The following is a 46,049-nucleotide window of genomic DNA, read 5'->3' on the forward strand; positions in this document are numbered from 1 at the left end:
GCGGCCTGCGACGAGAAGAGATCGCCCGGCTCGCCGATATCAGCGCCGACTACTACCTGAGGCTCGAGCAGGGGCGCAATCATCAACCCTCCGAGCAGGTTCTGGCTGCGCTGAGTCGGGCTCTGCGTTTGGACGAGGACGAGCGGGCGTACTTCCACCGGGTGGCGCGCGCGCAGTCCGGCCCGGCCGTGGTCGAGGCGCTTCCGCCGCGAGTGACCGAGGCGTCGGCCCGGGTGTTGGAGCAGTGGGTCCACACGCCGGCGTACATCACCGACCGCCATCACGATCTGCTTGCGCTCAACGGTCCGGCTGCGCTGATGACGCCGGGCCTGAAAGTGGGTACCAACCTGATGCTCGATGTGTTCGCGCACGAGCACAGTGCCGCCTCGCCGGAGGACTGGGCCGTCACGGCGCAGCGAATGGTGTCGGCGCTGCGATTCCACGCGGCGCCGGGTCACCCGCGACTGACGGAGTTGGTGGGCCGATTGTCGGTGGAGAGCCGCGCTTTTCGCAGGATGTGGGCCAAACACGACGTACGGCCGTTGTCGTCGAGCATCTCCGTCGTCCCGGTGGAGCCGTTCGGTCTGGTCGAATTCCGTTCGCAGACTTTGGAGATCGTCGGCGAGGGTGGGCAGTTCATCACCACCTACTTCGCCGATCCCGGTAGTCGGTCGGCATCGGCGATCCGGCATCTGGTTGCCGGAGTCCCCAGCCGCGACACTCAGTTCGTTGTTCCTCGGTCCGATTCGGACGATCGGACCGCGTCGGCCAGTTGACGTAGAGCTGCCCTCGACTGTGCTGTTCGGGGCCGCAGCACCATCAGTACGTGGTCCTCGGCGGCAGGCATCAACAGGTAGTCGAGCATCAACGGACCGACGACGGCATGTTCGATCGTCACGGTTCCGGTTTTTCTCGCGCTGGTCTCACCGGCCCACTTCTGCGCGAATTCCGAACTACGGGTGGACAGTTCGCCGACGATGCGGCGAAAGGAGTCGTCTGGCTCGTGCCGATCCAACGACTCACGAAGCATGGCGACCACCTGATCCGCCGACGATTCCCACCCGGCAGGCGGGTCGGCGGCGGGATCGTCTCGATCGCCGCAGAGCGAACCGGCGTCGACGAATGTGAACACGGCCAGATTGACCCCCTCGGCGAAGCTCGGCGACACCGCACGAGCGAGCATCGTGGACAATTCGACGGTCAGATGCCGATCCAGCAGTACCGCAGGCGAATACGCCCAGGACTCGAGCGCCTCCACGTTGTGCATGATTCGACCATAGATCCAGGCGGTTGCCGGTCCGGTAACCCTGCCAGGGCCACCTTAGACCGGCGGTGTTCGATCCTCCCGAGGTGAACGAAAGCGTTGGGGCCGAGTATCACTGGGCTGGATCGGTCGTGCGGAACTTTCTCTGGTAATCCGACGGTGTCACCCCGAACTTGGTGACGAACGCACGCCGAAAAGCAGCGGGCGTGCCGAATCCTGCGTCGGCAGCGGCCCGGGCCACGGAATAGCCGGACTCGAGTGCGGCTACCGCGATATCGAGACGCATCGCGGTCACGTAATCGAGAGGCGTCGTGCCCAGTTCCTCGCGCACGATGCGATTGAGATGCCGCACACTGACATTGGCGTGTGCCGCGAGAGCGCTCAGGTTCGCGGGTCGTGTCGGGTCGGCATGGATGTAGTCGGTGATAGCGCGAGAGACCTGGGTCCGCGGCGGCGGACCCTTCAGCGACACCGAATACTGAGACTGGCCGCCGGAGCGCTGCATGTACACCAGCAGTAGTTGCGCGACCGTTCTGGCTATCGGGGCACCGTGATCACTTTCGACCAACGCCAACGCCAGATCGATTCCGGCAGCGACCCCGGCCGAGGTGTAGATGTCGCCGTCGCGAACGAAGATCGAATCCGGTTGGACACGCGTGTCGGGAAAGCGTTCCGCCAGAGCCGACGTGAACTTCCAGTGAGTGGTCGCACTCCGGCCGTCGAGCAGACCGGATCCCGCCAGCGCGAACGCCCCACTGCAGATCGACGCCACCCGTCGCGCTCGGGGCGCGAGCAGCGCCACCGCGTCGAGCAACGCCGGGTCCTCGAAGACGGCCGGAGCCGATTCGCTACCGGGAACGATGAGGGTGTCGAAGTCGCCGCTGTCGGCGACGGCGGCGTTCACCGACACCGTCATTCCCATCGAGGTCACCACGTCACCGCCGTCGATCGAGAGGAAGACGATGTCGTAGCCGTCGACTCGCTGGTTCGCTTCGAGGAAGACCTCGGCCGGGCCGACGAAGTCGAGCATCTTGACCTGGTCGAAGAGCAGAATGCCGATGCGCCGACGCTGGGTCGGACCACGCCGAGACGGGTCGTCGTTCACCCGAGTGGTCGAACGCGTCACGATGCTCGGATTCCGGCCTTCATGCCCACGGCACCCGCTTCACCGCGGGTCTTGACCTCGAGTTTCTTCAGAATGCTTGCGACGTGGAATTTCACCGTGCTCTCGCCGATGTTGAGGCTCACGGCAATGTCCTTGTTGCGCTTGCCGTATGCGAGGTAGCCGAGAACTTCTCTCTCGCGACGGTTGAGGCCGGCGAGAAGTTGTTCGTCGGCTCGTGCGGGAGGCGGGTCGAGAGGAATCGCGATGCTCACACGTGATCCCCACCCAGCGGTGGATTCGAACGAGATCGATCCCCGGAGGGTGTGCACGCGTCCGGAGAGCTGTTGGGTCAGAGTCTCTGTGTCGCAGACGTGCAGGCCGTCGTTGCGGACTTCGAGCAGCAGGTTGGTTCCGTCGCAATCCCACGCGATACGTACCCGTCGAACATCCGGCTGAGCCACGTAGGCGAGTACGACGGTCCGAACCACGGCTCGCGCCGCGCGTGCGATCTCGCCGGGGACCGGTCTTCCGTCGACTGGGGGAGCGACATATTCGACGTCGATCGAGGACTGGTCCAACACCGTGGCGAGCTCCCCTTGCAGCCTGGCGAAGGCGGTGGTCACTGCTTCCTGCCCCAGCTCACGGTTGGCTTCTTCGATGGAGCGAAGCTCGATCAGTGCCGCCGACGCGGTATCGCTGGCGGTTGCGCGTGCTCGCGCGTCATCGAGGTCCTTCGAGCGCAGCGTGGACAGCACGGACGTGAGGGTATCGACGTGGGCGTCGACCATCTCCGAGATCACCCGAGCACGCTCGCTCGAGGCCGCCAGGGATTCGGCGAGATACGCAGGACTCGCCTGGACCACCTGATGGCGTATGGAGGTGGCTACGATTCCGAAGGCAACGCCGACGTCGGAGTCCGGATCGAACTGCGGCGCAGCCGATTTGGGCACCAGGACCAGCAGGGTGTCGGTCGTGTCGTCGAGTTGCGTCGCGAGACGTCGCTGTGCACCGGCCAGGCGCCCCGGGCCGTCCAGAGCTCGGCGCCCACTCTGCTGCACCGACTGCTTGAGGTCGTCGAGCTCCTTGATCGTCACGCGGCTCGTCATCGACTCGTCGCCACCGACTTTTCTCGGACGGCCGGTGCATTCCCTGGTGAAAATGATCATCGCCGAGTGCGGATACCGCTGCGACGACCACCACGAAAAACGAGCAGCTATCTCGACCAGCGGACCGGTCAGGACCTCCCGAAGCGCGGCGAGCGAGTCGGTCGGTTCGGACCTGGCGGGGGTCGACGGGGCAGAGCTGCTCACGTGCGCATCCTAGTACTCGGAGCGGCGTCGTGTGATGTCCGTTCGGCCAGTGATTACTAGCCGTTGTGCGTGGTTCTTTTCTCGCGGTAGGACGACAACCTGGACATCGGATTCATCGACGAAGGGAACACCGTTGAGGACGACCACCGAAACCCTCGCGTCGACTCTCGGCTGCCCGGAAACGAAGCGCATGATCGGACTTCGCGACCCGGTGGATGCCCTACGGCGGCGGGCCGGCCGAGGACATTCTGGTCGGGTTCGGAATCAGCCCGACCGAATACTTCACCAGGCTCGCCGCAGTGCTTCGCGAACCCGACACAGAATCGACCCTCGACCGCGACACGATGTCAGCGTTGCTCGAGGTGTGCCGCCGCAGGCTCTGGCTCGGCGAGTGAATTGTCCTCCGTACATCACCTGACCTCAGGAGTGCTTGTGTCACAAACCGTTCATGCCGTCGTCGCCAAGGCGAAGGGTGAGCCCGTCTCGATCGAGACGATCACCATTCCCGATCCCGGCCCGAACGATGTCGTGGTCACCATCGCCGCGTGCGGGGTGTGTCATACCGATCTGCATTACCGCGAGGGCGGCATCAACGACGAGTTCCCGTTCCTGCTCGGCCACGAAGCCGCAGGCACCGTCGAAACCATCGGCGACGCTGTCACTCATGTCGAGGTCGGTGATTTCGTGGTGTTGAACTGGCGTGCGGTGTGCGGGGAATGCCGAGCCTGCAAGAAAGGCACCCCCTGGTACTGCTTCGACACCCACAATGCCTCGCAGAAGATGACTCTCGCCGACGGCACCGAACTCTCCCCTGCGTTGGGGATCGGTGCGTTCGCCGACAAGACCCTCGTCCACGAAGGCCAGTGCACCAAGGTCGACCCGGAGTCCGATCCGGCGGTGGTGGGGTTGCTCGGGTGTGGGGTGATGGCCGGGTTGGGTGCGGCGATGAACACCGGCCACGTCTCCCGCGGGGATTCCGTCGCCGTGATCGGGTGCGGCGGTGTCGGGGATGCCGCGATCGCCGGGGCCCGCCTGGCGGGGGCGTCGACGATCATCGCCGTCGACCGCGACAAGAAAAAACTCGACTGGGCTCTCGATCTCGGTGCCACCCACACGGTCGACGCCTCGCAGGTCGATGCGGTCGAGGCCATCCAGGAGTTGACCGGCGGGTTCGGGGCGGATGTGGTCATCGATGCCGTCGGGCGTCCGGAGACGTGGAAGCAGGCGTTCTACGCCCGCGATCTCGCCGGGACGGTGGTGTTGGTGGGGGTGCCGACGCCGGAGATGACGGTGGAGATGCCGTTGATCGATTTCTTTTCCCGGGGTGGGTCGTTGAAGTCGTCGTGGTACGGCGATTGTCTGCCGGAGCGGGATTTTCCGATGTTGGTCGATCTGTACGAGCAGGGTCGGTTGCCGCTCGAGAAGTTCGTGACCGAACGGATCGGTCTCGGTGATATCGAGGCGGCGTTCGAGAAGATGCATCAGGGCACGGTGCTGCGTTCGGTGGTGGTCCTGTGAGTGGGCAGTTGCGGGTCGAGAAGGTCGTCACGTCGGGGACGTTCGCGCTCGATGGTGGCGAGTGGGAGGTCGACAACAACATCTGGTTGGTCGGTGACGACGACGAGGTGGTGATCGTCGATGCTGCGCATACGGCCGGTCCGATCGTCGATGCGGTCGCCGGTCGTGCTGTGCGGGCGATCGTGTGTACGCATGGTCACAACGATCATGTGACGGTCGCTCCGCAGTTGTCGGGGGAGTTGGATGCGCCGATTCTGTTGCATCCGGCCGATGATGTGTTGTGGGAGCAGACGCATCCGGGCATCGGGCATTCGGTGCTCGAGGACGGTCAGCGGATCACCGTCGCGGGGACGGAGATCGTGGCGTTGCACACTCCCGGTCATTCGCCGGGGTCGAGTTGTCTGTATCTGCCCGAGGCGGGTCAGTTGTTCTCGGGGGACACGTTGTTCTCCGGTGGGCCAGGGGCGACGGGTCGGTCGTATTCGGATTTCCCGACGATCATCGGCTCGATCCGGGATCGATTGTTCGCGTTGCCCGCCGAGACCCGGGTCAACACCGGGCACGGAGACGGAACGAGTATCGGGGACGAGTCCCCGCACCTCGAAGAATGGATCGCCCGCGGGAATTGAGGTTCGATGTTTCGCAGCACAGTGTCAGCGATGCCCAGCTTGGGAGAAGTCTCTCCCGGCTGCCGGGGCGAGTCAGCCGGGGTTTGTCGGTGGCCCGAAGTAGGGTCCTGTCCGTGATCATCGTGAGTACGGACGGCTCTTGTCTGCGTAACCCCGGCGGAGCAATCGGGTGGGCGTGGGTCAATCACACGGGTCCGAGCAACTCCGGCGGCGAGCCCTCGGGCACCAACCAGGTAGCCGAGCTCCGCGCCTTGCTCGAGGCAGTGTTGGCCCACCCCGGCCCGGAGCCGTTGCTGATCGAATCGGACTCTCAGTACGCCATCAAGTGCGCGTCGGAGTGGCTGGCAGGCTGGAAGCGCGAGGGGTGGAAGACTGCGGGCGGCACCCCCGTGCGCAACCTCGATCTGGTGCAGAGCATCGAGCGAGCCATCACCGAACGCGAAGGGCCGGTGCGATTCCGGTGGGTTCGCGGCCACGTCGGCAATCACTTCAACGAAGCAGCCGACGCGCTGGCGGGCGAAGCCGCCCGTGCCATCGCGGCCGCCGGAGCGAACGCGGTGCCTGCACCGACCGAGGCTCGCAGCGGACCCGTTGCACAGAAGGAATCCGTTCCCGCTGCGCCGCGCCCGTCCGAACCGGAGATCGCCACCCTGTTCTGACGGCCGAGCCGCGCGCATGTTCCGGATCAGCCGCGGGGTCTCATCCGCGCGTTGGGTAGTTCCGGTGCGTGCAACCTGGGCCCGGGGTAGCCCTCCACGGTGCCGAACTGACCGTTCTCGGCCTCGTACGCGGCCCGATACTCCACCACGTCCTCGTGGCTGCGGCCGACGAAGTTCCACCACATGACTATCTGTTCACCGAACGGCGGACCGCCCAACAGGAGGAATCGAACCGGTTCGCGGGCGGGATTGTGGAGCTGCATCGACCGGTGCCCGGGTTCGAGGTAGCCGAGTTCGGCTGCGCCCAGATCGGTCTCGTTCAGCGTCACCGATCCCTGGTCGACGACAACTCCGTGTTCGTAGGACTCGTCGATCTCGACGCTGACCCGCGCCCCGGCGTCGAGCACGATCTCCGCTCCGAGCAGTGGCGTGTACGTCGACACCGGCGAGGTCTCGCCCAGAAGCGATCCGAGAAACACCCGAGCGGTCAGGCCGGGCCGGGTGATCGACTCGGGAACGTAGTGCTCGAAAGTCGGTGCAACGAAACGAGATACGGCGGGCAGTGCCACCCACAGCTGCATCCCGTGCAGGATGTCGGTGTCGGGTGTCGACACCTCGGAGTGGCTGATGCCCTGCCCGGCCGTCATCAGGTTGAGCTCCCCGGGCCGCACCATCGCATGAGATCCGACGCTGTCGCGATGTTCGATCTCACCGGAGAACAGCCAGCTGACGGTCTGTAGGCCGGTGTGCGGGTGCGGTGCGACGTCCATGCGCGAGTGCACGGGCCCGTAGTGGTCTGCGAAACACCATGCGCCGATGAGGGATCGGTCCTTGTGCGGCAGGGTGCGGCGCACCTTCATGGCACGAGGGCCGCCGAGTGGAACCTCGCGTGGGGTGAGGACCTGGATCATCAGTGCTCCCGGATGTCGGTCTGGGCGAGTCTGAGCTTGGTGCACAGACTGTCGAGTGTCCTGAGCTCGTCGGTGTTCAATGCATCGCCGACGTAGCGCCTGATGCGGGCGGCGTGTTTGCGTCCGATCGAGGCCTGCAGGTCTGATCCCGCGTCCGTCAGGCAGATCACGGTCCCGCGTTTGTCCGACGGATCCTGCTCTCGGACAACGTAACCCATCGCTTCGAGCCGGTCGCACATCCGGCTCAGCGACGGTTGGCTGAGCAGGATCTCGTCGTTGAGCCGACGCAGTCGGAGTCTGCGGTCCGGGCTGGTGCTCAGGGTGAACAGCACGTCGTATTCGCGCATGCCGATCGGATCCCAGATGTCGTCGGCGGCGAACCGGCGCATCAGGGAAACCTGGGAGCGAAACAGCGACTCCCAGGCGTTCACCGCCACCTCCGTGTCAGACGGCAACTGCTGGTTCCTTCGCAGCGCCCGCGGCCTTTTCTGCCAGCATCGAGGCGTGAGTCGGAGGATTCTCCGGAACGCCGGCCGGGCGTCGGGCAGCGAATTCCTTGCGCAATACCGGTACGACGTCCTCGCCCAGGATGTCGAGTTGTTCGAGCACTGTCTTCAGCGGCAGGCCGGCGTGGTCCATCAGGAACAGCTGACGCTGGTAATCGCCGAAGTAGTCTGCGAATGCGAGCGTCTTCTCGATGACCTGCTGCGGAGATCCGACGGTCAGCGGGGTCTGCTCGGTGAACTCCTCCATCGTGGGGCCGTGGCCGTAGACGGGTGCGTTGTCGAAGTACGGTCGGAATTCGTTCACCGCGTCCTGGCTGTTCTTGCGCATGAACACCTGACCGCCGAGACCGACGATGGCCTGGTCGGCGCGGCCGTGGCCGTAGTGCTCGTAGCGCTCCCGGTAGAGATCGATGAGCTGGATGTAGTGCTCTTTCGGCCAGAAGATGTTGTTCGCGAAGAAGCCGTCACCGTGGTAGGCGGCGATTTCTGCGATCTCCGGGCTGCGGATCGACCCGTGCCAGACGAACGGCGCGATGTCGTCGAGCGGACGAGGAGTGGACGTGAACCGGTCGAGTGGCGTCCGGAAGTTTCCCTCCCACGTGACGACGTCCTCGGTCCACAGGCGTCGCAGCAGCTGGTAGTTCTCCAGAGCCAATGGGATGCCCTGACGGATGTCCTGTCCGAACCACGGGTAGACCGGGCCGGTGTTGCCGCGACCCATGATGAGGTCGACGCGTCCCTCGGACAGATGCTGGAGCATCGCGTAGTCCTCGGCGATCTTGACCGGGTCGTTCGTCGTGATCAGCGTCGTCGACGTCGACAGGATCAACTTCTCGGTGGTGGCCGCGATGTAGCCGAGCATGGTCGTCGGTGACGAGGGTACGAACGGCGGATTGTGATGCTCGCCGGTCGCGAAAACATCCAGACCAACGTCCTCGGCATGCTTGGCGATGGTGACCATCGATCGAATGCGCTCGTGCTCGGAGGGCGTAGTCCCGGTGGTGGGGTCGGTGGTGACATCTCCGACGGTGAAGATTCCGAACTGCATGGCGTGCTCCTACCCGAACGACAAGTTCATGCGTTTGCATTGACTATGCCGTACAACCGGGGTGCGGTCCGGGTTATTTCCGCGGCGGTCACTGCACGAGAGACGCGGTTCCGGTGAGCAACCGCACGTCGTACGACTCGGTCGGGCCGTGCTGCTCGGTGGTTCCGCCGTGCACGGTGTACAGCACTGCGTACGAGGTGAACGTGACGTCCTGGCCGTCGTCCGTATCGATGTTGACGCGGGGCAGAACGACGAGCAGGTGGGTCCGGTTACCGTCCGAGAGGGTCTCGACGACGGTCCGCACCTCGAATCCCATATCGGATCGGGTGACGTCGGTGGATTCCAGCGTCTCTCCACTGAGGACGAGCTGCGCCGCCCACACTCCGGCGGAGCGATGGGCGTCGACGGTTCCGGTGAGGTCGTCACCGCTGAAGTCGTAGTGGTTCGCTGCTGTGAAAGGCATGGTCACAGGCTATGCCTCGGTCGGTGAAAAAACTTCGAAAGAATTTCCCATCCGCTACCCATCCACCCGGCGACGGGCCCCGAATGGACAATGAGACACCCGCTACTGCTGTCGCCCCCGACCGCCGTCAGTAGTGGGTGTCTCCCTTTGTGTTGCGTGGGTTTGTCGCATGGGTTTCAACGACACCGGTGACAGAGTCCCCTACCCCCTTGCTCCCCAGGAGCACGAAGCTGTGATGACCAAACTGCGTGCTGCGCGACCGTAGGCCCGTATTCGAGTTCGTTGGATGCACCGACGTGCCGCAGTTCGAATCGAGCGCGCGTCTAGGATTCGGAGATGCCGGCATCCAAGACCGAACTGTCCGCCGAACTTCGAGCGCTGCTGGGGCGAGACCGTCGTGATCTTGCTGCGGCACTGCTCACCTCCGCCTTCACGCCGGTCCTGGACGACATGTATCCGTGGGTGACCGGATCTCGGCTGGGTGAGGCGCTCGCCCGAGACGCCGGAATCCGAGTCAGTAACTGGTCGTGGAGCATCGGCCGCAATCCCGACGCCACTCTCGCGCGGCTGATTCTCGAGCTCGTTCTGCTGTGGGAAGGAGCCGGCCTGGCGTGCCGTGGGCTCGCGCTCGACGGTAACGAGGTCGTTCTCCTCGCTCGCGGTGAAGAGCTACTGCGAGCCGGGGATCCTGACTCTGTCCGCCGCGCACTCGCGTGACCGGGAGCCCAGTTCGCTCAGTCGACTGATCAATCTGTCGGTATCGAGTCCGGTGCATCCGACGGCGAATTCGGTCAGCGGCACCACGCTGTGGAATTCGGTACGCACATCGAGGTCGTACAGAACATCGACCAGATTCGCGAAGCGCTGAGCCGCGAACTCGTCCACGCTCGCGAGAGCCGGAATGTCGGTGATCGTCAGCTGCGTAGCGGTCTGGGCCATCTGAAGGTAGTCACCCGTGGAACGGGCAGCACAACACAGCTCGGCAAACGTCCGACCACCCGAGACGGGCTCCACGGTCCATGTCCCCGAGGCGAAGCGCGATCCACTGGCACCGGCGGCGCGGTAATCGACGGGGCCGTCGACACGGACCACGTCGAGGCACTGCTTCAGCTTCTCGATGGTCGGGGCGAACGTCGGGTGGAACAGCGGATTCGGCAGCAAATCGTCGGGCGCGTAGTTCGAGGTGACGACCAGGACGACGCCACGAGCGAAGAGTGCGTCGAGCATGCGCGTGATGAGGCGGGCGTCTCCGATGTCGTGGACGTGAAATTCGTCGAAGCACAGCAGTGCCGCCGGAGCCGATCCTGTCGACAGGACATCGTCGATGGCTGCGTCGATGGAAAACCCGTGGCGAAAGTACGCCGCGTGGAGATCGCGGAAGAAGCTGTGGAAGTGCACGCGCTTCTTCGCAGAAGTGTCGGCCGCGGCGAAGTAGCTGTCCAGCAGCCAGGTCTTGCCACGCCCGACCGGTCCCCACAGGTAGACACCTCTGTCGCCGGGTGTCGACAGCGTGTCTGCCGCTGCGGCCTGGGCGTCGTCGAGCGTGAAGGCAGCGTCGAAGACGTGTCGCGATGCGGTCGGCCTCATGCCACGAACCGTACGCCCCGCGACTCTACATTTGTAGAGTGCGTGTGTAGGGTCACTGCTGTGGACCGCCGCACCGCCATCGCCGACGCTGCGCTCGGCGTCATCGCCCGAGACGGCTTGCGCGTGTTGACGCACCGGTCGATCGATTCGGCGCTGGACTTTCCGGCAGGCTCGACGTCCTACTACTTCCGCACCAAGCCTGATCTGCTCGCCGCTGTGGCTACCCGCCTGATCGAGCTCTCGCGGGCATCGTTTCTGGAGATCGTCGGAACCGAAACCGATGTTGCGACGGTGATCGCACGCTATCTCGACGCTGCGATCACCCATCGCATGGTCGAACTCCGGGCCCGCTACGCGCTGATGCTCGATCCTGCGGTCCCGGCCGACATCAGGGCCGACTTGGCCCGTTCGTTCTTCTCACTCGAACGGGCCAGAGAACTGTTCGACGAGCCAGCGCACGGAGACGGCTTGGTCTCGCTGTGCGAAGGACTGATGGCCGACGCGATATTCGGCCGTGGAACCGCGAAAGATGTTGCGGAACTACGACTTCCGATATCGATCTATCTCGCCGGGATTCCGTCTCAGAACGGGTAGCCGACTCCGGTGAGCTTCTCGCTGGCGTCCCACAGCTGGGCCGCGAGTGCGGGATCCTGAGCCATCTTGGTCATGCTCGCCGGGCCCGGCTTGCCGCGGGACTCGAACAGAGATGTGGGACCGCTGTAGGTGCCGCCGCCTGCGACGTCGACTGCATAGAGTGTGGGAAGCGCTCCGGCGCGGGCAGATTGAGAGATGAACTTCAGTCCGATGGGTGCCAGGGTCGCCAGGATCTTGTTGCTGCCCAGACCATCCGGGCTCGAGTAGAGCTCGGTCGACGAGATGCCGGGGTGTGCAGCATTGCTGGTGACCTTGGATCCGGCCTTGTCGATCCGACGCTGCAGTTCCAGCGCGAACAGGATGTTCGCGAGCTTGGAGTTCGCGTATCCGCGTTGCGCGTTGTAGCCACGCTCGAGCTGGAGGTCGTCGAAGTCGAGCTTGGGGCGCTGACGGTGCGCGACCGAGGCGACGCTCGTGATCTTCGCGTCGGCGGCGAGCTTGGGGAACAGCAACCCGGTCAGCGCGAAGTGGCCGAGATGGTTGGTGCCGATCTGGAGCTCGAACCCATCCTTCGTTTCGGTTCGCTTCGCCGGCATCATGACGCCCGCATTGTTGATCAGAATGTCGATCGATTCGGGAGCCGACTCGGCGTACTTGCGGACCGAACCGAGATCGGCCAGGTCGAGGGTGGCCGTGTCGACAGTTCCGTTCGGGGCCTCCGCGCGGATCTTCGCCGCTGCGGCGTCGGCCTTGTCCTGGTTGCGGCAGGCGAGCGTCACGTGATCGCCGCGCTTGGCCAGCTCCAAAGCTGTGTAGTAGCCGATACCGGTATTCGCTCCGGTGATGACAACGCGTTTCTGCTTGGTTTCGGGCACGGCAACAGGCTACCGGTCTGTTTTAGAATGCGCCGGTGAGTACAGCAGAACCCCTTTTTCCGACAGGGATCGGAAACCCCGCGATGCGGGCATTGCGAGCTGCGGGATATACCTGTCTCGACGACCTGGCCGGGGTGCCCGCTGCTGAGCTCGCGTCACTGCACGGAGTCGGACCGAAGGCAGTGAGGATCGTTCAGGAAGCGCTCGAGCGCACCGGCAGGTCACTGAGCTGAACGGTCACGTCCAATGTCCGGGACGGGTCAACGCCTCGGGTAGCTGTGTCGATCTGTCACCGAGCGCCGCATTGATCTGGAATTGCGTCGCGAAGATCGTCTCGCGCAGATTCGCACCGCGGAGATCGGCACCGCGAAAATCGGCCCCGATCAGGTCGGCCCAGCGCAAGTCGGCACCGCGCAGATTCGCCCCGATCAGGTACGTGCCCCGCAAGCTCGCACCGCGGAGGTCCGCACCGGCCAGCTTGGCCCCGATCATGTCGCGTCCGCGGTAGTTCTTCTTCTTGCCCGACACCTCTGCGCGCACCAGATCGCTTGCATCGAGCAGCGCCTCGTTGACCCGCGAGCGCACTGCGAAGACGTCGACCGACAACAGGACCTCGGGAGTCTCCGACGTGAGAGCGTCCAGCTCCTCGTACTCGTGGGTAAGCCGGCTGTGCAGGGATGCGGTCGATGTCCGGCCACGTGCATCTGCCAGGTACCAGAGCAACTCGTGCAGATCCCGCATGATCGGGAACACCGCGAACATCTCCGACGAGTTCGACGGCGTTTCTCGCCAGTCCCGTCCCGCGAACGTCGATTGCGACACTTTCTGCCCAGCACCGAAACAGTCGTACACCGTGCATCCGGGAAAGCCCTTCTCCCGAAGCGACGAGTGGATGCCGCAGCGCGAGTCCTTCTGAAGGTTGCGGCACGGTTCCCCGGCGGCTTTGTCGACGGCGAAATCCGACGACTTGGCGAAGGGCAGAGCAACGCAACAGAGTCCGAAGCAGCTGCCGCAATCGGCGAGCAGATTCTCGGGTGGGCTCATGTGTTCACTCTGTCCTTCGGGCAGCCGCAGCGTCAAACGAGAATCGTCACTCCGGACGTCGGAGGAGTGCGACGAGCTTCTTCGGGGCCCGGGTGCAGTAGCTCTCCGTGATCAGCTCGCCGAGTTCCGTTCGATCCACCGACTCGTCGAGCAGCATGCCGATGATCTCGGGTCCCCAGCCGGGGGCGAAGAAGCCGTCCTGCCTCGACAATGCGTCGAGTTCTATTCCTCGGGAACGGAATACGAGGACGTGAGCCGGTCCGTCGGTCCCCGCTGCTGTTGCGAATGCCGGAGGAGTGCCGTCGACAATGTCGAGGACGTGGGCGAAGGTGCGGCCACGTACCCGCCATCGGGTACCGACCCACGCCTGCTCCTCGTAGGTCTCGGGCAACGCCAGACACATCTGTCGGACCTCGGGTTCCCAGTTCATTCGACTCCCTGTGACACATGCCGGGCTACAGTATTTCAGCGCGGGGCAGTTGGGCGCAGGCACTTGGAGGAGGCTCCATCCATGGTGAGACCCGAGTACGACGAGGTCGTGTCCGGTCTGCGCGGGGCCGGCTGCGTGTTCGCGGAAGAAGAAGCCGACATTCTGGTCGAATCCGCATCGGACAGCGACGATCTCGCCGCCCTGCTCGCTCGCCGTATCGCCGGGGAACCGCTCGAACACATCGTCGGCTGGGTGTGGTTCTGTGGTCGACGCGTCGCCGTCGAACCGGGGGTATTCGTACCCCGTCGGAGAACTGAATTCCTGGTGAATTGCGCTGCAGCACTGCAGCCGTCGCGATTATTGGACATGTGCTGCGGATCAGGTGCGGTAGGACTGTCGGTCGGTGGCGTCACCGAATTACATGCCGCCGATCTCGACGCGGCGGCCGTGGAATGCGCCACGCGCAACCTGGCTGCCGTCGGGGGTACGGTGCACCGCGGCGATCTGTACGACGCCTTGCCGCCGGAGTTGCTCGGATCCTTCGATGCGATAGTGGTCAACGCGCCGTACGTCCCGACGGCCCACATCGAACTGATGCCGCGAGAAGCGCGATTGCACGAGCCGCGGATCGCGCTCGACGGCGGCGAAGACGGTGCCCGATTCCACCGTCTCGTGGCCGAGGGGGCACCTGCATGGTTGTCCCCCGGCGGTCACTTGCTGATCGAAAGCAGTGCTGCACTGGCTGATTCGACTCTGCGGGCAGTGCGCGACTGCGGATTCCACGCGCGGGTGAGCGCATCGGACGAATTCGACGCGGTGGTCGTGATCGCTTCGCGTACGTGACGAGACGAGTGCCACACCGCCGGTTTCGGCGGCGCGTTTCGGCGGTGCGTTTCGGCGGTGCGTTTCGACCGAGGCGTTTCGTGGCATACCCCAACGGATCCCGATAGAGAAAAGAGGCTGTTCGACCATGACTACTTTGCTGTTCGCGGTAACCGCTGCCGACCATTGGACCCTGAACGACGGAAGCAAGCACCCCACCGGGTACTGGGCCGAGGAGCTCGTCGAGTCCCATCGCACATTCGTCGAGGCCGGGTGGGACATCACGGTGGCGACGCCGGGTGGCAAGGCTCCGGTCGTCGACGAGGGCAGCCTGGCCGTCGACGCGAACGGTGGCGACGAGCAGAAGGTGGCGGACCAGAAGAGCTACCTGGCCTCGATCGAGTCGATCCTGTCCTCGCCCGCGAAGCTGGAAGACCAGAAGGCCTCCGACTTCGACGTCGTGTTCGTCCCCGGTGGCCACGGGCCCATGGAGGACCTCGCCGTCTCGACGAGCTTCGGTGCCCTCGTGGTCGACTTCCTCGATGCGAACAAGGTGGTCTCGGCGGTGTGCCACGCACCGGCGGCCCTGCTGCCTGCCGTCCGTACCGACGGCTCCTGGGCTTTCGACGGGTACGAGCTCACCGGCTTCACCGACGAGGAAGAGACCCAGGCCGGGCTCGCAGACAAGGCCCCATGGCTCCTCGAGACCCGGCTGCGCGAGAACGGCGCCAAGTTCGAGAACGCCGACGCCTGGTCGCCACATGTGGTCGTCGACCGCAACCTCTACACGGGCCAGAACCCCGCATCGACGCGTCCTCTCGCGGAGAAGCTGGTCAGCGCCCTGAAGTAGGACGCCGTGGACGGTCGGTGTTCTGCCCACGGAGAACATCGACCGCTCGGGGAACATCACTACTCCTTTCGAAGTTGAGCCCCTATAGCTCAACCCTTTGGAGGAGAAGTGACCGAAACCGTTCGTGTCCCCGTACTGTTCCTGACCGACCCGATCGTCCTGCCCGGAATGGTGGTGCCCGTCGAACTCGACGAGGCCGCACGCGCCGCCGTCGACGCAGCGAAGGCAAGCAACGACGGCACGCTGCTCGTCGCTCCCCGACTCGAAGATCGGTACGCCGCTTATGGCGTTCTCGCCACCATCGTGCAGATGGGACGGTTGGCCGACGGTCGCCCGGCCGCCGTCATCAAGGCAACTCGTCGTGCGCACATCGGCCACGGGGTCAGTGGCCCCGGGGCGGCCCTGTGGGTCGAGGCCGAGCCCGTCGCCGATACAACCCCGAACGACGACCTCAAAGCGCTTGCAGCCGAATACAAGCAACTCGTCGTGGCGATGCTGCAACGCCGCGACGCGTGGCAGGTGATCGACTCGGTCAACAAGCTCACCGACCCCGGCGCGATCGCCGATACCGCGGGCTACGCGTCGTACCTGACTGACGTCCAGAAGCGGGATCTGCTCGAAACACCTGACGTGGCAACGCGTCTGACATCGCTGATCGAGTGGACCAAGGCTCACTTGGCCGAGGTCGAGGTCAACGACAAGATTTCCGGTGACGTCCGAGAGGGCATGGAGAAGACACAGAAGGAGTTCCTCCTGCGTCAGCAGCTCGCCGCTATCCGAAAAGAACTGGGCGAGGACGAACCCGACGGTGCGGACGACTACCGCGGCCGCGTGGAGGCTGCGGACCTGCCAGAGAAGGTGCGCGAACAAGCGCTCCGTGAAGTGGGCAAGTTGGAGCGGGCCAGTGATCAGAGCCCCGAGTCGGGGTGGATTCGCACCTGGCTCGACACCGTGCTGGACCTGCCGTGGAACAACACCACGACCGACAACACCGACATCGATTCGGCGCGAGCCGTTCTCGATGCCGACCACCACGGCCTCGACGACGTGAAGGACCGCATCGTCGAATATCTGGCCGTTCGCGCACGGCGCTCCGAGCGGGGTATGCAGTCCGTCGGCGGACGCGGCTCCGGTGCAGTCATGGTGCTCGCCGGACCTCCCGGTGTCGGTAAGACCTCGTTGGGCGAATCGGTGGCCCGCGCTCTCGGTCGTACCTTCGTCCGTGTTGCCCTCGGTGGGGTTCGCGACGAGGCCGAGATCCGCGGCCACCGTCGCACCTACGTCGGCGCATTGCCGGGCCGCATCGTGCGGGCGATCGGCGAGGCGGGATCGATGAATCCCGTTGTGCTGCTGGACGAGATCGACAAGGTAGGTTCGGACTACCGCGGTGATCCCAGCGCCGCACTGCTCGAGGTACTGGACCCGGCGCAGAACCACACGTTCCGCGACCATTACCTCGATCTGGATCTCGACCTGTCCGACGTCGTGTTCCTTGCCACCGCCAACGTGATCGATCAGATTCCCGGCCCACTGCTCGATCGCATGGAGCTGGTGACCATCGATGGATACACCGAGGACGACAAGGTCGTCATCGCTCGGAACTACCTGCTTCCGCGTCAGATGGAGAGGGCGGCAGTCACATCCGACGAGGTGACCGTCACCGACGCCGCACTGCGCAAGATCGCTGCCGACTACACCCGAGAGCCCGGGGTGCGGCAACTCGAACGCTTGCTGGCCAAGGCTCTACGTAAGGTGGCGACGAAACTTGCGGGCACCACGGACGCGCTCGAGATCGACGAGCCGGATCTGGTGACCTACCTCGGTCGTCCGCGCTTCACCCCCGAGGCGCACGAGCGAACCGAAGTACCGGGTGTCGCAACGGGTCTGGCGGTAACCGGGCTCGGCGGCGACGTGCTGTTCATCGAGGCGGCCTCCACCGAGGGCGACGCGGGCCTCACGCTCACCGGCCAGCTCGGCGACGTGATGAAGGAGTCGGCGCAGATCGCGCTGTCCTACGTGCGAGCGCACGCAGCTCGATTCGGCGTCACTGCCGAATCACTGGATCGCAGTATCCATGTGCACGTTCCGGCCGGGGCAGTGCCCAAGGACGGTCCTTCGGCGGGCGTGACGATGGTGACGGCCCTGGTGTCGATGGCCACCGGGCGTCCGGTGCGGTCGGACGTGGGAATGACCGGAGAGGTGACGCTCAACGGACGTGTGCTGCCGATCGGTGGAGTCAAGCAGAAGCTGTTGGCGGCTCAGCGCGCCGGGCTGAAGACGGTGTTCATTCCGGCACGCAACGAACCCGATCTGGACGACGTCCCTGCGGAGGTCCTGGAGGCGTTGGACGTTCGGCCGATGACCGACGTGGCCGACATCCTGGCGCTCGCGCTGGAACCGGCGGAAGCTGCCGCGGCCGCGTGAGGTGACGGCGACCGTTCTCGGGCTCTGCTTGACCTCGAGTTCGGTCGAGGTTCTACGTTGGTGTCATGAGCATGGAGATGACCGCGTGGAACCAGATGTATCGCACGATGAACAGCTCCGGCGCGCAGTCTTCGTTCTCCAAGGAGACTGCGCGCCGGATCCTGTCGTTCGCAGCACCGCATCGACGCGCCCTCGGCGGCTTCCTGGTGCTCAGCGTCGCGCTGGCGGTGCTTGCGGTGGCAACTCCGGTATTGGCCGGGCGGGTGGTCAACGCGATCGTCGACGGGCGAGAGCTACGTGTGGTGGTGCTGCTGGCTCTGGCCATCGCGGTGATCGCCATCGTGGACGCAGGCTTCGGTCTGATCAACCGGTGGCTCTCGTCCAACATCGGTGAGAGTCTGATTCTGGATCTGCGCACCGCAGTGTTCGACCATGTACAGCGGATGCCGATCGCCTTCTTCACCCGCACCCGAACCGGCGCTCTGGTCAGTCGCCTCAACAACGATGTCATCGGTGCCCAACGCGCATTCAGCACCACGTTGTCCGGAGTCGTCAGCAACGTGGTGACGCTGGCTCTGACGCTCGTGGTGATGATCGGAATCTCCTGGCAGATCACTCTGCTCGCGCTGATCCTGTTGCCGGTGTTCGTGCTGCCGGCCCGTCGCATGGGTCGACGGCTCGCACGTCTGCAACGTGAAGCGGCAGCACACAATTCGGCGATGAGCACCCAGATGACCGAGCGTTTCTCGGCGCCGGGAGCGACACTGGTCAAACTGTTCGGGCACCCCGACCAGGAATCCGTCGAGTTCGCGGTTCGAGCCGCCCGAGTCCGCGACATCGGAGTTCGGAGCGCGATGGTGCAGACCGTGTTCGTCACGGCGCTCACCCTGGTGTCGGCTCTGGCCCTCGCCGTGGTCTACGGACTCGGCGGCTTCTACGCACTCAGTGGTCGACTGGACCCGGGTTCGGTTGTCGCACTGTCCCTTCTGCTGGCCAGGCTCTACGCGCCGCTGACCGCACTGGCGAGTGCCCGTGTCGAGGTCATGAGCGCGCTGGTCAGTTTCGAGCGAGTGTTCGAGGTGCTCGATCTCGTTCCTCTGATCGCCGACAAGCCGGACGCGACGGTGCTGCCCCCGGGGCCGGTGGCCGTCGAACTCGACGACGTCAGGTTCGCATACCCGTCGGCCGACAAAGTGTCGCTCGCGTCCCTGGAGGAGGTAGCAACTCTGGATTCCCGTGGCGGCGAAGAGGTTCTGCACGGTGTGTCGTTCCGGGCCGAACCCGGTCAGATGGTCGCCCTGGTGGGTACCTCCGGTGCGGGCAAGTCCACGATCGCGCAACTGATCGCTCGGTTGTACGACGTCGACAGCGGCGCAGTGCGGCTCGGCGATGTCGACGTGCGAGACCTGACCGCCGAATCCGTCCGCAACACAGTGGGAATGGTGACTCAGGACGGTCATCTGTTCCACGAAAGCATTCGCTCGAATCTGCTGCTGCCACGGCCCGACGCCACCGAGGACGAACTGTGGGACGCACTGTCGCGGGCCAGGCTCGCCGATCTCGTGCGTTCCTTGCCCGACGGGCTCGAGACAATCGTCGGCGAGCGCGGCTACCGCCTGTCCGGCGGGGAGCGTCAACGCCTGACGATCGCACGGCTGCTGATCGCGCAGCCACGGGTGGTGATACTCGACGAGGCCACGGCCTCACTGGATTCGACGTCCGAGGCCGCCGTGCAGGCAGCGCTGGCCGAGGCGCTCGAGGGCAAGACGTCGGTGGTGATCGCGCACCGGCTCTCGACCATCCGAGCAGCGGACGCCATCCTGGTGATCGAGAACGGACAGGTCATCGAGCGCGGAACACACGACGAGCTCCTCGCAGCGGGCGGCCGCTACGAGGAGCTGCATCGAACACAGTTCGCGCACACCGTGCCAGCGGAGTGACCTAGGAAAGCCGGGAGCGCAGCCTGCGGAGTGACCTAGGAAGGCCGGGAGCGCAGCCTGCGGAGTGAGCTATGAAGGCCGGGAGCGCAGCCTGCGGAGTGAGCTATGAAGGCCGGGAGCGCAGCCTGCGGAGTGACCTATGACATCGGATCTGGGACCACGGTGGCCGGGTCGTTGTCGGTTGCGGCGGCCAGCATCGGGGTGAATCCGTCGATTGCGTAGTCGAGGGACAGTGGGCTCGAGTAGCCGAGAGCCGACGGTAGGTCGGTGCTGAACGAGCCGATGTAGACGGTGCGGTCCTGCTTCACGACGTCGAGTGCGGCGATCAGCGGGTTTGCCTGCAGTTGTTCGCGGCTCTGTCCGGCGATGACGAGGACGTCGGTGTCGAGTCGGCTGAGGTTTTCGGGGCTGACCGTTTCGCTGGCGTCGGGGATCTCGAAGCCGAGGTCGGTGAAGAACAGCGCTCGGATGTCGTCCTTACCGAGAACGAAGTAGCTGCCGTCGTCCATGACGAACGCGAGTGTCAGTGCCTTGCCGGCGAACTGAGGGTTGTCGGTCTGGGTGGTCTCGAACTTCTGCTCGAGCTCGGCAGTTCGCTCGTCGGATTCCTGCTTCTTGCCCAGTGCCTCGCCGACCACGGCGAATTCCTGCTGCCACGTGGCCGCGGGGACGTCGTCGTATCCACCGATGTCTGCGATCGTCGGCGCCATCGCCGAAAGTTGGTCGTACTGGCCTTGATCGATGAACGAGTACGGTCCGAGGATCAGATCGGGTGACTGCGCTGCAATCTGCTCGAGGTTCAGGTCGGTGCTGCCGACCTCGGGGATCTCGGTGCCGCCCAATGCTTCCTGGGCCCACGGGCGTTGGCGGTAGTCGTAACTGAGATTTCCACGGGTGGCGACGGGCTTGACTCCGAGCGCCAGCGCGAAGTCCTGCTCGTTGAATCCGATGGTCACGACGCGGGAGGGTGCGGCGTCGATGACCGTCTCACCGAAGTGGTGCTCGATGGTGACGGGAAAGTTGGCACCGTTCTCGGAGTTACCTGAGGCAGTGGGTTCGTCGCTCGACGAACAGCCGACCGCCAGTGCCATGACTGCGGCACCGGCGGCGACTACGTGGACGGTCTTCTTCATGGGGACTCCTCGCGCGTGTGTTTGCGAGGTTAGCCTAACCGACCCATGCGCTCATCCAGCACGCACCGGGTCGGACAATACGGTCAGCAGTTGGAAACGGCGGGCACTCCGGCGAACCGCTGATCGATCCATTCCAGAGCCTGCGGCAGGCCGAGTACGGCAGCGGTCAGGTGATCGTTGCTGGGTACCTGGACCTCGGTGACGTTGACCCCGGCCCGGCAGTACCGGGCAATCGTGTTGTCGATCGAGCTGACCGGGATGAGCGCATCGGTGGGACTGTGCCACTCGAAGTACGGAGCTTTCGGCACACCGGGGTACATCTCGACGCTGTTCTCGTTGACGGCCGCGATCATCTCCGGGCTGTTCATCAGGTCCAACGTGCCCGCGACCTCCATCGCGCTCTTACCGGCTCCGGCGGCGATGATGTCGTTGGTGCATCCGTTCTGGATCTCGCTTTCGATCTGCTTGCCCAACGGGTTCAACTGGGAGCTGATCGGAATGCGAGTGGGGTACTCACGCTCGAGGCCGAGCGCAGCGGCGAAGGCGAGACCGAACACCGGGTGGGGTGCGAAACCGAGATCGCGAGCCATGCGCTCGAGGTTCATCGGAGCACCGCCCGCGGCGCTGCCGACGATGTTCAGCTCGGGCGCGTAGTCGTTCTGCAACGCTGCTGCCCACGCCGTCGCCATGCCGCCACCGGAGTATCCGGCCAACGCAACCGGGCTCTGCCGCAGCTGCAGCGGATCGAAACGCTGGGTGGCGCGGATGCTGTCGAGCACGATCTGTCCGCCGAGCTTGGCTGCACCGTAGGCACTGTTGGGGCCGAGGTGATCGGCGATGACAACCGTCCAGCCACGCTGCAGAACGGCGTTCAGCGCGGGTGCCTCGCGGATCGCCAGATTAGGATCGTTGGACCAGAGCGCTTGTGACGGTGCACATTCGAGACCGAGTGCGTTGATGATGTGTTGGTAAGACAGCACCGGCCCGTTGGGGGCTTTGTTGCGGGGGACCAGCACGGTGTTGATCGCCGCGATGGGATTACCCGCCGAATTCGTGGAGCGGAACTTCAGCTGCCACACGTCGACGTCGAAGAAGCCGGGAGGTGGCGGCATCGGCCGGCTGGAGATCACGTCCCCCGGTGCCATAGCGGCGAGGTCGGCGGGCGGAGCGTAGAAACCGTCCGATATCGGCGTCGGAAACAAGGGCGCCGCAGCGGCCTGACCTGGGCCGACAAGCGTCGAACAGAGAACGGCAACCGCCGTTATGCTGACAGCGCCTGCCAATTTGAGAACCCGCATCTGGTAAACCCCTCCATGCCTGAATCGAAACGGCGCGCGTCTCGACGATTCGGCAAGCCCCCGTAGAGCTGGCCCGCAACTCGATATAGCTATTGATCTGTGACTCGTTACGCCCCCCGGGCGACGATGAGCGCAACGGTACGCACCCAGCGATTCTATGGCAACCGAAGAACGGTCTTTCTGCCGGTTTCTGTGACTCGGCCAAATCCGCTGCTGGGCAGTTGGCGTCGGCTACTCGGGAACGACGTCCGTCGGCGACTTGTCCGGTCGCAATCCGCGCCAGCTCGGGTGGCGAAGATGGCCGGATTCTGTCGCCTCGTAGTACCGCACTTCTCCGACGAGAACCGGTTCCACCCAAACGGCACCGCGCCTGTCGGCCGTCGGAAGCGTCGTGGAGAAAGGACTCTCCGACGTTTCCAGCGGAGCCAGCGCTGCGGCCAGTGAATCGAGCGCGCGATCGTCGAAACCGGTGCCGACGCGACCGACGTAGCGAAGGCCGTCGCCGTCGGGGATTCCCATCAACAGCGAGCCGAATCCGCCGGAGCGACGTCCTTGGCCGCGTCGCCAACCGCCGATCACGACTTCTTGCGTGCGCCAGTTCTTGTACTTGATCCAGGTGTGGGCGCGCTTGCCCGGCTGGTAGATCGAATCGGTGCGCTTGGCGACGACTCCCTCCCACCCCCGTTCCCGGCTCTCGGCGATGGCGTCGGCAGCCGAACCCGTCAGCAACGGCGGCACCAGAACCGAGTCGAGGCCGGTGGTGAGCAATTCCAACAATCGTCTCCGGTCGGAGTACTTCTTGCGCACGAGGGAAGTGCCGTCGAGATGGAGCAGGTCGAAGGCGATGAACCGGATGTCGTCGCGGGCGGCGTTCTGCAGCTTCTCGAAGCTGCTGATGCCGTTGCTGTCGAAGACGACCACTTCACCGTCGATGACGGCGTCGTGATCGGCCAGGTCCTCGGCGAGAGACCCGATGGCTCCGAACTTCTCGGTGTAGTCGTTTCCGCTTCGGGTGCGCAGGGTCATCGAACCGTGAGTCAATTCCGCGACGATGCGGAAGCCGTCCCATTTACCCTCGAACGACCACTCGTCCTCGGGTAGATCGAGTATGTCGCCCACTGTTGCAAGCATCGGTGAGATGTTCTTCAGCACCGGCTTGTCCGTCGGCGGGCTGTCCATTTTTGTCGAGTGCTCTCCGGGTTGGTCCTTCATCAGGTGCATGAGCCACTGGTTGCCCTTGGTGCGGATGAGGGCGAACCTGCCGCGTGCTTTGGCTCCGTGCAGAACGACGATGACTTCGTCGTCTCTCCACTTCTCGAGTTCGTAGGTTCCGCTGTCCCAGATCGAGACGTCTCCGCCGCCGTACTCGCCCTTGGGGATTCGTCCGGAGAACGTCGCATATTCCAGCGGGTGGTCCTCGGTGTGGACGGCCAGACGGTTCTGCCCGCTCTCGACCGGGATGTTCTTGGGGACGGCCCACGACACCAAGACTCCATCGTGCTCGAGCCTGAAGTCGTAGTGCAGGCGTCGGGCATGGTGTTCCTGAATCACGAACGTATCGTCGTTACCCTGGGGCTCGGCGGCTTTCGGGATGGGCTCCGGAGTTCGGTCCGAGCTACGCATGCTGCGGTACTTGCCGAGCTTGTCCGTGCCGGAGGTGTCGTGTTCGTCCGCTGCCGGCTTCGGATCGAGGTCAGCCAATAGGTCTCCGGTGTCGTGGAACCGTTCCAGAACTTCCTGGAATCGAAGTTGTTGCAGTCCCGGCGATTCGAGCTCCTCCCAGGTTCGGGGGGCCGCGACGGTGGGTAGGGAACGGCCCCGAAGTGAGTACGGCGCAACGGTTGTCTTCTTTCCGTTGTTCTGACTCCAGTCGACGAACACTCGACCCGTGCGCTTCGCTTTCGCCATCGTGGCGGTCACCCGATCCGGTGACCGTTCTTCGAGCAGGGTGGCGACGCGTTTGGCGACGGTGGATGCGCCGGACGTCGACAGCGGTTTGTCCAGCGGTACGTACAGGTGAATTCCCTTGCTGCCGCTGGTGACCGGGTACGCGGTCATGCCGATGTCTGCAATGAGGTCACGTATTTCGCAGGCCACCTCAGCGCATCGGGCGAGGTCGACGTCGTCGCCGGGATCTAGGTCGAAGACCATGCGGGTGGCAGGGCCGGGTTCGGTGCCGTCGAAACGCCATTGCGGCACGTGCGCTTCGATGGCCGCCTGCTGCCCGAGCCACACCAGATCCGCTGCGGTGGAGAACAACGGGTAGGTGACGACTCGGTCGGAATGCTGCATGGATCGGCGGTCGAGCCAGTCGGGTGCGGATGCGGCGAGATTCTTCTCGAAGAACGAGGATTGTTCGACGCCGTTCGGCCACCGCTTGCGGGTCACGGCGCGTCCTGCGACGTGCGGCAGCATCGCCGGGGCGATGGCAGCGTAGTACTCGATGATGTCGCTTTTGGTGGTGCTGGTTTCTGGGAACAGCACCTTGTCGAGGTTGGTGACGGAGACCTTTCGGCCTTCGATCTCGAGCGTGGCCATCGTCTCAGGTTAGTGCTCGCCGTCTGAACCTGCGAGCAAGTTGTGACAGGCTCGAATGCATGGCAACGATCAGTGTCTCGGTACAGATGCCCGAGAACCCTCAGGGCGCGTGGGACAAGGCTTCCGCGCTCGACCGGTTCGACGAGTGGATGACCATCCACGGTGGTTGGTGCAGTCCGCCGCCGAACAAGGTCGGCAAGGGCACAAAGGTCGAGTCGCTGGTGAAGGTGAAGGGTTTCAAGAACACGATCAACTGGGAGTTCACCGAGTACGAAGAGCCGAAGCTGATCGAGATGTCGGGCCGCGGCAAGGGTGGAGTGAGGATCTCGCTGACCGTCCACGTGCGTGAGGCCGAGGGCGGTTCGGAGCTGACACTCGACGCGAAATTCGGTGGGGGCGTGCTGTTCGGCCCGGTGGGTTCGGTGGTCGCCCGTGCACTCGATACCGATGTGAAGCAGTCGGTGGCGAACCTGGCTGCATTGAAGTGACGGCATCTCGGGATTCCTGAAGCAGCTGTCGGACAATCTCTTCCAGCCCCGCAACGTGTTCTCGGTGCGGGGCTGGTGTGCGTTCGAGGGGCCTATGCGATGTGGGGGCCTGCTCGGGCGTGGGATTGTCTCGGTTGTCGGTAGGGGTCGACGGATGCCGGGGGTACGAACCAGGGGTGTTGATCGGTGCCGATGAATACTTCCCAGTCGCTGTGGTGGATGAGTCGGTGGTGGAATCCGCACAGGAGGACGAGGTTGTTCATGTCAGTGGGTCCGCCGTCGGTCCAGTGCCAGATGTGGTGACCTTCGGTCCAGGCGGCGGGTCTTCCGCAGCCGGGGAACGCGCACCCGTGATCGCGGGCGGTCAATGCTCGTTTCTGTTTCGCGGTGACGGTGCGGGCGGTGCGGGCGAGGTTGAGTGGGTTGCCGTTCTCGTCCATGACGATGGCGGTGAGAAGACAATCGCAGGCGAGTTGGCGAGAGGTGTTGCGGGAGAGCGGGCCCATCCACGGCAGCCAGCCGACGGTGGTGCCGTCGCCGAACAGGTCCCGATATGCGCCACGATCCGCAGTCACTGAACCGGCCTCGTTGTTGGTTTCTGCTGTGGTGTCGATGTCGACCGGGTCGACCAGGTCTGAGTCGAATTCTGTTGTAGCGCGTGTGGTTTCGTCATCGGTGATGTCGTCACTGCTCTGGCTGGCCAGGCTCTGGAGGTCCTGCAACCGGATGTGCAGGTTGACGTGCGGCTTCTCACCGCCCTCGGTGGGGCGGTCACTGGAGGCGAGGTAGCGGTCGAGGATGTGCCCGAAGGCGTCGGCTCTGCGCTTGGCGGGGCTGCGGTCGTCTGGGGTGCCGTCTGCGGCGGGTCGGGGTTCGGTCAACGGCGAAAGCGCGGTGAGCAGCTTTTCTCCGGTGATCGCATCGAAATCCATCTTCGCCACGAGACGTCCGTTGAGGGTTTTCGAGGCGAAGAGTTCGTTGCGGTCGGTGTCTTCCGGTGGTGGCTTGTCGCTGCCGTAGGTGTCTTCGAGTTTGGTGATCGCTTCACGGATCTTGTCGGTGCGTGCCCCAGGCCCGGTTGCGGCGGTGATCATGGCTTTGCGGGCGATGTCGCGACCCTCTTGGGGGAGGTTCTTCGGTGGTGTTTCGGCGAAGGTGAGAATCAGGGCGGCGTGGTCGACGGACATGACGCCGGTGTTGACGGCGTCGGCGATGTCGGGGAAGTTCTTCAACCCGCGAGCGAGGGCCACGATCTTGTTCGCTTTGCTCGGGGTGAGGAGGGTGGTGGAGGTGAGCCACCCTGCGGGTCCGGGGAAGCCGAGCTTCTCCCGGCTCACGCGGGTGTCGATCTCGGCAACGAGGGCGATCCGCCGGGCCTCCAACAGTTGGATCTTGTGGGAGACATCAGCAGCGTCGGCGAGGAGTTCGCTTTCGCTCAGTTGCCAGATCTCCGTGGTCATGGACCAAGTGTATCGAACGGGTGTTCGATGCGCAATGATGGTGCAATCGAAAACTATTGCCGTGCAGAAGGATTCGAGATTCGAACCTGTCGGTGGTCCGTGGTAGGACCTACGGCACGCGTTTCCAGATGGCAATCGCTGCAGCAATTCCGATCGCCAGTAGCGCGGCCACTATCCCGACTTTCCACAAGAGGTCGACGAGCAGGTGGTGCATCAACTCCTCCCCGGTGGACATCGGCCTCATGACGAATGGTCGCCGTCGTGGTCGATCAGCCGCGCGGCCGCATTTGCGGTACGGGCGGTTCGTGATTGGCGACCAACGCGTCGCGCGTACAGGTCCGCCGTGCGCACGGCCACCGGCCCGATGCGGCGTTTCGTCTCACTCCATCTGCCGCGTCGTTTCAGTCGCACTGCAATGGCGAAAAGTATGACGGCGACGATGGTCACGACAGCGGCGACGACCGCGAATCGAATGAGCAGGAATGTCAGAACGGTTTCCATGGACGACCCTTCTTTAGAAGCATGAGCGTGCTAAATAACAAAGTAGCACGACACTGCTATAAAAGAGCAATGCCAAGAGTTGTGGATCCCGCCGAGAGGCGTCAAAAGATCTTCGAAGCCGTATTCGACGTTGTCGTCCGATCGGGAATCGAGCAGGTCACGCTACGTGCGGTCGCCGACGCCGCGGGCCTGGCCATCGGATCTGTGCGCCACTACTTTCCGTCACGCGACGAGCTGATCGGTGCTGCCTCGCACGAGATAATCGATCGAGTTTCGGCGCGGATCGAGTCACATCGAGAGCGGTTGAGTGATAGTGCCGATCGTCTTGCGGTGGTTGAGGACATGCTGTGCGAGTTGCTACCGCTGACCGAGCACACGACCAGGGAGGTCACTGTCTGGCTAGAGATCGTCACGTCCGGACGCACCGATTCGGTTTTGGCTGCCGCGGCCGGACGGCTCTTCGAGGGGTCGTCGTCATTGGCGCGACTGGTTGTCGTGCGAGCCAGGTTGGGAGCGGAGTCGGAGTCGGATCTCGAAACCGAGAGGTTGGCCGCCATGATCGACGGACTGGCACTCAGAGCCACGCTGCATCCCGATCAGTTGTCGTCGGCTGTAGCCCGAAAGGTGGTGCGTCGACACCTGACACAGTTGCGCGAGATGTAGAGCAGACCTCTACTGCTGGCGTGTCTTTCGCAACCACCACAGTCCTGCGATGGGTAGCACGACCGGGATGAAGACGTAACCGGATCCGAAGTGCGACCACACCGTCGGCTCCGGGAAGTCCTGTGGCTGGATGTAGCTGAGGGTGCCGATGCCGAGGACTCCGACGAGTTCGATGATGCAGGAGACTGTCACCACTCGTCGCGATGCCTCGGTTGCTCGTGCCAGGCCGACCGTCGCGATGATGTAGACCACGGCTGCAAATGCCGACAGCAGGTACGCGACCGGGGCGTTGTCGAATCGGGTGGTGAGTTGCACGATCGATCGCGATGTCGCGGCAACGGCGAACACGGCGTAGACGGCGATGAGGAAGCGTCCGAATCCGGTGCGCGTGGCTTGCTGAAGTTTGTCAGGCATATCCGGCCCAAATCTGGCTCAGTCGCAACACCATGGCTGCGAGGGTGAGGACGGCTACGAGGAGCACTGCGGTGCCGCCGCGGGAACGGTCGCCCAGAGACCACCACGTTCCGAGTGGGAGCAGGAACAGCAGTCCGACGAGGTACGACCCGAACGTGAGCCGGTGAATGTCGCGATCGGAGGCGAACATCATCACGAACCCGATCACGGCCTGCAGTGCAACGACGCCTTCGGTAGCCGCGATCGTCCAGAACAGCGCGCGGTCGGCCTTGTTCTTCAACAGAACGGGCCTGTTCGTGGCGAGCTTCACGAGCACCCAGATCCCCACTACCAGGGACAACACGTACAACAAGCCGGTGACGGCGCCGATCATCGAGTTCCTCGTCATGCTGCGGTGGGTGGATGGACTTCCCTTCACAGTAACCGCGTAACACCACGTCAACACTGTGAGGCCCTTGAAACACGACGTTGTTCCGAGCGTGACCAATCGGAAATCGACGAGGCCTGTACTTGTTCCATGGCCGCAGAGGATCTGCCCTCTCGTCGGACATGACGGTTTTCTCGGGTGGACATCGGTGTCCACCGCATCCAGCCCGCTCTGCGAACCTCAGGAGACGCACGTGTCAGATCTCGACCAGTCCATCGCCGAGAACATCAAGAAGTCCCTCGAGGAGATTCCGCATCCCTCACTTCCCAAGGGCAGCAACATCTACGGCTCCACCAAGATCTTCCCCGACTACAAGGCGGAGAACGGCGAAAGCTACTTCACGCTGGTGCACGGCATCGCCCACGAGTCGTCGGTATCGTTCGTCGCGGTGCTGCAGGCCACCCGCGCTCTGCGCAAGGGTTTCGAGTCGGCGATGTACTTCTACGGACCCGGTGCCATCAATTGCCTTGCTACACGCGGTTTCCCGACCACCGGAGACTCGGGCTTCCCGGGTGAACAGAACATCAACGACTCCCTCGCGACGTTCATCGCCGAGGGCGGCACCGTGTTCTGCTGCCGCTTCGGACTGGCCCTGCACGGGGGTCGTGAAGAAGACCTCATCGAGGGCGTCATACCCGCCCACCCCCTGGACGTGCAGGACGCATTGATCCATTACGCGCGCAAGGGTGCCATCATCAATTCGACCTACATGGTCTAGGGGACGGTTATGTCCATCTCTACACGTGTGGATCTGGCGTTGCTCGGGATTCGAGGAGCAACGCCGGTGTCCAGAACTGCCGGTGCCGGCCCGAGTGACGATGGACATGTCCGCATCGATGGTCTCGGCGCAGCAATCCCGCGCAACCCGCTCAGTCCGTACGTACTCGAAGAAGGGCGAGTTCTGTTCGACGGCAACGACATCGGCCTCGCTGTTCAGGCCGTCGATCGCCCGAAGTTCTACGACCTCTCCACCGCCGACGGCGTCGCCTACGAGAAGATCGCCAAGCTGCACGGCACCAGTGTTCTGGCCACGACCGTGGTCCAGACGTGCATTCGCTACGACGCCGATCAACGGTGCCGCTTCTGTTCCATCGAAGCGTCTCTGGACGCGGGCGACACCATAGCCGTCAAGACGCCCGCGCAACTTGCGGAGGTGGCGGAGGCCGCTGTCCGGCTGGACGGGGTGACGCAGATGGTCATGACGACGGGCACTTCGGCCGCGAAGGATCGCGGTGCCCGTCATCTGGCCCGGTGCGTACGTGCCATCAAGGCCGTGGTCCCGGAACTGCCGATCCAGGTGCAGTGCGAACCTCCGGGTGACCTGCAGGCCATCCAGGACCTGTACGACGCCGGAGCCGAGTCCATCGGAATTCACGTCGAATCGCTCGACGACGACGTGCGCCGCCGATGGATGCCGGGCAAGGCATCGGTCTCGATGGACGAGTACCGCGCGGCATGGAAAGAAGCGGTCCGGGTTTTCGGGCGCAACCAGGTTTCGACGTACATACTGGTCGGTCTCGGCGAGGATCCCGACGAATTGGTCTCGGGTGCAGCGGAACTGATCGAGATGGGTGTGTATCCCTTCGTCGTTCCGTTTCGGCCGCTCGCAGGCACGTTGGCGGTGGATGTCGACCGGGCGACGGCTCCCGCTGCCGACGTCCTCGAAAGCGTCACCCGACGCGTCGCCAAGGAACTTCAGGCAGCGGCGATGCTCGGGTCCGATCAGAAAGCAGGCTGCGCGGCCTGCGGTGCGTGCAGCGTTCTGCAGAACGCGGGAGGGTGATATGTACGGCGTCGTGGAGGGTAACGATCTCGCCGGATTATCCGGCGCTGCAATCGCTGTCGTGCAACCGGAGTTCATCGTCCAGCCGTGCAGCGGCACAGCAGAACTGAACGCGTATCGGGCACTGCGCAGAGAGACGTTTGTCGCCGAACAGGGCTTGTTCGCCGGCACCGATCACGACGACGTCGACGACGATCCTCGCTGCGTCGTTCTCGTGGCCACCGATCGAGACGGCACCGTGCTCGGTGGGGTGCGCCTGGCACCCTGCACGGCAACGGATCTGGGGTGGTGGGCCGGCAGTCGCCTGGTGGTCACCACCTCTGCGCGCACTTCCGGTGTGGGCCCAGCGCTGGTTCGTGCGGCCTGTGCTCATGCCGAAAGTCGTGGCGTTTTGCGCTTCGACGCGACGGTGCAGAAGCGCAACGAGACACTGTTCACCCGTCTCGGCTGGATCAGGCGTGGAGACGTCGAGGTGGCGAATACTCCACACGTGGCGATGTATTGGCCGATCGACAGGATCGAACGGCTGGTGTCGTCGACCAAGGCGATGCTCGCCGGCGTCCTCGCGCCGCTGAAGGCGCAGCCACTCGGGCTCGGTGCCAAAGAATTTCGAGGTGACGACGGGGTCCCGGTTCCGGGGAGCGACATGATCGCCGCCTGCGATGCGATCATTCCCTCGATGGTCGACCGCGACCCGGAGTGGGCCGGCTGGTGCGCGGCCCTGGTCAACCTCAACGACCTCTCGGCGATGGGTGCCTACGCAGTCGGCATGCTCGACTCCGTCGGTGCACCCACGCAATCTCGACTGACCCGCATCATCCGCGGCCTCGCCAATGCGTCTGCGGCCTGGCAGGTTCCGGTACTCGGTGGCCACACCCAGGCCGGGGTGCCGTCGTCGCTGTCGGTCACTGCGCTGGGCCGCACGACGAACCCGGTACGGGCCGGCGGGGGAAGCGTCGGCGATCGGTTGACACTGACGGCGGACGTCGGGGGTGGCTGGCGTCGTGGATATCAGGGCCAGCAATGGGATTCGACGTCACGGCGCAACTCCGCCGAACTGACGACCATGGCATCGTTCGTCGCCCGCACCGCGCCCAAGGCCGCCAAGGACGTCTCGATGGCGGGACTGGCCGGGACCACCGGGATGCTGGCCGAGGCAAGCGGAACCGGTGCGGTATTGGACATCTCCTCGATTCCGAAGCCCGACTCGGCGTCGATGGGCGAATGGATCACGTGTTTTCCCGGGTTCGCGATGATCACCGCGGACCGTCCCGGTGCACCGACTGCACCGTCCGGACCTGCACTGTCCGCAGAATGCGGAGAGCTCACCGACATTCCGGGCGTCGCCTTGCGATGGCCCGATGGAATCACCACGCGCGCGGTCACTTCGACGGTGACCGGATTGGGAGAAGCATGAACGACATCACGATCTCCGTGGCCGCAGCCGAATTCGGCCGTGACATGGAACAGGGTTACGCCACCATCGCCGCCCTGCTCGAGGAATCGCGTAATCGCGGTAGCCAACTGCTGGTGCTACCGGAAGCGTGCCTGGGTGGGTACCTGCCCAGCCTCGGTGGCGGTGACGAGACCGAAGAATCGAGACAGCGTCGACTGAAGGCACTTCCACCCGCTCTGGAACTGGACGGCCCCGAGATCAAGCGGGTCATCGACATGGCAGGCGATACCGTCGTCACGTTCGGATTCTGCGAGAAGGACGGCGATACCCGCTACAACGCCGCGGTGACGGTCGACGGCAGCGGCATCCTCGGTTCGTATCGCAAGGTGCACCAGCCACTCGGCGAAAACCTCTGCTACGCAGCGGGAGAGAGCTACTCCGCCTTCGACACTCCGGTCGGCCGGATGGGCATGCAGATCTGCTACGACAAGGGGTTCCCCGAGGCGGCCCGCGAACTCGCGCTCGACGGAGCCGAGATCGTCGCGTCCATCTCCGCGTGGCCCACGGCACGTACCGCGACGACCCCGAACATGGAAGAAGATCGGTGGAAGCAACGCTTCGACATCTACGATCGCGCTCGTGCACTGGAGAATCAGATCATCTGGGTCGCGGCGAATCAGGCCGGCACGTTCGGGTCTCTGAGGTTCGTCTGCAGCGCCAAGATCGTCGGGCCCGGCGGTGAGATCCTCGCGGGCACAGGCGTCGAGCCGGGCTTGGCCACAGCCACCGTCGATGTCGAGGCGCTCATCGGCGCGGCACGTGGCGGTGGCATGTACAACCTGCGCGACCGACGGCCCTCGGTCTATCGCACCATCACCAAGGAGACCGTTCATGCCTGAGATGTCGTTCGTGGTGCGGTGGCCCGACGGACGCGAACAGTCCTGCTACTCGCCCTCTTTGGTGATGCACGACTATCTGAGCCCCGGGCAGGAATACCCGGTGGCCGAGTTCGTTCAGCGAACGTCCGAGGCATTGACCGTGGCGAGCGATCGAGTTCTCGCCAAGTTCGGGATGCGGTGCACGTCGGCCGCGCAGCAGATGGAAGAGATTCACGGTGTCAGCGCGTCGTATCAGGCCGGTGCCGTTCGCGTACTGAGTATGTCGGGAGCTGAATTGCTATGACAGAGAGCCACAGAGCAAGAGAGAACCATTCCGTAATCGTCATCGGCGGCGGGCAGGCCGGACTGTCCATCAGCTGGCATCTGACGCAGCGAGGCATCGACCACGTCGTCCTCGAACGCGACACCATCGCGCACGAATGGAAGGACTCGCGCTGGGACAACTTCACCCTCGTCACCCCCAACTGGCAGTGTGCGCTCCCCGGATACTCCTACGACGGTGACGATCCCGACGGGTTCATGCAGCGCGACGAGGTCTACGCCTTTGTCCGACGCTACGCCGAGAGCTTCGATGCACCGGTCCGAGAGTATGTTTCGGTGAATCAGGCCTTGCAATCCGCGGCAGGCGGCTTCGACCTACAGACCTCCGCCGGCCCCATGCACGCCGATCAGATCGTCGTTGCCGTCGGCGGTTACCACATCCCCACCATTCCGCGCTTCGCCGAGAAGCTTCCCCGCGACATCGTCCAGATCCACTCGTCCGAATACCGCGGCTCGCAGCAGTTCCCGAACGGCGACGTACTGGTCGTCGGCACCGGCCAGTCCGGAGCGCAGATCGCAGAGGATCTCCACCTCGACGGCCGCCGGGTTCATCTCGTCGCCGGCACCGCACCTCGCGTCGCACGCTTCTATCGGGGGCGTGACTGTGTCGCCTGGCTGCACGACATGGGCGTCTACGATGTCTCCATCGAAGATCAACCCGGTGGCGTCGGCAAACGCGAGAACACGAACCACTACGTCACCGGCCGTGACGGTGGTCGAGACATCGACCTGCGCGCGTTCGCCACCGAGGGCATGCAGCTGTACGGCCGTCTGCTGGGCGTGGAGGACGGCGTCCTGCAGTTCGCCCCGACCCTCGAAGCGTCCCTCGACGCTGCGGATCGGGTGGCCGAGAGCATCAAGGACAACATCGACGCGTACATCGAGCGCGAGGGCATCAATGCGCCCACCGAGGACCGCTACGTGCCGGTGTGGCGTCCGGAGTCCGAGACCACCGAACTCGATCTCGCCACCACCGACATTAAGGCCGTCGTCTGGTCGGTCGGGTTCCGTACCGACTACCGCTGGCTGAAGGTCGGGGCGTTCGACGGCGAGGGCCACCCGACGCACAACCGCGGCGTCACATCGGTTCCTGGCCTGTACTTCCTGGGCCTGCCCTGGCAGCACACCTGGGGTTCGGGACGCTTCGCCTCGGTGGCCCGCGACGCCGCATTCCTGGCCGATCAAATCGGCCTCGAGATCAGTGCTGCGCAGTCCCGAAACTCGACGCAGTCCCGAAACTCGACGCAGTCCCGAGACCCAGCGCAGTCGCAGAGTCAGATGGTCTGATCTCGACGTGGCTCCCATCAAGATCGGTGCATTGGCAGCACATTTCGGTAGAGATGTCGATCGGGCCGTACTGAAGATCACGACGATCATCTCCAGTGCGGCCCGCGAGGGAATCGATCTCTTGGTGCTGCCCGACGCATCCCTCGGGGGTTACATCAACAGCCTGAGCAATCCGGATCCGTCCGAGTTGCCGCCCACTCTCGATCCGGACGGTCCGGAGTTGGCTGCGATCATCGCAGCGGCGGGTGCGATGACGGTGTGCATCGGGTACACCGAGTTGTCGAAGGGGCTGCGGTACAACGCTGCTGCGTGCCTGACGGGCGACGGGATCCTCGGCAGTCACCGTAAGGTGCATCAGCCGCTCGGGGAATCCTTGGCCTACGCCGCCGGAGATCGGTTCGAGGCCTTCGATACTCCGGTCGGACGGATGGGCATGCTGATCGACTACGACAAGACGTTCCCGGAGTCGGCCCGCACGCTCGCATTGGACGGCGCGAGAATCATTGCGGCGCTGTCGGCGTGGCCGGCCAGCGTCACCGATCGAGCGTCGTCGCTACCCAACGATCGGCAGTCGCGACTGTTCGATCTGTACGACGCTGCGCGCGCCGCCGAGAACCAGGTGGTGCTCGTCTCGTCCAACCAGACCGGGGTGATGGGATCCCTGCGGTTCCTCGGCCAGGCGAAGATTGTCGGGCCCGGCGGAGACGTGTTGGCCAAGACGTGGTCCAAAGGCGGTTTGGCCGTGCACGAGATCGACGTCGATGCCGAGGTGGATCGGGCCCGGAGAGGTCTGCATCACCTTGCCGAGCGACGCGTCGACGCCTATCCGAACTTGTTGCAGGAGAAGCCGGATCGATGAAGATCGCGCTGTTGACCTATTCGTCCAAACCGCGCGGAGGCGTGGTGCATACGTTGGCTCTGGCCGAAGCGCTGGCACGCGCCAGCCAGGATGTGTCGGTGTGGTCGCTGGGCCGCGGGGGCGACAGTGAGTTCTTCCGCAAGGTCGACCCGGCTGTCACCGTGCGGATGGTCCCGTTTTCCCACCGCGAGAACGAGAGCGTCGGCGCGCGGATTCTGCGATCGATAGGCGTTCTGCGGCAGGCCTTCACGCCCGACGAGTACGACATCGTCCATGCTCAGGACTGTATCTCGGCCAACGCCGTCGGCCGGTGCATCAGGACCATCCATCATTTGGACGAGTTCACCACACCCGAGCTCGCGGCATGTCACGAACGAGCGATCACCGCGCCGTACGCGCGAATCTGTGTATCGACAGCGGTGGCGAGCGATGTGAATCGCGGTTGGGGACTCGAACCCACGGTCATCCCCAACGGGGTCGATGCCGAAAGGTTCTCGGCAGCTGCAGCATCGGGCAGAACGCACTGGCGGGACAAGCTCGGCAGGTACGTGCTCGCAGTCGGCGGCATCGAGCCACGCAAGGGCAGTCTCGATCTACTCGACGCCTTCGCCGGGCTGTCCGATCGCCACGTGCAACTGGTGTTCGCCGGCGGCGAGACCCTGTTCGACTACCGTGACTATCGAGCCGAATTCGACCGTCGAGCAGTAGAACTGGGCATGGAGCCGGTGATACTCGGAACCGTCGACGACGACGAGCTGCCGCATCTCGTGGCGCAGGCTGCGGCGCTGCCGTTCTTCTCCACCAAGGAAGGCTTCGGCCTGGCCGCGATGGAGGCGCTCGCCGCATCGACTCCGGTGGTGGCGCGTGATCTGCCGGTACTGCGAGAGGTGTTCGGAGACAGCGTCACCTACGCATCGTCGGTGGAGACCATGGCCAGCGAATTGGACCGTGCGTTGCACGAGCCGCAGGATCCGTCACCGGGGCTGGCGCTGGCGCACAGCCTCACCTGGGACGAGGCTGCGCGTCGACACTTGGAGTTCTACTCCTCGCTACGCTGACCGGTTCGCTTGTTGCGTTTGAGCCGGTGAGGCTTGAGCTTGTGGAACCCTTTGACCCGTAGTGAACGGACCGATTTGAGGTAGAACTCCGAGTCGTGACGCAGTTCATCCGTCATGACGGTATCGACCAGGATCGTTCCGGGATTGGCCGAACTGGTTAGGCGCGCAGCAATATTGACCACCGACCCGTACAGGTCACCGTACCGGGCCAGTACCGGGCCCCACGCCAGCCCGACCCGCAGATCCGGCATGTCCTCCTGCTCGTCGAAGGCGTCCTGGAGGTCGAGGGCGATGTGGGCGGCATCCTCGGGGGTCTGCGCGCTGAACATCACCTCGTCGCCGACGTTCTTGATCACCGAACCGCGCCCTCGCGCAATGATATTGGTGGCCAATGACTCGAATTCCTCGAGTAGCGTCGTCAACTCGCCGATATCGAGTCGACGCGTCAGGCTCGTGTAGCCGACCATGTCGGCGAACCCGACGGCCATCGTGGGACTGTCGGCGGCGTCGTCGGGAGCGGCGATGGATCGACCGGCCGCTGCTGCCAGGTGGCGTCGCCAGGTGTATCCCTGGAGCGCTTCGAGGGTGGGGACGGTTTCGGCGGCGATGGCACGGGCGTTCCGTCGAATCGCGTCGATGTCGTTCGTGTCTTCTTGGCTGTCGATGATGCGTTCGAGTATGTGAGAGTTCACAACGCCCACTTGCCATTCCGCGAGCCGGGACATCGACTGCCCGAGGGTGCGTGCGATCGCAACCTCCATCTCGGGCTTGATCACCTTCTGCGCGGTCAGTGCGGTGATCAGCTTCAGAGCTTCGAGATCGGCGTCGGTGTAGACGAGTGCGTCGGTATCGGTGTGGACGGGGAAGCCCATGCCGATCCACAGGGCGATGACCCGCTCGAGCGGAATTCCGGACTTCTCGACGATGTCGGCGCGGTTGTACTTGGGCTCGCCGCCCAATAGATTCCGCTCGATCTCCGTCTGTACTACCGAGTTGATCTGATTCTCAGGCATATCCCAACGTTCTGTCGAAATAGGAACGGACGGCGTCCACGTACTCGTCGATCTTGTCGGGATCCCAATCCGTGGTGGGTATGGGCTCGCCGACGGTGACCTTGACCGTACCGGAGTGAACGGTGAAGTCCTTCTTCCACATCACGTCACCGGCGTTGTGAATGACGATCGGAACGATCGGCACGCCGGCCTGCATCGCCAGGTGAAAACCGCCTTTCTTGAATCGGCCGAGACGGGACGTCGGCATGCGAGTGCCCTCGGGGGCGATGGCGACGGAGATGCCGCTGTGCAGCTTCTCGATCGCAGGCCGCATGGCCTCTCGCGCTTGCGCAGGATCGCCGCGGTCGACATAGGCGACGTCGAAAATTCTGCCCAGCAATGCGAAGCGCGGATCGCGTTCGAGTTCCCGCTTCGCGACGGCGGTGATGTCGCGTCGCAGGATGGAAGTGACGATGATCGAGTCGGCGGTGCTCTGATGGTTGAACATGAAGACGGCGGGCCGGGCCGACCAGGCATTTTCGGTTCCGGTGACGTCGAGCTTGACCCCGGCGAGGGTCAGCGCGATGTCCGGGGCGATGGTGCTGGTGATATTGGCACCGGTACGGCGACTGCGGGTGAGCAACCCCAGACCGAGCCCGATCGACGCACTCGCGAGCACCGATCCGAGCGCCGCCGTGCTGCGTACGGCCGACGTGATATCCGTGCCACGCTTCGGGCTGTCCAGCGTCAGGGCCGGCCAGTTCTTCTTGGCGGCATAGCGCGCGAGATCAGGATCGGGGTTGAGGGCGATGGGACGGCCCACGGCCTCGAGCAGCGGCACGTCCTCACCGCCGTTCGAGTATGCGAAACAGCCTGCCAGAGCAATGCCTTCACGTTCGGCGTAGTCGATTGCCGCCTGTGCTTTGCGGGGTCCCCAGAGCGAATCGCCGACGAGCTCACCGGTGAGAATCCCGTCGGTGACCACCGGAGTCGTGCACAGCAACTCCTCGAACATCATGTCCTGCTGCACCGGCAGTGCCTGGTACGGCGTGGCCGAGGTAGCCATCACCAGGCGATGCCCTGCGTGCCGGTGAGCCTCGACGAGGGCCCGGGCCTGCGGGTAGATCATCGGCGCGATCTCGTTGCGGAAGAGGGTGTATGCCTGTTCCATCAGGTCCTCTTCGCGACGGCCTTCGAGGCCGCGGACGGCCTTGCCCATCAGATTGTCGACGGGGGAGTTGCGCATCCGCATCTCGACGACGGCACTGGAGATCTCCCACAGTTCCTTGACCGTGACGTCGAGGGTCTTGAGGCGTTCGAGAAACACTGCGCGAGCAGAGAATCCGTTGATGAGGGTGCCGTCGAGATCGAAGAAGGCGATGGTGTCTCGGCCGGGTGGGGCGGCGGCGATCGCTATCAGTCGATCGTCGAAGTCGGTCATGGATTGTTCTCCTCGGGGGCAGAGATCGGTTCCACCTCACGGAGCATTCGGTGCGCCATATCCCGGATGGTACGTACCTTGCGGGCCCATTCGTCGATCTCCAGCGCGAAGTCCCTGCGGCGGCGGGCGATGCCGTCCGAGCTGGAATCGATCAGGTCGCGGTTCTCGGCCAGTTGCAGTGCAGTGTCGAACAGTTCGCCCGAGATGGACTCACTGTGATCGAGCTGCTGGCGGAGCCGCCTGGCCTGGGCAGCGCCGAGGCATTCCGAGATGAACTTCGGTTTGTCGAATTCTCCGCTCTGCGGCAGCAGCATCAGCTGGTCGGCCACTACCTGGTAGGCCTCGAAGATCGGCTGCAGTACGCGGTGCGCCAGGTGCAGATCCTGCGATTCAAGCTGTCGCGCAGCATAATCGGGGTCGCTGATGCTGGTGCGCCATTCCGGGTCGATGAGATCGACCTCGGATTCGAGACGCTCCCCGAAGTCCTTCTTGTCGCCGAAGAAGAACTCGAACTTGAGTAGATCTCGCAATTGCAGGGCCGATGTCCACAACGATTCCTGAGTCAGCGGCGTCGAGTCACCCTCGGTCGGTAGCACCACCAGTTCGCCGATGGCGCGCATCACGAAGAAGTGAATGGCGTTGTTGCGGAAGAACGCTGCCACCAGATGCTTGTCCTGCGCCAGGTAGAACAGCGGTTCGGGGCCGTCGTCGAAACGCTTGACGACGTTGGCGTTGACCTGTGCGATGACGGCCGAGCGGACGACGTCGACGTCGGCGATGTCCACCCCGCCCGCAGTGGGTAGGTTTCTGCGTTTGATGTAGCCGGCCAACGGCGAGATGATGGCCCACATTTCGTTGACGTTGAGTGCGCGATCCTCGATACCCAACAGCGCCATCGTGACCAGTGCTGCCGGGGTCACCGGCGTCGCATCGTTGATCGCATGGGAGACACCGAGCGCGATCTTCTGCACCGCGACGCGCTTGTCGGTGTTCTCGGCGACGATCGCCGCCACCGACATCGGCTCTCCGAAGTTCAGATAGACGTTGCCGCGCAACGTGCCCTGAGCGCGGATGTACCCGATGGCCATGCGAATGCCTTCGGCTTGCTTCTTCGCCCCGTGCGATTCTTCGGCCATCGCGCCGACCTCGTGCAGTCGGTCGTAGGTGATGGACGTCGGAATCAGATAGACGTCCTCCGCGTCGCTCGACTCGAGGGCGTCGACGAGGTAGGTCAGCAGACCGAACCGCGGCGGGCGGAGCTTTCCGGTGCGGCTGCGTCCGCCCTCGATGTACCACTCGAGGTTGAACCGCTTGCTGAGCAGAAAACTCATGTACTGACGCAGCGTCCATTTGTAGATCGCGTCCGAGAATTTGCGCTGAATGAGCACCACGCCACTGCGTTTGGCTATCGGGCCCAACGGCCAGAAGCCGACATTGATGCCGCCCATGACGTGATTGAGCGGCAGTCCCTCGGCGAGAAGCGCGGGACGCAGCACGAGTGGGTCGAGGTAGGAACGGTGATTGGGCAGGAACACCAACGGATAGTTCTTGTTGAGTTCGCGAACCTTCTGCAGCTGATCGCGATCGACGTCGACCTTGTACGCCCGCGAGAAGTACGCGCCGAGGGTGCCCCACATCTCGACGGCGCGCCTGGTTTCGGTCGCCACCATCTCGCCGAGGATGTCCTGAACCCTCTTGTCGACGGTGTCGCGATCCTGGCCGACGTGGTCTGCGAGCTCGGTGATGCCGTCCCTGAACTTCTTCTGCTCCGTCATGTCCTCGACGACGAAGCGCGGAATCTTGTACTCCGAGCCGATGACTCCGCGTTCGGCCTTGTCCAGTGCGAGACTCGCCTGCCGCAGGATGAACGACGACAACGACGTGCCGCCGCCGCGCTCGAACCGATCCTGCAGATCGCTCAGGGTTGCGGGTTCACCGACCAGCACTGCGGAGTGATCGGGATCGTCGTTGGCCACCCACCGCTGCCACACCCGTGTCGGCTTCGAGCGGCCTCTAGGGGCGAAGATGCGGTGCAGAATGCCGGTGCTGCGATCGGTCAACGTGACCCGCAGCGGAATGAGCAGCGGATCGTCGGCGTACCCGCGGACGGTGTCCGACAGCGATGTCCTGGCCTCACCGGACAGAACGACCGATGGGGGCCGACGTTCTCCGTCCGGGGTGGTGGCGTCGATCCACTGATTCAGGGCCTGAACCTCGAGAGTGCTTCTGGCATCGAGCAAGTACACGTGCGGACCGTCGCTGAGCGATTGCTGGTCCGCGTCGAGGTGGTACATCGAAGCTCCTGTTCCGTACCTGCGCAAGAAGGTACGCCGTCAGGCTACGCGGGAGAATCCCGGCGCGAGGGCGGTTCGGCGAGGTGGTCGACGGCACTCGACGGGCGCTCGAACGGCCTGTCGGTTAGAGTCGTGTCATCGGCCTTCTCTGGCCAAGCCTCCTTGGTGTTAATTGTAGTAACTGTTACTTCTGGTTACGGTTACTCGGGGTTACACATACTTGGGATCGATGTCATCCTCGCGACCGATACTCGATGCCGTGCTGCCTGCGCACGTGAATCTGTGCGACAGTATTCGCAAACACTTTCGAGAAAGGCCGGTAGTCGATGCCACCCCGTGGGCGCGCCGTGAACGATTCGCTGACTCCCGAGAACCTGACGACGCTGGCAGCAGCGCTCGCCGAGGGGCGTCGCGCCACCGTGTATCTCCGCGAGCCGAATCCGAGCCTCGGCCTGCCCGACGGTACGTCGGCCAAGGTGGTGTCCATCGACGGCAACACCGTCACCATCAGCCCGAAGGGCGTCAACGACGAACTGCCCTACGAGGCCGAGGAACTGCGCATCACCCGCAACCCGGCGACCCCACCCGCGCCTGCGAAGCGCATCCCCGCAAAGAAGACGGCATCGACTGCGCCGGTATCGAAGCCGGTCGCTGCCTCCGAGCCGGTCGCTGTCTCGAAATCGAGCCCTTCTTCTACATCGGTTACAACTTCGACATCGAGCGCTGCTCCGAAGTCGGTACCGGCGACCGACGTTGCCGCCAAGCCCGCCGGTGCGGGGTCTGCGTCGACCGGCTCGGCCCCACGTCGTCCGAAGAAGGCGCCGGGCGGAGTGAGCGTGACGATTCATGCCGGTGCCGACAACGATTGGTCGGTCACCGTCACGCAGGGCGCGAAGAGGCCGACCAAGGCGCAGCCGGTGAGTCCGGAAGCGGTCGGTCGGGCCGTTCGTGAACTGGGCAATGTCACTGCACGCGATGCCGTCGAGGCTGTCATCTCCCATGCACGTGAAGAGGCGGCACGCCGCGTGGCCGAACTGAGTCGTCAACTCGACGAAGCTCGGACAACTCTTGCGGCCCTCGAGCAGGACGTATGAGCGACTAGCTCGTGTTACGACACATTCTGTTGCTAGGGTTCTGCCGACACCGCTGAGAGGGAGTACATGTTCAAGAAATTCATGCTCGTCGTCGTGGGGGCGGCTGCAATCGTAGCCAGCGTCGGCGTGGGGACCGCATCCGCGGCCGCTCCTGCAGCTCTCGGCGGTGGGTCCGGAATCATCGTCGGAGGCCAGGCGGAGTGCACGCTGACGACGATCGGCAACGACCGCAACGGAAATCTCGTGGGCTTCACCGCCGGTCACTGTGGCCAAGCGGGTGCCTCCATCGTCCCGGAGTACGACACCTCTCTCGGTGAGGTGGGCCGCATCGCATTCTCCAACCCGGAGTACGACTACGCCCTCATCGAATTTCAGCGTGACAAGGTTGCCCCGATCAGCCGCGTGGGCAACGTGACCATCTCTCAGGTCGGCCCGCCGACGGCGTTCCCGAACATCGTCTGCAAGGAAGGCCGCACGACCGGCAACACCTGCGGCCTCGCGTACGGAGACGTTCTGCAGTCGCAGGAGACCTGGGCGCAGCTGTGCGTCGTCGAAGGCGACTCGGGTAGCCCGGTCGTCGTCGGCAACACCCTCGTCGGCATGGTCAACGCCTACCTCGGCGTCGCGTGCTTCGGCCCCGAGGTCGGCACCAACTTCGACGCGATCCTTCGCAACGTCGATCAGGGCAACGGCCTCGGCGCAGGATTCGTCCCCGCTCCCTGACCCGCACTCGTAGACCGATGCCCCGTCGGCGCAATCACATTGCGCAGGCGGGGCATTCGTCGTTTCAGGGGTGGGCTCCGGCTGGCGCGTCCGCGGCACGGACACCGCTCACGATGCGTTCGGCTTCGTCCGGTGCGATTCCGAGCAGGACCAGACTCGACGTGGTGGCCGCACCTGTGGGGTCGGTGAGCAGCCCGGCATTGGTGGCCTCGAGGATCGACAGCGCGATGGCTTCGATGTTGAGGATCAGCACCTCGGCCGGCAGATAGGTGGAGAACACACCCTCGCGCTGTCCACGTCGAATGACAGCCGCAGCCGACTCCCGCATCGGTCCCAGCAGGTCGTGAAGACCGTTGTGTCCCAGGTCGGTACGCGCAACCGCCAGTAGGAGCCGGTACTGATCTCCGACGCGTGCCAGTGCCAGCGTCTGGCGCACGAACACGGTGACAGCAGATTCGTCGACGGCCGGATCACGTTCGAGCGCGGCGGAGATGCGTTCTGCGGCTTCGAGTGCGATGCCGTCGATCAGGGCTTCGCGAGAGGCGAAGTGCGAGTAGACCGTTCGTCGGACCACCCCGGCCGCGGACGCAACGTCGTTGATAGTCGCGTCCGGATTGTTCGCCAGTACCCCCTGCGCGACATCGAGAATTCGCGCTCTGTTCGAGCGGGCGTCACTTCGCTGCACGGGCGATCGGTCTGTCCGTACGCTCGGTCTCGACTCCGTCGTCTTCGGCACACGTCCACTTCTAGCACGATCGCGTCGACGCAGTGTGGTTGCCGCCACAAAAGATTGCCGATCTTAGCCGGAAGTTCTTAAGCTGCACAGCACTGTGCAAGGTGTGTCGCACTTTGCCAACGGGGGGAACACATGACACTGCTTGCGATGACACCTGTCCAAGAAATGCACAAACCCTATGCTCGACGCTGGTCGGCGTTGGTGGTGTTGTGCCTGAGCCTGCTGATCGTGGTCATGGCGAACACGTCATTGCTCGTCGCCGCGCCGTCGATGACGATGGATCTGGGCCTGACCAGCAGTGATCTTCAATGGGTGATAGACGGATACACCGTCCCGTACGCGTCGTTGATGCTGTTGTGCGGAGTGATCGGCGACCGCTACAGCAGGCGAGGCGCGCTGATCATCGGGTTGATCATATTCGTGGCGGGGTCGGTGGCGGGGGCGTTGACCGATGCCACGCTCGGCGTGATCCTGGCCCGAATCGTCATGGGTGTCGCAGCCGCGATCGTCATGCCTGCGACGTTGTCTCTACTTGTTGCCACGTTCCCCAAGCGTGAGCGGGCCACCGCCGTCACCGTGTGGGCGGCGACGTCCGGCCTCGCCATCGCCGCCGGACCGCTGCTGGCCGGGTGGCTACTCGAAAGCTTCACCTGGAGCTCGACGTTCCTGATCAACGTCCCGATTGCGCTGGCCGCCATAGCCGGAGCCGTCGTACTCGTCCCGCCGTCGCGAGCCGTCGATGCCGGTGCGATCGACTGGATCGGCGGGTTGCTCTCGGTACTGGCTGTCTCGACCGTCGTCTACTCCATCATCGAGGGCATGCACTTCGGCTGGACCGTCGGGCCGCTGTACTTCGGCCTCGTCGGACTGCTGTCGGTGTTGGGTTTCGTGGGCTGGGAACTACGACACCCCAATCCGTTGCTGGACGTGCGGATGTTCTCCTCGCGTGTCCTCGGGGGTGCCACCCTTGCGGTATTGGTGTTCTTCCTGGTGACGTTCGGGGCGATTTACCTCGTGGCGCAGTACCTCCAGTTCGCTCTCGGGTACGGCCCGGTCTCCACCGGAGTGCATCTGCTGCCGCTGGCCGGTGCAGTGTTCGTCGGCTCGGGAATCACGATGTGGCTGACCCCCAAGATGGGGCCGCGTGTCACCGTCACCGCGGGCATGATCGTGGGCACGCTGTCTGTCGTCTCCCTCGTCGGAATCGATTCGGCAGCAACGTATGTCGATTTCCTGCCCGTACTGACACTGCTCGGACTCGCCATCGGACTGTCCGTCTCGCCCTGCACCGATGCCATCATGGGTGAGTTCCCGGACGACAAGCTTGGTGTCGGCGGCGGCCTGAACGACACTGCACTCGAACTGGGCGGGTCTCTCGGCATCGCTGTATTGGGTTCGGTTCTGGCGGCGTCGTATCGACAGGGAATCGAGGGGTTTCTGCAGACCTTCCCCGGTAAGCAACCCAATGGCCAGTACACCGGTCAGGCCGCAGAAGGGCTTGCGGCATCGCAGGATTCGCTGGCCGGTGCGGTGATCGTCTCGGACATCATTCGCGCTCAGAATGCATTTCTGAGCGGCTTCGCAGACAATCTCGAAGCGAATGCCATCTCTGCCTTCGGCAGTGCCGTCGTGCACACCAGTGTCGTTGCGGCCGTGGTGTTCGGCACCGGAACCGTGATCGTGGCGTTCCTCATCCCGGCCAAGAACAAGGCGCTCGCGTCGTCGTCGGACATGATCGCGTTCGAGCCGATCGTGCCCTTCGTTGCGCCGCCGGCCACGAGCGCAGCGGCTGTCCGTGAGGTCGCCGAGCTCGAGCAGCTGCTCGAACGCCCGTCGGCAGCCAAGCCCGAACCGAGTACGCCGCGTGTACCGCGAACATCGAAGCCGCACAACGCTGCCGCGCCGGCACTGGTCGACGCCGAACTCGAACGCCCCAGCATCTATCAATTGGCGCTCGAACTCGGCGAACTGCCCGTCGTACCCACACCGCCGGACGTGGAGCCGACCGAACCGTTGCAGACGTTCTACCAACGAGCCAGCCGACAACACGCGACGTGCACCGAGCTGAACGAACGCTCGAGCCCTATCTGGGCCATGCCGCTGTAGACCTCCCCAGCGCGTCAATGGACCACTGCACTGCCGCCGGGTTGGGATCAATGCGCCTTTGTTGTGCACTGGACCCCGTGGGTTGGACCGGTTAATGGAAATCCTAGGCTGCGAGGGCCTGGGCTCGGTATTGCACCGGGCTCAGGCCGTCGAGTCGTA

The 46,049-nt window shown here is 64.2% G+C and carries 48 protein-coding genes (1 of these 48 cut by a window edge); 25 read left to right on the forward strand and 23 right to left on the reverse strand.

Going from position 1 to position 46,049, the window contains the following annotated elements; translation table 11 throughout:
- Window positions 1-776, forward strand: partial view of a helix-turn-helix transcriptional regulator gene (locus tag AB0P23_RS06090; protein ID WP_052053602.1) — the 3' portion only. Its footprint begins 100 nt before the window's first position; only the last 776 of its 876 coding nucleotides appear in the window; the start codon falls outside the window, past its left edge; the stop codon is at window positions 774-776.
- Here the strand turns inward: AB0P23_RS06090 and AB0P23_RS06095 are convergent.
- From AB0P23_RS06095 to AB0P23_RS06105, 3 genes are all read right to left on the reverse strand, one after another.
- Window positions 722-1,267 (reverse strand): hypothetical protein, encoded by a 546-nt coding sequence (locus tag AB0P23_RS06095; protein ID WP_363797044.1) that lies wholly within the window; start codon window positions 1,265-1,267, stop codon window positions 722-724. The two genes, AB0P23_RS06090 and AB0P23_RS06095, sit on opposite strands and share 55 nt — an antisense overlap.
- Window positions 1,268-1,376: 109 nt before the next feature.
- Window positions 1,377-2,390, reverse strand: a complete 1,014-nt coding sequence (locus tag AB0P23_RS06100; protein ID WP_255182268.1) for a DJ-1/PfpI family protein — start codon at window positions 2,388-2,390, stop codon at window positions 1,377-1,379.
- On the reverse strand, window positions 2,387-3,679 hold the full coding sequence (locus AB0P23_RS06105; RefSeq protein WP_032401013.1) for a helix-turn-helix transcriptional regulator: 1,293 nt from the start codon (window positions 3,677-3,679) through the stop codon (window positions 2,387-2,389). Before AB0P23_RS06105 ends, AB0P23_RS06100 begins: the two co-directional genes overlap by 4 nt.
- A gap of 215 nt (window positions 3,680-3,894) precedes the next feature.
- On the opposite strand from AB0P23_RS06105, the gene AB0P23_RS06110 reads away from it, so the two are divergent.
- From AB0P23_RS06110 to AB0P23_RS06125, 4 genes are all read left to right on the forward strand, one after another.
- Window positions 3,895-4,074 (forward strand): hypothetical protein, encoded by a 180-nt coding sequence (locus tag AB0P23_RS06110; RefSeq protein WP_206497419.1) that lies wholly within the window; start codon window positions 3,895-3,897, stop codon window positions 4,072-4,074.
- Between the two features lie 37 nt (window positions 4,075-4,111).
- The gene (locus AB0P23_RS06115) at window positions 4,112-5,197 is read left to right on the forward strand and encodes an S-(hydroxymethyl)mycothiol dehydrogenase (protein WP_306901742.1); all 1,086 of its coding nucleotides are present in this window, start codon (window positions 4,112-4,114) and stop codon (window positions 5,195-5,197) included.
- Window positions 5,194-5,826 carry an MBL fold metallo-hydrolase gene (locus AB0P23_RS06120; RefSeq protein WP_027495216.1) on the forward strand — a complete coding sequence of 211 codons (633 nt, stop codon included), beginning with the start codon at window positions 5,194-5,196 and terminating at the stop codon, window positions 5,824-5,826. Before AB0P23_RS06115 ends, AB0P23_RS06120 begins: the two co-directional genes overlap by 4 nt.
- A gap of 113 nt (window positions 5,827-5,939) precedes the next feature.
- Window positions 5,940-6,485, forward strand: a complete 546-nt coding sequence (locus AB0P23_RS06125; RefSeq protein ID WP_363797047.1) for a ribonuclease H — start codon at window positions 5,940-5,942, stop codon at window positions 6,483-6,485.
- 26 nt (window positions 6,486-6,511) lie between these two features.
- Here the strand turns inward: AB0P23_RS06125 and AB0P23_RS06130 are convergent, their stop codons facing one another.
- The 4 genes from AB0P23_RS06130 to AB0P23_RS06145 form a co-directional block, all read right to left on the reverse strand.
- Window positions 6,512-7,396 carry a pirin family protein gene (locus AB0P23_RS06130; RefSeq protein ID WP_206497418.1) on the reverse strand — a complete coding sequence of 295 codons (885 nt, stop codon included), beginning with the start codon at window positions 7,394-7,396 and terminating at the stop codon, window positions 6,512-6,514.
- Complete coding sequence (locus AB0P23_RS06135) at window positions 7,396-7,851, reverse strand: MarR family winged helix-turn-helix transcriptional regulator (RefSeq protein ID WP_032401015.1); 456 nt, start codon at window positions 7,849-7,851, stop codon at window positions 7,396-7,398. Before AB0P23_RS06135 ends, AB0P23_RS06130 begins: the two co-directional genes overlap by 1 nt.
- The gene (locus tag AB0P23_RS06140) at window positions 7,841-8,950 is read right to left on the reverse strand and encodes an LLM class flavin-dependent oxidoreductase (RefSeq protein ID WP_032401016.1); all 1,110 of its coding nucleotides are present in this window, start codon (window positions 8,948-8,950) and stop codon (window positions 7,841-7,843) included. Before AB0P23_RS06140 ends, AB0P23_RS06135 begins: the two co-directional genes overlap by 11 nt.
- Window positions 8,951-9,038: 88 nt before the next feature.
- Window positions 9,039-9,413 (reverse strand): hypothetical protein, encoded by a 375-nt coding sequence (locus AB0P23_RS06145; RefSeq protein WP_206497417.1) that lies wholly within the window; start codon window positions 9,411-9,413, stop codon window positions 9,039-9,041.
- 336 nt (window positions 9,414-9,749) lie between these two features.
- Between AB0P23_RS06145 and AB0P23_RS06150 the strand changes: the two genes are divergently transcribed.
- Window positions 9,750-10,130: a hypothetical protein gene (locus tag AB0P23_RS06150; protein ID WP_032369575.1), complete on the forward strand. Its 381-nt coding sequence runs from the start codon at window positions 9,750-9,752 to the stop codon at window positions 10,128-10,130.
- On the opposite strand, the gene zapE is transcribed toward AB0P23_RS06150, so the two are convergent.
- On the reverse strand, window positions 10,083-11,000 hold the full coding sequence (zapE, locus tag AB0P23_RS06155; RefSeq protein WP_206497415.1) for a cell division protein ZapE: 918 nt from the start codon (window positions 10,998-11,000) through the stop codon (window positions 10,083-10,085). The two genes, AB0P23_RS06150 and zapE, sit on opposite strands and share 48 nt — an antisense overlap.
- Window positions 11,001-11,060: 60 nt before the next feature.
- Between zapE and AB0P23_RS06160 the strand changes: the two genes are divergently transcribed.
- Complete coding sequence (locus AB0P23_RS06160; protein WP_287454214.1) at window positions 11,061-11,594, forward strand: hypothetical protein; 534 nt, start codon at window positions 11,061-11,063, stop codon at window positions 11,592-11,594.
- Here AB0P23_RS06160 and AB0P23_RS06165 read toward each other — a convergent pair.
- Window positions 11,582-12,469 (reverse strand): oxidoreductase, encoded by an 888-nt coding sequence (locus AB0P23_RS06165; protein WP_206497413.1) that lies wholly within the window; start codon window positions 12,467-12,469, stop codon window positions 11,582-11,584. The genes AB0P23_RS06160 and AB0P23_RS06165 overlap by 13 nt on opposite strands.
- Before the next feature lie 83 nt (window positions 12,470-12,552).
- Here AB0P23_RS06165 and AB0P23_RS06170 point away from each other — a divergent pair, with 83 nt between their 5' ends.
- Window positions 12,553-12,702 (forward strand): helix-hairpin-helix domain-containing protein, encoded by a 150-nt coding sequence (locus AB0P23_RS06170; RefSeq protein WP_141214575.1) that lies wholly within the window; start codon window positions 12,553-12,555, stop codon window positions 12,700-12,702.
- A gap of 4 nt (window positions 12,703-12,706) precedes the next feature.
- On the opposite strand, the gene AB0P23_RS06175 is transcribed toward AB0P23_RS06170, so the two are convergent.
- Entirely contained in the window at window positions 12,707-13,513 is an 807-nt protein-coding gene (locus AB0P23_RS06175) for a pentapeptide repeat-containing protein (RefSeq protein WP_032372549.1), read from the reverse strand.
- 46 nt (window positions 13,514-13,559) lie between these two features.
- Window positions 13,560-13,943: an MmcQ/YjbR family DNA-binding protein gene (locus AB0P23_RS06180; RefSeq protein WP_027495226.1), complete on the reverse strand. Its 384-nt coding sequence runs from the start codon at window positions 13,941-13,943 to the stop codon at window positions 13,560-13,562.
- A gap of 81 nt (window positions 13,944-14,024) precedes the next feature.
- On the opposite strand from AB0P23_RS06180, the gene AB0P23_RS06185 reads away from it, so the two are divergent.
- The 4 genes from AB0P23_RS06185 to AB0P23_RS06200 all read left to right on the forward strand — a co-directional run bounded on the left by AB0P23_RS06185 (window position 14,025) and on the right by AB0P23_RS06200 (window position 19,979).
- Complete coding sequence (locus AB0P23_RS06185) at window positions 14,025-14,786, forward strand: putative protein N(5)-glutamine methyltransferase (protein ID WP_032372548.1); 762 nt, start codon at window positions 14,025-14,027, stop codon at window positions 14,784-14,786.
- A gap of 127 nt (window positions 14,787-14,913) precedes the next feature.
- Window positions 14,914-15,615: a type 1 glutamine amidotransferase domain-containing protein gene (locus AB0P23_RS06190; protein ID WP_027495228.1), complete on the forward strand. Its 702-nt coding sequence runs from the start codon at window positions 14,914-14,916 to the stop codon at window positions 15,613-15,615.
- A 168-nt stretch (window positions 15,616-15,783) separates the two neighbouring features.
- Window positions 15,784-18,039 carry an endopeptidase La gene (lon, locus tag AB0P23_RS06195; RefSeq protein WP_230593532.1) on the forward strand — a complete coding sequence of 752 codons (2,256 nt, stop codon included), beginning with the start codon at window positions 15,784-15,786 and terminating at the stop codon, window positions 18,037-18,039.
- Window positions 18,040-18,104: 65 nt separating this feature from the next.
- Window positions 18,105-19,979, forward strand: coding sequence for an ABC transporter ATP-binding protein (locus AB0P23_RS06200; RefSeq protein ID WP_032372546.1), 1,875 nt, complete (start codon window positions 18,105-18,107; stop codon window positions 19,977-19,979).
- A gap of 137 nt (window positions 19,980-20,116) precedes the next feature.
- Here the strand turns inward: AB0P23_RS06200 and AB0P23_RS06205 are convergent, their stop codons facing one another.
- The 3 genes from AB0P23_RS06205 to AB0P23_RS06215 form a co-directional block, all read right to left on the reverse strand.
- Window positions 20,117-21,112, reverse strand: coding sequence for an iron-siderophore ABC transporter substrate-binding protein (locus tag AB0P23_RS06205; RefSeq protein WP_032372545.1), 996 nt, complete (start codon window positions 21,110-21,112; stop codon window positions 20,117-20,119).
- Between the two features lie 83 nt (window positions 21,113-21,195).
- Window positions 21,196-22,410, reverse strand: a complete 1,215-nt coding sequence (locus AB0P23_RS06210) for a lipase family protein (RefSeq protein ID WP_027495232.1) — start codon at window positions 22,408-22,410, stop codon at window positions 21,196-21,198.
- Window positions 22,411-22,641: 231 nt separating this feature from the next.
- On the reverse strand, window positions 22,642-24,948 hold the full coding sequence (locus AB0P23_RS06215; RefSeq protein WP_032372544.1) for an ATP-dependent DNA ligase: 2,307 nt from the start codon (window positions 24,946-24,948) through the stop codon (window positions 22,642-22,644).
- A gap of 59 nt (window positions 24,949-25,007) precedes the next feature.
- Between AB0P23_RS06215 and AB0P23_RS06220 the strand changes: the two genes are divergently transcribed.
- On the forward strand, window positions 25,008-25,436 hold the full coding sequence (locus AB0P23_RS06220) for an SRPBCC family protein (protein ID WP_027495234.1): 429 nt from the start codon (window positions 25,008-25,010) through the stop codon (window positions 25,434-25,436).
- 92 nt (window positions 25,437-25,528) lie between these two features.
- Here AB0P23_RS06220 and AB0P23_RS06225 read toward each other — a convergent pair whose 3' ends face one another.
- The 3 genes from AB0P23_RS06225 to AB0P23_RS06235 form a co-directional block, all read right to left on the reverse strand.
- Window positions 25,529-26,896, reverse strand: a complete 1,368-nt coding sequence (locus tag AB0P23_RS06225) for an HNH endonuclease signature motif containing protein (RefSeq protein WP_283550276.1) — start codon at window positions 26,894-26,896, stop codon at window positions 25,529-25,531.
- 109 nt (window positions 26,897-27,005) lie between these two features.
- Complete coding sequence (locus tag AB0P23_RS06230) at window positions 27,006-27,131, reverse strand: NAD-glutamate dehydrogenase (protein WP_143547111.1); 126 nt, start codon at window positions 27,129-27,131, stop codon at window positions 27,006-27,008.
- A gap of 5 nt (window positions 27,132-27,136) precedes the next feature.
- The gene (locus tag AB0P23_RS06235; protein WP_219519297.1) at window positions 27,137-27,397 is read right to left on the reverse strand and encodes a hypothetical protein; all 261 of its coding nucleotides are present in this window, start codon (window positions 27,395-27,397) and stop codon (window positions 27,137-27,139) included.
- A 69-nt stretch (window positions 27,398-27,466) separates the two neighbouring features.
- Between AB0P23_RS06235 and AB0P23_RS06240 the strand changes: the two genes are divergently transcribed.
- The gene (locus AB0P23_RS06240) at window positions 27,467-28,060 is read left to right on the forward strand and encodes a TetR family transcriptional regulator C-terminal domain-containing protein (RefSeq protein ID WP_219519296.1); all 594 of its coding nucleotides are present in this window, start codon (window positions 27,467-27,469) and stop codon (window positions 28,058-28,060) included.
- Between the two features lie 9 nt (window positions 28,061-28,069).
- Here AB0P23_RS06240 and AB0P23_RS06245 read toward each other — a convergent pair whose 3' ends face one another.
- Together AB0P23_RS06245 and AB0P23_RS06250 are read right to left on the reverse strand one after the other, a co-directional pair.
- Complete coding sequence (locus AB0P23_RS06245; protein ID WP_027495236.1) at window positions 28,070-28,474, reverse strand: hypothetical protein; 405 nt, start codon at window positions 28,472-28,474, stop codon at window positions 28,070-28,072.
- Window positions 28,467-28,862, reverse strand: coding sequence for a hypothetical protein (locus AB0P23_RS06250; RefSeq protein WP_230074147.1), 396 nt, complete (start codon window positions 28,860-28,862; stop codon window positions 28,467-28,469). Before AB0P23_RS06250 ends, AB0P23_RS06245 begins: the two co-directional genes overlap by 8 nt.
- 232 nt (window positions 28,863-29,094) lie before the next feature.
- On the opposite strand from AB0P23_RS06250, the gene AB0P23_RS06255 reads away from it, so the two are divergent.
- Genes AB0P23_RS06255 through AB0P23_RS06290 form a run of 8 tightly spaced genes read left to right on the forward strand, consistent with a single transcriptional unit; the run spans window position 29,095 to window position 36,504 of the window.
- Window positions 29,095-29,619, forward strand: coding sequence for an MSMEG_0572/Sll0783 family nitrogen starvation response protein (locus AB0P23_RS06255; protein WP_027495238.1), 525 nt, complete (start codon window positions 29,095-29,097; stop codon window positions 29,617-29,619).
- Window positions 29,620-29,628: 9 nt separating this feature from the next.
- Complete coding sequence (locus AB0P23_RS06260) at window positions 29,629-30,684, forward strand: MSMEG_0568 family radical SAM protein (protein ID WP_363797055.1); 1,056 nt, start codon at window positions 29,629-29,631, stop codon at window positions 30,682-30,684.
- Between the two features lies 1 nt (window position 30,685).
- Entirely contained in the window at window positions 30,686-32,101 is a 1,416-nt protein-coding gene (locus AB0P23_RS06265) for an MSMEG_0567/sll0787 family protein (protein ID WP_032372541.1), read from the forward strand.
- Window positions 32,098-32,979, forward strand: a complete 882-nt coding sequence (locus AB0P23_RS06270; protein ID WP_032372540.1) for a carbon-nitrogen hydrolase family protein — start codon at window positions 32,098-32,100, stop codon at window positions 32,977-32,979. The genes AB0P23_RS06265 and AB0P23_RS06270 overlap by 4 nt, the downstream gene beginning before the upstream one ends.
- Window positions 32,972-33,262, forward strand: a complete 291-nt coding sequence (locus AB0P23_RS06275; RefSeq protein WP_027495242.1) for an MSMEG_0570 family nitrogen starvation response protein — start codon at window positions 32,972-32,974, stop codon at window positions 33,260-33,262. The genes AB0P23_RS06270 and AB0P23_RS06275 overlap by 8 nt, the downstream gene beginning before the upstream one ends.
- A complete protein-coding gene (locus AB0P23_RS06280; RefSeq protein WP_241258169.1) occupies window positions 33,259-34,587 on the forward strand; it encodes an MSMEG_0569 family flavin-dependent oxidoreductase in 1,329 nt (442 codons plus the stop codon). The genes AB0P23_RS06275 and AB0P23_RS06280 overlap by 4 nt, the downstream gene beginning before the upstream one ends.
- Before the next feature lie 7 nt (window positions 34,588-34,594).
- A complete protein-coding gene (locus tag AB0P23_RS06285) occupies window positions 34,595-35,446 on the forward strand; it encodes a carbon-nitrogen hydrolase family protein (RefSeq protein WP_027495243.1) in 852 nt (283 codons plus the stop codon).
- Window positions 35,443-36,504 carry an MSMEG_0565 family glycosyltransferase gene (locus AB0P23_RS06290; RefSeq protein ID WP_032372539.1) on the forward strand — a complete coding sequence of 354 codons (1,062 nt, stop codon included), beginning with the start codon at window positions 35,443-35,445 and terminating at the stop codon, window positions 36,502-36,504. The genes AB0P23_RS06285 and AB0P23_RS06290 overlap by 4 nt, the downstream gene beginning before the upstream one ends.
- Here AB0P23_RS06290 and AB0P23_RS06295 read toward each other — a convergent pair.
- Genes AB0P23_RS06295 through AB0P23_RS06305 form a run of 3 tightly spaced genes read right to left on the reverse strand, consistent with a single transcriptional unit; the run spans window position 36,486 to window position 41,231 of the window.
- The gene (locus tag AB0P23_RS06295) at window positions 36,486-37,517 is read right to left on the reverse strand and encodes an adenylate/guanylate cyclase domain-containing protein (protein ID WP_027495245.1); all 1,032 of its coding nucleotides are present in this window, start codon (window positions 37,515-37,517) and stop codon (window positions 36,486-36,488) included. The genes AB0P23_RS06290 and AB0P23_RS06295 overlap by 19 nt on opposite strands.
- Window positions 37,510-38,937: an HAD-IB family hydrolase gene (locus tag AB0P23_RS06300; protein WP_032372538.1), complete on the reverse strand. Its 1,428-nt coding sequence runs from the start codon at window positions 38,935-38,937 to the stop codon at window positions 37,510-37,512. The genes AB0P23_RS06295 and AB0P23_RS06300 overlap by 8 nt, the downstream gene beginning before the upstream one ends.
- Window positions 38,934-41,231 carry a glycerol-3-phosphate 1-O-acyltransferase gene (locus AB0P23_RS06305; protein ID WP_032372537.1) on the reverse strand — a complete coding sequence of 766 codons (2,298 nt, stop codon included), beginning with the start codon at window positions 41,229-41,231 and terminating at the stop codon, window positions 38,934-38,936. The genes AB0P23_RS06300 and AB0P23_RS06305 overlap by 4 nt, the downstream gene beginning before the upstream one ends.
- A 326-nt stretch (window positions 41,232-41,557) precedes the next feature.
- Here AB0P23_RS06305 and AB0P23_RS06310 point away from each other — a divergent pair, with 326 nt between their 5' ends.
- Both AB0P23_RS06310 and AB0P23_RS06315 read left to right on the forward strand, forming a co-directional pair.
- The gene (locus tag AB0P23_RS06310) at window positions 41,558-42,325 is read left to right on the forward strand and encodes a DUF6319 family protein (RefSeq protein WP_219519292.1); all 768 of its coding nucleotides are present in this window, start codon (window positions 41,558-41,560) and stop codon (window positions 42,323-42,325) included.
- 66 nt (window positions 42,326-42,391) lie between these two features.
- Window positions 42,392-43,048, forward strand: a complete 657-nt coding sequence (locus tag AB0P23_RS06315; RefSeq protein ID WP_027495249.1) for a hypothetical protein — start codon at window positions 42,392-42,394, stop codon at window positions 43,046-43,048.
- A gap of 64 nt (window positions 43,049-43,112) precedes the next feature.
- Here the strand turns inward: AB0P23_RS06315 and AB0P23_RS06320 are convergent, their stop codons facing one another.
- Complete coding sequence (locus tag AB0P23_RS06320) at window positions 43,113-43,733, reverse strand: TetR/AcrR family transcriptional regulator (RefSeq protein ID WP_032372816.1); 621 nt, start codon at window positions 43,731-43,733, stop codon at window positions 43,113-43,115.
- A 198-nt stretch (window positions 43,734-43,931) separates the two neighbouring features.
- On the opposite strand from AB0P23_RS06320, the gene AB0P23_RS06325 reads away from it, so the two are divergent.
- Window positions 43,932-45,890: an MFS transporter gene (locus AB0P23_RS06325; protein ID WP_257886067.1), complete on the forward strand. Its 1,959-nt coding sequence runs from the start codon at window positions 43,932-43,934 to the stop codon at window positions 45,888-45,890.
- Window positions 45,891-46,049: the final 159 nt, after the last annotated feature.

The organism is Rhodococcus sp. NPDC077669, assembly GCF_040686915.1.
GTDB classification, from domain to species: domain Bacteria; phylum Actinomycetota; class Actinomycetes; order Mycobacteriales; family Mycobacteriaceae; genus Rhodococcoides; species Rhodococcoides fascians.

What these genes read in the sequence shown, in the direction of transcription:
- AB0P23_RS06270 (WP_032372540.1), top strand. Translation starts at nt 32,098, where the DNA reads ATGAACGACATCACGATCTCCGTGGCCGCAGCCGAATTCGGCCGTGAC.
- AB0P23_RS06240 (WP_219519296.1), top strand. Translation starts at nt 27,467, where the DNA reads ATGCCAAGAGTTGTGGATCCCGCCGAGAGGCGTCAAAAGATCTTCGAA.
- AB0P23_RS06225 (WP_283550276.1), bottom strand. Translation starts at nt 26,896, where the DNA reads ATGACCACGGAGATCTGGCAACTGAGCGAAAGCGAACTCCTCGCCGAC.
- AB0P23_RS06230 (WP_143547111.1), bottom strand. Translation starts at nt 27,131, where the DNA reads ATGTCCACCGGGGAGGAGTTGATGCACCACCTGCTCGTCGACCTCTTG.
- AB0P23_RS06205 (WP_032372545.1), bottom strand. Translation starts at nt 21,112, where the DNA reads ATGAAGAAGACCGTCCACGTAGTCGCCGCCGGTGCCGCAGTCATGGCA.
- AB0P23_RS06200 (WP_032372546.1), top strand. Translation starts at nt 18,105, where the DNA reads ATGAGCATGGAGATGACCGCGTGGAACCAGATGTATCGCACGATGAAC.
- AB0P23_RS06245 (WP_027495236.1), bottom strand. Translation starts at nt 28,474, where the DNA reads ATGCCTGACAAACTTCAGCAAGCCACGCGCACCGGATTCGGACGCTTC.
- zapE (WP_206497415.1), bottom strand. Translation starts at nt 11,000, where the DNA reads ATGAGGCCGACCGCATCGCGACACGTCTTCGACGCTGCCTTCACGCTC.
- AB0P23_RS06250 (WP_230074147.1), bottom strand. Translation starts at nt 28,862, where the DNA reads ATGACGAGGAACTCGATGATCGGCGCCGTCACCGGCTTGTTGTACGTG.
- AB0P23_RS06215 (WP_032372544.1), bottom strand. Translation starts at nt 24,948, where the DNA reads ATGGCCACGCTCGAGATCGAAGGCCGAAAGGTCTCCGTCACCAACCTC.
- AB0P23_RS06185 (WP_032372548.1), top strand. Translation starts at nt 14,025, where the DNA reads ATGGTGAGACCCGAGTACGACGAGGTCGTGTCCGGTCTGCGCGGGGCC.
- AB0P23_RS06220 (WP_027495234.1), top strand. Translation starts at nt 25,008, where the DNA reads ATGGCAACGATCAGTGTCTCGGTACAGATGCCCGAGAACCCTCAGGGC.
- AB0P23_RS06305 (WP_032372537.1), bottom strand. Translation starts at nt 41,231, where the DNA reads ATGTACCACCTCGACGCGGACCAGCAATCGCTCAGCGACGGTCCGCAC.
- AB0P23_RS06290 (WP_032372539.1), top strand. Translation starts at nt 35,443, where the DNA reads ATGAAGATCGCGCTGTTGACCTATTCGTCCAAACCGCGCGGAGGCGTG.
- AB0P23_RS06260 (WP_363797055.1), top strand. Translation starts at nt 29,629, where the DNA reads ATGTCCATCTCTACACGTGTGGATCTGGCGTTGCTCGGGATTCGAGGA.
- AB0P23_RS06110 (WP_206497419.1), top strand. Translation starts at nt 3,895, where the DNA reads ATGCCCTACGGCGGCGGGCCGGCCGAGGACATTCTGGTCGGGTTCGGA.
- AB0P23_RS06325 (WP_257886067.1), top strand. Translation starts at nt 43,932, where the DNA reads ATGACACCTGTCCAAGAAATGCACAAACCCTATGCTCGACGCTGGTCG.
- AB0P23_RS06295 (WP_027495245.1), bottom strand. Translation starts at nt 37,517, where the DNA reads ATGCCTGAGAATCAGATCAACTCGGTAGTACAGACGGAGATCGAGCGG.
- AB0P23_RS06180 (WP_027495226.1), bottom strand. Translation starts at nt 13,943, where the DNA reads ATGAACTGGGAACCCGAGGTCCGACAGATGTGTCTGGCGTTGCCCGAG.
- AB0P23_RS06265 (WP_032372541.1), top strand. Translation starts at nt 30,686, where the DNA reads ATGTACGGCGTCGTGGAGGGTAACGATCTCGCCGGATTATCCGGCGCT.
- AB0P23_RS06130 (WP_206497418.1), bottom strand. Translation starts at nt 7,396, where the DNA reads ATGATCCAGGTCCTCACCCCACGCGAGGTTCCACTCGGCGGCCCTCGT.
- AB0P23_RS06095 (WP_363797044.1), bottom strand. Translation starts at nt 1,267, where the DNA reads ATGCACAACGTGGAGGCGCTCGAGTCCTGGGCGTATTCGCCTGCGGTA.
- AB0P23_RS06140 (WP_032401016.1), bottom strand. Translation starts at nt 8,950, where the DNA reads ATGCAGTTCGGAATCTTCACCGTCGGAGATGTCACCACCGACCCCACC.
- AB0P23_RS06190 (WP_027495228.1), top strand. Translation starts at nt 14,914, where the DNA reads ATGACTACTTTGCTGTTCGCGGTAACCGCTGCCGACCATTGGACCCTG.
- AB0P23_RS06175 (WP_032372549.1), bottom strand. Translation starts at nt 13,513, where the DNA reads ATGAGCCCACCCGAGAATCTGCTCGCCGATTGCGGCAGCTGCTTCGGA.
- AB0P23_RS06300 (WP_032372538.1), bottom strand. Translation starts at nt 38,937, where the DNA reads ATGACCGACTTCGACGATCGACTGATAGCGATCGCCGCCGCCCCACCC.
- AB0P23_RS06210 (WP_027495232.1), bottom strand. Translation starts at nt 22,410, where the DNA reads ATGCGGGTTCTCAAATTGGCAGGCGCTGTCAGCATAACGGCGGTTGCC.
- AB0P23_RS06275 (WP_027495242.1), top strand. Translation starts at nt 32,972, where the DNA reads ATGCCTGAGATGTCGTTCGTGGTGCGGTGGCCCGACGGACGCGAACAG.
- AB0P23_RS06145 (WP_206497417.1), bottom strand. Translation starts at nt 9,413, where the DNA reads ATGCCTTTCACAGCAGCGAACCACTACGACTTCAGCGGTGACGACCTC.
- AB0P23_RS06310 (WP_219519292.1), top strand. Translation starts at nt 41,558, where the DNA reads ATGCCACCCCGTGGGCGCGCCGTGAACGATTCGCTGACTCCCGAGAAC.
- AB0P23_RS06315 (WP_027495249.1), top strand. Translation starts at nt 42,392, where the DNA reads ATGTTCAAGAAATTCATGCTCGTCGTCGTGGGGGCGGCTGCAATCGTA.
- AB0P23_RS06235 (WP_219519297.1), bottom strand. Translation starts at nt 27,397, where the DNA reads ATGGAAACCGTTCTGACATTCCTGCTCATTCGATTCGCGGTCGTCGCC.
- lon (WP_230593532.1), top strand. Translation starts at nt 15,784, where the DNA reads ATGGTGGTGCCCGTCGAACTCGACGAGGCCGCACGCGCCGCCGTCGAC.
- AB0P23_RS06150 (WP_032369575.1), top strand. Translation starts at nt 9,750, where the DNA reads ATGCCGGCATCCAAGACCGAACTGTCCGCCGAACTTCGAGCGCTGCTG.
- AB0P23_RS06170 (WP_141214575.1), top strand. Translation starts at nt 12,553, where the DNA reads ATGCGGGCATTGCGAGCTGCGGGATATACCTGTCTCGACGACCTGGCC.
- AB0P23_RS06280 (WP_241258169.1), top strand. Translation starts at nt 33,259, where the DNA reads ATGACAGAGAGCCACAGAGCAAGAGAGAACCATTCCGTAATCGTCATC.